The following is a 56548-nucleotide window of genomic DNA, read 5'->3' on the forward strand; positions in this document are numbered from 1 at the left end:
TCTGGGAGTCCACCTGGGCGCACGTGAGCCAGGTGGCCGCGCTCACCCAGGCGATGGGCGCGCGGCATCTCGTCGTCATCCCGTCCTTCTGGCGGGACGACAAGACGGCCGAGATCCTGGAGCCGCCGGAGCTGACGGGCGAACAGTGGGCCCACCTCACCAAGGGCATGGAGCGGCTGGGCCACGAGGTGAAGGAGACGTACGGGCTGGACCTCGTCGTCCATCCGCACGCCGACACGCACCTCGACACCGAGGACCACGTCGAGCGCTTCCTGGACTCCACCGACGGCGAACTGGTCAACCTCTGCCTGGACACCGGTCACTACGCCTACTGCGGCGGGGACAGCGTCGAGCTGATCGAGAGCTACGGCGAACGCATCGGCTACCTCCACCTCAAGCAGGTCGACCCGGCGGTCCTCGCCGACGTGGTCAGGGACGAGGTGCCGTTCGGCCCGGCCGTGCAGCGCGGAGTGATGTGCGAACCGCCCGCCGGTGTACCGGAGCTGGAGCCGATCCTGATCGCGGCGCAGCGGCTCGGCGTCGAGCTGTTCGCGATCGTGGAGCAGGACATGTACCCGTGCGAGCCGGAGCGGCCGCTGCCCATCGCGGTGCGCACCCGGAAGTTCCTGCGCTCCTGCGGGGCCTGACCCGGGACCGGGTCACCGGGCGCGTCGCGCCGTCGCCGACAGGCGGCGGCGTGTCCGCGCTCGTATGGTGGTGGTGATGGGCCGCATGCGGCCCGTGCCCCCTGGTGCGGCTGTGGCCTGCGGCGGAAACCTCCTCATACGGGAGCGAGCCCATGACACACTCGTGTATCCGACTGCGCAGGGGGATCGTCGTCGCCGCCGCGGTGGGGGCGCTGGTGGTGCCGGCCGCGGGCGGGGCGATGGCCGTGCCGACCACGGCCGCCACGGCCGCCACCGGCACCGAACCGCCTTCGCCGTCCTCGTCCGGGGACGGCGTCGTCGAACTCACCCCGGCCGTACAGCAGCAGGTCGACGACGCCGTACAGCGGGTCATGAAGCAGGCGGGCATCCCCGGCGTGTCCGTCGGCATCTGGACGCCCGGCAAGGGCGAGTACGTGAAGTCCTTCGGCGTCGCCGACAAGAGCACCGGCCGGGAGATGGACCCCGGTCTCTACATGCGCATCGGCAGCGAGACCAAGACGTTCACCGTCACCGCGGTCCTCCAGCTGGTCGACGAGGGGAAGATCGGCCTCGACGACACCATCGGCGAGTACATCGACGGCGTACCGAACGGCGACAAGATCACCCTGCGCCAGCTGGCCGGGATGCGCAGCGGACTGTTCAACTACTCGGCGGACGAGGACTTCTTCAAGGCGCTGACCTCCGACCCGCAGCGGCCGTTCACCCCGCAGCAGCTGCTCGACTACTCGTTCAAGCACCCCGTGCTGTTCCCGCCGGGTGAGAAGTTCTACTACTGCAACACCAACCTGATCCTGCTCGGCCTGGTCGTCGAGCAGATGAGCGGCTCGCATCTCAACGACTACATCCAGGACCACATCCTGGACCCGGCCGGACTGGACCACACCCTGTTCCCGACCGGCAACGAGTTCCCGACCCCGCACTCCCAGGGCTACACGGACCAGACCGCGACCGGGAAGGTCGAGGACTCCGCCGACTGGAACCCGTCCTGGGGCTGGGCGGCCGGCGCGATGATCTCCCGGCTGGAGGACCTGCGGATCTGGGCACGTACCGTGGCCACGGGCGTGCTGCCCGACGGTGAGCGGATGGTCAGCCCGGCCACCCAGAAGCAGCGCCTGATCACCCCGCCGACCCCCATTCCGGGCGCCGGCTACGGTCTCGGCATCTTCAACGTGCAGGGCTGGATCGGCCACAACGGCTCGCTGCCCGGCTACGAGTCCCTGACCATCTACCTGCCGTCGGCACGGACGACCCTCGTCGTCGTGCTCAACACCGACATCAACTACAAGAACGAGGAACCCAGCACCCTGTTCGGCGACGCGATCACCACGATCATCTCCCCGGACCACGTCTTCAACCTGCCGGCGGAACCAGCGGCGAGGTGAGGACGTTCAGACAGGTACCAGGTGTGTGCAGTCGTGGACGGGGAGGGTGAGATGCAGGAGGAAGAGCAGGCCGGCACCGCGGAGGTCCGGCGCCGGGCCCGGTTCGGCGCGCTGCCCGAGCGAGTACGCCCGCAGGACATGGTCGAGGAGCGGCCGGCCACCCCGCGTGACCCGGCCCGGGACGCCTACGACCCGGACGAGTTCGCGGTCCGCTACGGCCTGTGAGCCGGTGAGGGCGACCGGGGAACACCGCTCCCCGGTCGCCCTCACGCGCGGATGCGCCAGGCTCAGGAGGCGCGGACCTCCGCGATGGTCACCGGCCGGTGCTCGTGCAGGGACAGCGTGCACGCCTCCGCGATCCAGCCCGCCTCCAGGGCGTCCTCGATCGTGCAGGGGGAGGGCCGGGTTCCGGCCACGACCTCGGTGAACGCGGTGAGTTCGGCGCGGTAGGCGGCGGTGAAGCGGTCCATGAAGAAGTCGTGCGGGGTACCGGCCGGGAAGGTCACCCCGGGCTCCACCGAACGCAGCGGCAGCTTGTCCTCCAGGCCGACGGCGATCGAGTCCGTGAAGCCGTGGATCTCCATGCGGACGTCGTAGCCCCGGGCGTTGTGACGGGAGTTGGAGACCACCGCGATCGTGCCGTCGTCGAGGGTGAGGATCGCGCCGGTGGTGTCGGCGTCGCCCGTCTCCTTGATGTAGTCGGCGCCCCGGTTGCCGCCGACCGCGTACACCTCCGTCACCTCGCGGCCGGTGACCCAGCGGATGATGTCGAAGTCGTGCACGGAACAGTCCCGGAAGATGCCCCCGGAGGCGGCGACGTACGCGGCCGGCGGCGGGGCCGGGTCGAGCGTGGTCGAGCGGACCGTGTGCAGCTTGCCCAGCTCGCCCGAGGTCACGGCCGCCCGCGCGGCGACGAAGCCCGCGTCGAAGCGGCGGTTGTAGCCGATCTGGATGGGGACGGCACTGCCCCGCACGGCCTCGAGGACCTCGACGCCCTCGCTCATGGTCCTGGCGACGGGCTTCTCGCAGAAGACCGGGATGCCCGCCTCGACGGCGGCCAGGATCAGGCCGGGGTGGGCGTCCGTCGCCGCCGCGACCACGACACCGTCCACCCCGGCGGCCAGCACGGCCTCGGGGGAGTCCGCGACCTCGGCGCCGAAGCGCTCGGCGGCCTTCTTGGCGGCCTCCGCGAACGGGTCGGCCACGACGAGCGACCCGACGGCGTCGAGTCCGGAGAGGGTCTCGGCGTGGAAGGCGCCGATGCGGCCGAGGCCGAGGATTCCGATGCGCATGCGCTCCGCTGCTTTCCTGGTGGTTTTTTGGTTGCTGTCTGTTGCCGGGGTTCTGCCCCGGGCCCCGTCGCCCTTCGGGCTCGTCCTCGATCGCCGGACGGGCTCGGAACGCGGGCTCCGGATGCCTGGGTGGGTCGAGATGTTCAGTCCAGCCCGCCGAGCACGTTCTGGTCCCAGTCGATCACTGATCCGGTGACCACGCCCGACCGCTCGGAGAGCAGGAACACCACGAAGTCGGCGATCTCGTCCGGCTGGCCCAGCTTGCCCATCGGCAGTCGTGCGGCGGCCTGCTCGCGCCAGTCGTCCCCGGCGCCGTGGAAGGCCTTCTGTGTCGCGTCCTCGCCCTCGGTGGCCGTCCAGCCGATGTTGAGGCCGTTGATCCGGACCCGGTCGAAGCGGTGCGCGTGCGCCGCGTTGCGGGTCAGGCCGACCAGGCCGGCCTTCGCGGCGACGTACGGCGCGAGAAACGGCTGACCGCCATGGGCCGAAGAGGTGATGATGTTGACGACCGTGCCGGGCGCCTCGCGGGCCAGCATGTCCGCGACGGCCGCCTGCATGGCGAAGAACGGCGCCTTCAGGTTGATCGCGATGTGCTGGTCGAACAGCTCGGGCGTGGTGTCGAGCAGCGTGCCCCGGGAGGTCAGCCCCGCCGAGTTCACGAGGCAGTCGACACGGCCGTAGGAGGCCACCGTCTCGGCCACGGCCCCCTTCGCCTGCCCGGCGTCGGTGAGGTCGGCCCGGACGAAGAGCGCCTTGCCGCCGGCGGCGGTCAGCTCCGCCACCAGCGCCTCGCCCGGCTCCGGCCGTCGCCCGGTGACGGCGACCAGGGCGCCCTCGCGGACGGCGGCCCGGGCGATGGCCGCGCCGACGCCCTGGCTGCCGCCGTTGACGAGGACGACCTTGTCGTCGAGAAGTCCCATGGAGGGGAGGTCCTTTCAGCTCGTGCGCCGCAGGGCGCAGGCCCGCAGCTCGTCCCGGAGTGCCTGCGGGGTCCACTCCTCGTGCAGCGCCCGCCGCAGGAGGTCCGCCTGCGCGGGCGGGGCGAGGCCGTCGACGGGCGGGTCGCTGTCGAGGTTGGTGGGGAACGGGTAACCCTCGGCGCTCGCGGCGACGACATGCTCCAGCCACTCCTCGCCCACGCCCTGCGCCCGGCGCTCCAGCAGAACGGGGTAGACCGCGTTCGCCACCGCCTCCCGGTCCACGGTCTCCATCGCGCGCCCGAAGGCCGAGGAGACCTGGAGCAGGTTGGCCATCCGGCGTACGTCGGTGGTGCGGTTGGTGCCGGCGGCGTGGAAGACGGCCGGGTTGAAGAAGGCGGCGTCGCCCTTCGCCAGCGGCAGTTGGACCCGGTTCTTCTCGAAGTACTCCTGGAACTCTGGCCGTCGCCACGCCAGGTAGCCGGGCTCGTACGTCTGTGAGTACGGCAGGTACAGCGTGGGCCCGGACTCCACGGGCATGTCGCAGTGCGCGACGGCGCCCTGGAGGGTGAGCACGGGGGAGAGCCGGTGGACGTGCGCCGGGTAGGCGGCGGCCTTCGCGTCGGAGAGGAAGCCGAGGTGGTAGTCGCGGTGCACGCTCTGCGCCCGGCCGCCCGGGTTGACCACGTTGACCTGGGACGTCATCTGGTAGCCCGGGCCGAGCCAGGCCCGCGGGACCAGCGCCAGGATGTCGTTGGCGTAGTAGTCGGCGAACGCCTCCGGGTCGCGCAGGGCGGCCTTCTCCAGGGCGTTCCAGACGCGGTCGTTGGCGCCGGGCCTCGCGAAGTGGTCACCGGCGGTCGCGCCCGAGGCGCGCTGCTCGGCGATGAGCGCGTCGAAGACGGCGGTGGCCCGGTCGACGACCGCCGGATCGGGGAAGGCCCCGCGGAATACGACGACTCCGGGGCCGTCGCTCAGCGCCCGCACCAGCTCGGCGCGGACCGCGCGGTCCGTTCCGGGGGCGCGCAGCCGCTCACTGTCGTAGACGAGTACGTTCCCCTGCACCGCCGAGGCGTGCGGGAAGTCGGCGAGGTCGGTGGTGCGTTCGACGAGCGGGCGGAAGGTGTCGAGGTCGCAGTCCTGCTCGGTCAGCCAGGCGTGACCTCGCACGGAGGTGAAGGACATCGTCGTCCCTTCGATGGCAATGGCGGCTCAGTGCTGCCATTCTTGTCATGACAAACCCGTCGAACAACCAGCAGGCGGCCATCAAAAACCCCTCAAGCAGATCCCGGAGGATCTTTCCGTGGGCCACCCCTTCCCCATCCGGGAGATCGCACGTCAGGCGGGTCTGAGCGAGGCCACCGTCGACCGGGTGCTGAACGGCAGGGGAGGGGTGCGGGAGTCCACCGTGCAGGAGGTCCGGCGCGCCATCGCCGACCTGGACCGGCAGCGCACCCAGGTCAGGCTCGTCGGGCGCACCTTCATGGTCGACATCGTGATGCAGGCGCCGGAACGGTTCAGCACCGCCGTCCGGGCCGCCCTGGAGGCCGAGCTGCCGTCCCTGCACCCGGCCGTGCTGCGCTCCCGCTTCCACTTCCGGGAGACCGGACCGGTCCAGGAGCAGGTCGCCACCCTCGACCGGATAGCCCGGCGCGGCTCGCAGGGGGTCATCCTCAAGGCGCCGGACGTGCCCGAGACCAACGCCGCCGTCGGCCGGCTGGTCGCCGCCGGGATCCCGGTCGTCACCCTGGTCACGGATCTGCCGGCCAGCGCCCGCCTCGCCTACGTCGGTATCGACGACCGGGCCGCCGGCGCCACCGCCGCCTACCTCATGGGCCAGTGGCTCGGTGACCGCCCCGGCAATGTGCTCACCAGCCTGAGCAGTGGCTTCTTCCGCAACGAGGAGGAGCGCGAGATGGGCTTCCGCAGCGTGATGCGGGCCCGCGATCCCGCGCGCACGCTGGTCGAGATCGCCGAGGGGCAGGGGCTGGACGCCACACAGTACGAGCTGGTCCGGGCCGCGCTGGAACGCGACCGGGACATCCGCGCCGTCTACTCCATCGGCGGCGGCAACGACGCCACCCTGCGCGCCTTCGCCGACCTCGGCCGTGAGTGCGACGTGTTCGTCGCGCACGACCTCGACCACGACAACACCCGGCTGCTGCGCGGGCACCGGCTGTCCGCCGTCCTCCACCACGACCTGCGCCGCGACGTGCGCGAGGCCTGCCACACCGTGATGCGGGCGCACGGCGCGCTGCCGTCGGCCGGGCCCCCGTTGCCGTCGGCGATCCAGGTGGTCACCCCGTACAACATGCCGCCCCGGGCGGCTGCCGGCTGACGCGGCTGCCACCCTGGGCGCGGGCCTCGCGGGCGGGTCAGTGCTGTGGTGCCGGTGTCCCGGCCGCCGGTGCGACGCGTGCCGCGCTGCGGTAGACGCAGACGCCCAGGGCCAGCAGCCAGTAGCTGAGGAAGGCCCCCAGCAGGGCGGTCGTGCCCCAGCCGTTCGCCGCGTAGAAGAACGCCGGGTCGTTGCCGAAGAACAGGGAGGGCACGAAGGCCAGGTTGACCCCGGCCAGGGCGTAGGCCGAGCGGCCGGTCCAGCGCGGCAGCAGACGCGCGCGGTTGACGGCCTGTCCCAGCGCGGTCAGGAAGAGCGCCAGCATCAGCTTGGAGATCGACCCGTAGAGGATGTAGGTGCCACTGACGTCGATGGTCGGGTCGATCGGGTGGTCGACGGCGATGACCGCGCCGGCCTCGAGGCCCATCGAGACCAGGGTGACCGTGGCGTAGACGAGGCCCGTGGCGAAGGCGAGGGAGCCGGCCCAGGCGTGGGCGGGACTGACCCGGCCGACCAGTTCGCGGAACGCCGTCACGAACACGACCAGGGAGGCCAACGCGACGATCCCGATGAGCAGCCGGGACAGGACGTTGCCGTCCGGCGGCGGGCCGTCGTGGACGAAGTAGAGCGGCACCTGGACGATGAGCGCGACCGCGGCGACGAGGGCGGCGAGGCCGGTCAGACGGCGGGCGATGACTTCGGACATGAGGGTCCCCCGAGTTCTCGGTGTGGCGGATTCGGTGCCGGCGTCCGCGGGTTCGTGACCGCGTTCGCCGACTCCTGAAGCCTGCCGTTCCCGGGGAGCGCCGTCCCTGGGCCTGGGAACCGGATCGGGGGTGGTCCTGTCGCCACCTCTACGGGTGCACGTCCACCCAGGAGCCGGTCTCCGCGGAGCGTGTCATCGCCTCCAGCACGGTCGCGCTGTGCACCGCGTCCGCGAGCGTCGCCCCGTAGGGGGTGCCCTCGGTGATCGAGCGCAGGAAGCGATAGGCCTCCACCACCTTGAGGTCGTCGTACCCCATGGCGTTCGCCGCTCCCGGCTGGAAGGCGCCGAACTCGCCGTCGCCCGGGCCGACGTACACCGTGCTGACGGGTTGGTCCTGGTACGTGGTGCCGCGGCTGACGCCGAGCTCGTTCATCCGCCGGAAGTCCCAGAACACGGCGCCCTCGGTGCCGTGCACCTCGAAGCCGTAGTTGTTCTGCTCGCCGACCGAGACCCGGCAGGCCTCCAGGACGCCCCGGGCGCCGGAGGCGAAGCGGAGCAGGCAGTTGACGTAGTCCTCGTTCTCGACCGGGCCGAGTTCGCCGCCGACGGAAAGGCTGTGGCCCGCCGTCGCCCCCGTCGGGCGGGCCCGCTCGGGGACGAAGACCGCCGTGTCGGCCGTCAGGGACGTGATGTCGCCGAGCAGGAAACGGGCCAGGTCGACGCCGTGCGAGGCCAGGTCGCCCAGCACTCCGCTGCCGCCCCGCTCCCGTTCGTACCGCCAGGTCAGGGCGCCGTCGGGGTGGGCCGCGTAGTCGCTGAAGAGGCGGATGCGGACGTGGGTGACCGTGCCGAGCTCACCGGAGGCGATCAGGTCGCGGGCGGCTTCCACGGCGGGCGCGTTGCGGTAGTTGAAGCCGACCGCGCCCTGCACGCCCGCCTCGGCCACCGCGTCCGCCACCGCCCGGGCGTCCGGGGGAGTCAGGCCCACCGGCTTCTCGATCCAGATGTGTTTGCCGGCTTCCGCCATCGCGACACCGATCTCGCGGTGCAGGAAGTTCGGCGCGGTGATGCTGACGGCCCGTACCCGTGGGTCGGCCGCCACCTCGCGCCAGTCCCGCGTGGCGGAGGCGAAGCCGAACTGCTCCGCGGCCTCGTCGGCCCGGCCGGGCACCTCCTCGGCGACGCTCACCAGTTCCGGCCGCAGCGCCAGCCGCGGGTAGTGGTGCCGCACGCGCGCGTACGCCTGGGTGTGCACGCGGCCCATCCAGCCGAACCCGACGACGGCCACTCCCAGCGCATCCACCATGGCAGTCACCACAGCCCTTCCTTGGACCGCTCCATCCACTGACCAAGCCACCCTGCGGGCCCTCTCCCCAGGGTGTCAAGGGTATCCAGGCCCTTTGACAACCGGTGCGGCACATGGAACGGTCCAATCATGAGACCACCGACCATCCGTGACGTCGCCGACCGGGCCGGAGTGTCCAAGTCGCTGGTCTCGCTGGTGCTGCGCGGCTCCGACCAGGTGCGTGCAGAGAAGCGGGAGGCCGTCCTGCGGGCCGTGCGCGAGCTGGGCTACCGGCCCAACGAGGCAGCCCGCAGTCTCGGTGAGCGGCGCACCGTGCCCGACTCCCGGCCGCGCCCGGGCGGGGGGAACCCCATGGTCGGCGTCCTGCTGCACGACCTGCGCAACCCCTGGTACGTGGACCTCCTGGACGGCCTCAACTCCCTGCTGCACGCGAGCGGCCTGCACATGCTGCTGGCCGACGCGCGGCTGCACCGGCGTGTCGGCCAGGACCCGGCCGGGCCCTTCCTCGACCTCGGAGCGGACGGGCTGGTCGTGGTCGGCACGCTGCCCGACCCGGCGGCCCTGGAGGCCGTCGCCGCCCGGATGCCGGTCGTGGTCGCGGCGGCCCGGGAGCCGGTGCCGGCCGGGGTGGACCTGGTGGCGAACGACGACGAACGCGGCGCCCGCCTGGTCACCGAGCACCTCGTCGGACTCGGCCATCGCCGCATCGCCCACCTGGCGGGCTACGGTGCCGTCGCCGACCTGCGCCGGCGCGGCTTCGAGGCCACCATGCGCGCGGCGGGAGCGGACCGTGCGGCGCTGGTCGAGGCGGGGGACATGACCGAGGAGGGCGGCTACCGGGCCACGGTGCGGCTGCTCGCCCGCGCCGACCGGCCCACGGCCGTGTTCGCCGTCAACGACATGACGGCGGTGGGGGTGCTGTCGGCGGCCGAGGAACTGGGCCTGCGCGTGCCGCGCGACCTGTCCGTGGTCGGCTACGACAACACAGGCATCTCCCGGCTGCGCCATGTGTGGCTCACGACCGTCGACGGCGCCGGCCACGAGGTCGGCCGCCGTGCCGCCCGCTGTCTGCTCGACCGGCTCGAACAGCCGGGCGGGGAGGGACGGTTGCAGCTGACCCCGCCGGTCCTGGAGGTCCGGGGGACGACGGCGCGCCCGCCCGCGGTCACAGTGTGATCGCGTAGGCCTTCCGCAGCGTCTCGTGGACCGTCCAGGTCGTCCGGTCGCCCTCGCGCAGCACCGCCATGTCGCCCGGACCGACCGTCAGGGTGGGACCGCCCTCGACCTCGATCGTCGCCGACCCGCTGATCACCACGAACAGCTCGTCCGCCTCGGTGTCGGTGACGACGCCCGGGGTGATCTGCCAGATCCCCCTGACCTGCCGGCCGTCCGCCGACTCCCACACCACCTTGCCGGTCACCTCGGGGGTCCCGGCGACGATCTGCCGCGGATCGAGCGGATCGGGCTCGAGGCCGGCGTCGGGGATGTGGACGACGAAGCTGTGGGGCGGAGGGCTGTCGGTGCCGCTGTCGGTGCTCATGAGGCGACCCTAGCGAGGCCGTACGTCCGCCGGGCGTGGACACTGTGTGGGCTGTCGGCCCAGGTGGGAGGACACTTCGTCACGACTGGCGGCCCGTGCGCGGCGGGGTGATCGTGGTGCCCATGGCGGACGACACCGTGCCGGCCCGCGAGCCGCACCGGCACGACACGCGTGAGGCTCTCCTCTTCGGCGGTGTCTACGGCGCGGTGCTCGCGAGTTCGATGGTCGCCGCGCTCAGCCAGTACGGGCACACCTCCCGGGACAGCCGCCGCTACGACGCCGCCTGGCTGCTGGTGACCGCGTTCGCCTCGGCGCTCGCGCACGGCTACGCCCACTACATCGCCGAGCGGGGTGCGCACCGCCGAGGGGACGCGCTGCGCACGCTCGTCGAGGAGTGGCCGCTCGTGGCGGCCGTGCTGCCAACCGTGCTGATCCTCGCGGGCGCCGGCTGGGGCTGGTGGCCGGCGAGCGGGGTGGAGTACGCCGCGTTCACCCTGAACATCGCCCTGTTGTTCGCCCTCGGCCTGGTCACCGCCCGCTGGTCGCGCCGCCGTTGGGCCGTCGCGGTGCTGATCGGGGCGGTCGACGCGCTGCTCGGCGTGATCGTGGTCGTGGCGAACGCGTTGATCAAGTAGCCCGCACCGTCCTGCGCCGGCCCGTCCAGTGGGAACATGACGCGGCGGAAGCACGCGCGCAATACGGCGGACAAAATTGTTGACAATCTTGTTTCGCTAGATTTAGGTTCGACAGGCACTCACTCAGGGAGGGCAACCATGCCGAAAGAAGCCCGTCCGAGCACCGGGGAGCAGGCCAAACAGCATGCGCTCGCGCAGCTGCGGCAGGCGATCCTGCACGGCGAGATGGCACCGGCCCAGCGGCTGGTGGAGAACGAGCTCGCCGAGCAGTTCGGTGTGACGCGGGCCAGCATCCGCGCGGCGCTCATCGATCTGGAGTCCCAAGGGCTCGTCGAACGGATCCGCAACCGCGGGTCGCGGGTGCGGGTGGTGACCGTGGACGAAGCGGTCGCCATCACCGAGTGCCGCATGGTTCTCGAAGGGCTCTGCGCTTCGAAGGCGGCCGTCGCGGCCAGCGACGACCAGCTGATCGAGCTGACCGACCTCGGCACGGCCATGACCAAGGCCGTCGCCGACGGCGAGCCGGTCACCTACTCCGACCTGAACCACGAACTGCACGTGCGCATCCGGGAGTTCTCCGGCCAGCAGACCGCGCAGGAGCTGCTGGAGCGGCTCAACGCCCAACTGGTGCGCCACCGCTTCCAGTTGGCGCTGAGGCCGGGCAGGCCGCAGCAATCCCTGAACGAGCACCTGACCATGATCGAAGCGATCCGGGCCAGGGACCCCCAGGCGGCCGAGACGGCCGTCCGCGCCCACCTCACCAGCGTGATCGAGGCGCTGCGCGACTGATCACGGCTGCGCGGGGCGGGCGCCCACCTGTCACCAAGGAGATCTGAGAATGACCCAGGCCAACGCGCCCGCCAGCCCACCACGATCGACCCTCGTCGTCACCGCGCACGCCGGCGACTTCGTGTGGCGGGCGGGCGGCGCCATCGCCCTGGCCGCCTCCCGCGGGGAGAAGGTCACCATCGCGTGCCTGACCTTCGGCGAGCGCGGCGAGTCCGCCAAGGCGTGGCGCGAGGGCAGGAAGCTGGACGAGATCAAGGCGATACGCCGGGACGAGGCCGAGCGCGCCGCCGCCACCCTGGGCGCCGAGGTCCGCTTCTTCGACGCCGGCGACTACCCGCTGGTGGCCACCGCCGAGCTGACCGACCGGCTCGTCGCCGTCTACCGGGACACCCAGCCGGACGTGGTGCTCACCCACCCCACCGAGGACCCGTACAACGGCGACCACCCGGCCGCCAACCGCATGGCGCTGGAGGCCAGGGTCCTCGCCCAGGCCATCGGCTACCCGGGCGAGGGCGAGATCATCGGCGCGCCGCCGGTCTTCTACTTCGAGCCGCACCAGCCGGAGATGAGCGGCTTCAAGCCCGAGGTGCTGCTCGACATCACCGAGGTGTGGGACACCAAGCGCAAGGCCATGGAGTGCCTCGGCGCCCAGCAGCACCTGTGGGACTACTACACCGACCTCGCCGTGCGCCGGGGCGTCCAGCTCAAGCGCAACGCGGGACCGAACCTGGGCCTCGCGCACAAGACCATGGCCGAGGCGTACATGCGTCCCTACCCGCAGATCGCCAAGGAGCTGTCATGAGCGGCGTGATCGTCACCGACCCGCCGAAGGCGGAGCTGCAGGACGTCGACGCGCTGGCCGGCTTCGGCGTGGCCACGGTCGGCGAGGCGTTGGGCCGGACCGGCCTGCTGAGCCCGGAGATCCGCCCGATCCAGCAGGGCGTACGGGTCGCCGGCACCGCCGTGACCGTGCTCAGCTGGCCCGGCGACAACCTCATGATCCACGCAGCCGTCGAGCAGTGCGGCGAGGGCGACATCCTGGTCGTCACCACCACCTCCCCGTCCACCGACGGCATGTTCGGCGAGCTCTTCGCGACCGCGCTCCAGCGGCGCGGGGTGCGCGGCGTGATCACCAACGCGGGCATCCGCGACACCCAGGAGCTGCGGGACATGGGTTTCGCGGCCTGGTCGCGGGCCGTCTCCTCGCAGGGCACCGTGAAGGCCACCGGCGGTTCGGTCAACGTACCGATCGCGATCGACGGCCAGGTGATCCGTCCGGGCGACGTGATCCTCGCCGACGACGACGGTGTGGTGGTCGTCCCGCGCGAGCGCGCCCGTGCCACCGTGGCGGCGTCCGAGGCCCGCGAGGCCAAGGAGGCCCGCTCCCGCGCCGCCTTCCTCGACGGCGAACTCGGCCTGGACCGCTACGGGTTGAGGGATACCCTGAAGCGGCTCGGCGTCGAGTACAAGACGTACGACGCGTACACGGGGGAGTCGTCGTGACCTTCGTGCCCGAGGAGCTGCCCTGCCTGCTGATGCGGGGCGGCACCTCCAAGGGCGCGTACTTCCTCGCCGACGATCTCCCCGCCGAACCGGCCCTGCGCGACGAGCTGTTGCTGCGTGTCATGGGCAGTCCGGACGCCCGCCAGATCGACGGCCTGGGCGGCGCGCACCCGCTCACCAGCAAGGTGGCCGTGGTGTCGCCGTCGGCCGACCCGCACGCCGACGTCGACTACCTCTTCCTCCAGGTCGCCGTGGACCGGCCTGAGGTGAGCGACCGTCAGAACTGCGGCAACATCCTCGCCGGTGTCGGCCCGTTCGCCGTGGAGCGCGGGCTCGTCGCAGCGGGGGAGGAGGAGACCGCCGTCCGTATCCGCATGGTGAACTCCGACGACTACGCGACGGCGACCTTCCCGACGCCGGGCGGTCGCGTGGACTACACCGGCGCCGCCGAGATCTCCGGGGTGCCGGGTACGGCCGCGCCCGTGGTGATCGAGTTCCCGCCGGGCACCGGCACGCTGCTGCCCACCGGCAACGTCCGCGACGAGATCGACGGTGTGGCGGTGACCTGCGTGGACAACGGGATGCCGACGGTGCTCATCGAGGCCACCTCCGTCAAGGTCACCGGCTACGAGCTGCCCAGGGATCTGGAGGAGGACGTCGCGCTCGCCGATCGCCTGCGGACGATCCGTCTGGCGGCGGGCCGGCTGATGGGCCTCGGCGACGTCTCGGACACCACCGTGCCCAAGCTCACGCTGGTCGCCGCGCCTCGCGGCGACGGCGCGGTCACCACGCGCACCTTCATTCCTGTGCGCTGCCACCCCTCGATCGGGGTGCTCGGCGCGGCCAGCGTCGCGGCCGGCCTGCGGATCGAAGGCAGCGTGGGGGCCGAGCTGGCGAGGATCGACGCCGGCAGTGACCGAATTCGCATAGAACATCCCACGGGATTCCTGGACATCGAAAGTAGCCTCGGGTCAACCCCCGACGGTCTGCCCCGCGCCCGCCGCACCGCCGTGGTGCGTACGGCCCGGAAGATCTTCGACGGCACCGTCTTCCCCAGGTCCGCCGAGACGGCTCCCCTCTCTCCCCGCTCCCTTGGAGGTCAACGATGACTCCGCCGCTCGGCGACATCGCCCACATCGGCCATGCCCAACTCTTCACCCCGGACCTGGACGCCAGTGTCGGCTTCTTCACGGACTACCTCGGGCTCACCGTCAACGGGCAGGACGGCGACACGGTCTACCTGCGGACCTTCGACGACTACGAGCACCACAGCCTGGTGCTCACCGCCCGCGAGCAGCCCGGCCTCGGTCGGCTGGCCCTGCGCACCTCCGGCGAGGAGGCCCTCCAGCGCCGGGTCGCGGCCGTCGAGGCGGCGGGCGGCACCGGCCACTGGGTCGAGGACGAGCCCGGCCTCGGCAAGCTGTACGTCACCACCGACCCGGACGGCCACGAGCACGCCCTGTACTGGGAGAGCGAGCACTACCGGGCCCCCGACGAGCTGAAGCCGGCCCTGAAGAACCAGCCGCAGGCCAAGCCCAACCGGGGTGTGGGCGTACGGCGCCTGGACCACATCAACTTCCTCGCCGCCGACGTGCTCGCCAACTCCGAGTTCCAGCAGAACCTGCTGGGCGCCCGCCCCACCGAGCAGATCAGGCTCGACACGGGGAAGATCGCGGCGCGCTGGCTGACGTACACGAACAAGTCGTACGACGTCGTCTACACCTCGGACTGGACCGGCAGTTCCGGGCGGCTGCACCACATCGCGTTCGCGACGGACACCCGTGAGGACATCCTGCGCGCCGCCGATCTCGCGATCGACTCGGGCGTGTTCATCGAGACGGGCCCGCACAAGCACGCCATCCAGCAGACGTTCTTCCTGTACGTCTACGAGCCCGGGGGCAACCGCATCGAGCTGTGCAACCCGCTCACGCGCCTCGTCCTGGCCCCCGACTGGCCGCTGGTCACCTGGACCGAGGAAGAGCGCAAGAAGGGGCAGGCCTGGGGTCTGCGGACGATCGAGTCGTTCCACACGCACGGCACACCGCCCGTGAGCTGAGTCCGTTCTTCGGGTGCGCAGGGCGTCGGACCAGCGGGTCGACTGATTGTCGATGAGATTGTTGACAAAAGTGTTGACTCTCTTCGGGCTGATCCTTAGCGTCTTGCGCACACCGGGTCAGCCGCACGAGCCGCGCCGGCCCTCTTCACTCGTCCCCTCCAGGGAACGCCCCCTGGACGAGAGGAAAACAACGATGTCCTCCTCCCCCGTGCTGTCCGCCCGCGGCAGCAGACTGGCCCTCCTGGTCGTCGGTCTGTGCTGGCTGGCCGTGCTCTTCGACGGCCTCGACATGTTCATCTACGGCTCGGTGCTGCCGCACCTGCTGGAGACGAAGACCTTCGGCCTCACCCCGGACACGGCCGGTGACCTCGGCAGCTACGCCACCTTCGGCATGCTGATCGGCGCCCTGACGGCGGGCACCGTCGCCGACCGGATCGGGCGCAAGAAGCTGATGGTCGGCTGCGTGATCCTCTTCTCGCTCGCCTCCGGCGTGTGCGCGACGGCGGGCAGCGTCGAGGTCTTCGGCCTCGGCCGGACCCTGGCGGGCGTCGGCCTCGGCGGCCTGCTGCCCACCGCGATCAGCATGGTCTCCGACTACGCCCCGCGGGGCCGCGGCGCCATCATCATCGGCCTGCTGATGACCGCCCACCACGCCGGCGGCATCCTCTCCGCCTACGTCGCCAAGTGGCTCATCGACCCGGTCGGCTGGCGCGCCGCGTTCTGGGTGTGCGTGCTCCCGCTGCTCTTCGCCCCGGTGCTCGCCAAGCTGCTGCCCGAGTCGCTGAGCTTCCTCGTCGCCAAGGGCCGCGCCGACGAGGCCCGCGAGCTGGCCACCCGCTACGACGTCGAGCTGCCCGCCGACAAGTCCGGCAAGCAGGGCGCGGCCGACCGCTGGAACGCGCTGAAGGACCTCTTCCGCGGCGGCGAGTGGACCCAGACCCTGCTGTACTGGCTGGCCTCCTTCGGCGGTCTCCTCCTCGTCTACGGCGTCGCCACCTGGCTGCCCACCCTGATGCGCGCCGAGGGCTACGAGCTGGGCTCGGCCCTGTCCTTCGTGGTCGTCTTTAACCTCGGCGGCATCGTGGGCATGCTGGTCGCCGGGCGCGCCGCCGACCGGTTCGGCGCCCCGCGCATCTCCGCCGTCTGGTTCGCGCTGACCGCCGCCGGCGTGTTCCTGCTCAGCGTCCACATGCCGATGACCGTGACGATGATCGTCGTCTTCTTCACCGGCGTCTTCCTCAACAGCGCCCAGACGATGATCTACGCGACGGTCTCCATCCGCTCCCACGCGGACAACCGGGCCACCGCCGTCGGCTGGACCTCCGGCATGGGCCGCTTCGGCGCCGTCTTCGGCCCGTGGCTGGGCGGCCAGCTGCTCGCCTCGAACCAGGGCGACTGGGGCTTCACCGCGTTCGCGATCGCCGGCCTGTCGTCCATGGTCTTCATCGGCGTCGCCGCGCTGCGCAGCTCCCGGCAGACCCCGCGCGGCGCCGACCAGGAGCTGGTGGGCGCCCACTGAGCGAGCGCACAGGCGCACGGCTGCCACCGGGGGCAAGGACGGACGCCGGCCACCGCACGAGGTGCGGGGGCCGGTGTCCGGCTGCACGCTCGAGGTATGGGTGAGCGCTGGGAGGTCCGCCGGGCGGGCGCGACGAACGCCCCGCACCGGGTGCTGTTGATTCCGGGCGGCCTGTGCACGACCGAGTTCTACGCGGACGTCATGGCCGAGCCGGCGGTGGCGGGTCTGGCCATGGTCGCGGCGACCCAGCCGGGCTTCGGCCGCACCGAGGCGCCCGAGGACGTGTCCATGGAGCACTACGCCCGGCTGATGGCCGACTTCGCCGCCGACGCCGGGTGCGACGCGGTCGTCGGGCACAGCCTCGGCGCGAACGTGGCACTGGAGATGGCCGCGCAGGGCCTGTTCACGGGACCGCTGGTGCTGCTGTCGCCGACCTTCTCGCGGGGCGACGAGGCCAGGTTCCTGACCGTGCTGAACGCCCTGGGCCGGGTGCCCGGGGTCGGTGCCGCGGCCTGGAAGGCCATGATCACGCTGCTGCCGCGGTCCATGAAACGCGAAATGCCGCCGCACCGCGCCGAAGCGCTGGCGGCGGTCATGGGCGGCAACGACCCGGCGGCCTGTCGCCGGATCGTCCGGGGCTACTACGCGTACCTGGACCGGTATCCGTCGCTGGTACCGAGGCTGTGCGGGTCCGGGGTGCCCGCCTGGGTGGTGCGCGGCGACCGCGACGGGATCGGCCTGACGGCCGACGAGCGGCAGGGCCTCGAGGCCTGCCCGCGCGTGCGCATGGTCACGGTGCCCGACGCCGGGCACCTCCTGCTCGTCGAGCAGCCGGCCGCGGTCGCCGCGGTCATCGCGGAGGCGGCCACGGCGTCGGTGCGCTGACGGCCCGGGCCGCGCTCAGTCGTCGGAGCCCATCTGGTCCTGTGCCGACAGGTGTTCCACCGTCCGGCCGGTCTCGGTGAACGTGCGCGTCACATGGCCCGAGGAGTACACCCACAGGATCCGCAGCGGGCGGTCGCCGATGTTGCGGAACAGGTGGGGGATCGGCGACGGCACGTACGTGGTGTCGAACCGCTCCAGCTTCGTCACCTCGCCGTCCACCCACACCTCCGCCTCGCCCTCGAGGATCGTCACGTGCTCGTCGCAGTTGTGCGAGTGCAGCGGGGCCCCGGAACCGACGGGGTAGACGCTCATCCCGCTGGTGATCCGGTTCTCCCCGTTCGCCGACGCGGTGGTGACGAGCGGTGTCGTCACGACCGCGCCGCCGCGGTCGAGCAACGGGACGGACGCGGCCTTGATGATGGTGGTCATGTCGGACGACGTTAGGTCGCCGCCCGGCGAATGGGGGGCCTCCGGCGTGCAGTTTTACGTTGCGCTCCGAGGTGGGTGAGCTTCTCGGACACGGCTGTACCTTCACCTGGCACCGCACGGATTCACGACCCGTGCCCGTAATGCGCCGGAAAGAAAAGGCAGGTATCGGCCGGATGAGGCTCCCCGTTCTCAACGAAGAGGAAATGGATGCGCGGCAGCAGGAGCTGGCCGCGCGGATCGCCGGCCGCCGTGGCGCGGTGCGCGGTCCCTTCCGGGTCTGGCTGCACAGCCCGGAGATGTGCGAACGGGCCGAGTCGCTCGGCGCGTTCGCCCGCTTCGACTGCTCGCTGCCCACACACCTGCGCGAGCTGACGCTGCTGATGGCCGCCCGCAACTGGGACGCCCAGTACTCCTGGAACGCCCATGTGCACCAGGCGGTCGAGGCCGGCATCCCGGAGGCCGCCGTGAAGGCGATCGCCGAGAAGCGCGAGGCGGTCTTCGACAACGAGGCGGACCAGGTCTTCTACCGGTTCTGCCGGGAGATCCTCGACGAGCACTTCGTCACCGACGCCACCTTCGCGGCGGCACTGGAGCACTTCGGCTCCAAGGGCCTGGTGGACACCATCGGCGCGCTCGGCAACTTCACCATGCTCGGCATGTGCCTGAACACCTTCCAGGTGGACCTCCAGGCCGACAAGGAGCCCCCCTTCCCGGACATCCGCGGCTACGGACGTGTGGCCCCCGAGGGCGACCGGCCGTGACCGCCGTACTGCGCGCCCGGGGCGTCACCAAGAGCTTCGGCGGGGCGGCCGCGCTGAAGGGCGTCGACCTCGACCTGTACCCCGGCGAGGTGCACGCCCTGATGGGCATGAACGGCGCCGGCAAGTCGACCCTCGTGCAGGTGCTGTCCGGCGTCCACCAGGCCGACGCCGGCACGATCGAGGTCGACGGGCAGGAGCAGCACGGGCTGAGTGTGCGCAGGGCGCGCAGGCTGGGCATCTCCTCGGTGCCGCAGCGCCGCGAGCTGGCGATGGGCCTCAGCGTCGCCGAGAACATCCTGCTCGGCGACCTGCCCACACGAGGGCGCGCCGTGCGGTGGAAGGCGGTCCGGGAGGAGGCCCGCGCGGCCCTCGCCGCCCTGGGCATCGCCATCGACGTGGAGCGCGCCGCCGGTTCGCTCACCGTCGCCGAGCAGACCATGGTGGAGGTGGCCCGCGAGGTCCGGCGCGGCGGCCGGGTCCTGATCCTGGACGAGCCGACCGCGTGTCTGAGCGCCAAGGACGCCCACCGGATCCGCGCCCTGGTGCGCACCCTGCGCGACGAGGGCGTCGCCGTCGTCTACATCTCGCACTACATCGACGAGGTCATGGCAGTCGCCGACCGCCTCACGGTGCTGCGGGACGGAGCCGTCGTGACGAGCGCGCCCGCCGCCGAGCTGGACGACGCGGGACTGGTGCGCGCCATGGTCGGCCGGGACGTCGTCTCCACCCGACCCGAACGCCCCGCGCCGAAGGACGAAGTCGGCCTCGCGGTAAGGGGGTTGAGTCAGGGCCGGGCCATCCGGGACTTCACCGTCGAGGTACGCAGGGGCGAGATCGTCGCCGTCCTCGGGCCCGCCGGGGACGCCCAGTCCCGGCTGTTCGACCTGCTGTCCGGACGGCAGCGCCCGGAGAGCGGCGACCTGCACGTCGACGGCCGCGCCGTGCCCTTCGGCCGGGTCCCGGCCTCGCTCGCCAGCGGTCTGCGCTGTGTCACCGGCGACCGCCGCTCCCTGGGCCTGGTCCCCGGTATGTCGCTGGACGAGAACCTGATGCTCGCCGACGACCGGTTCGCGCGCCGCCGACTGCACCGACGCGGTCAACTGGCCCGCCGGGCGGCCCCGTTGCGCCACAGCTACGGAGTCAGAGCCTTGGCCGGGAACCCGCCGGTCAGCGCACTGTCGGGCGGCAACCAGCAGAAGGTGCTGCTCGGGAAGTGGCTGGAGACCTCACCGGCCGCGTGCTTCCTGGAGGACCCCACCAACGGCGTGGACATCGCGGCCATGGCCGACATCCACACCCTCCTCGACGACCTCGCCTCCCGGGGAGTGGCGGTACTGCTCGCCTCCTCCTCCGCCGAGGAGGTCATGCGGCTCGCCGACCGGGTCGTCGTCGTGAGCGCCGGCCGCACGGTCGCCGAACACGACATCACCGCCATCACCCGCGACGAACTCGTCGCCACGGCCCTCGGAGGACAACCGCAGTGAGCGTCAAGACACTTACCGATGCCGCAGGCGTGTCCGACCCGCCCGAGGCGCCCAAGTCCCGTCTCGCCCTGGGCAAGGTGCGCGATCTGCCGCACGCCGGTCTGATCGCCGTGCTCGTCCTCGTCGTGGTGTTCACCGCCGCGCAGAGCGAGACGTTCGCCACCGACCGCAACATCGTCAACATCCTCAGCCAGGTCAGCGTCAACGCCGTACTCGCCGCGGGGCTCACCCTGTTGATGACCGCGGGCGGCATGGACTTCTCCATGGGCAGCAACGTCGCCGTCACGGCCGCCGTGTCGGCGAAACTGCTCGCCGACGGCCAGCCCACCGGCTACGCCGTCGTCGTCGCACTGCTGCTCGGCACCGCCATCGGACTCGTCAACGGGCTGGTGGTGACCTTCACCAACGTGGCACCGTTCGTCGTGACGCTGGCCTCGGCCACCCTGCTCGACGGCGTCGCGCTGCTGGTCCACGACGGCTCCACCATCTCCATCGGCACCCGGATGTTCGCCCTCGGCAACGACAAGGTGCTGGGGGTGCCGTATCTGCTGATCGTCGCCGTCCTGGTGTTGATCGCGACGGCGCTCGTCATGCGGTTCACGGTGTTCGGCCGGGACGCCTTCGCCATCGGCGGCAACGAGCACGTGGCCCGCCTCAGCGGCATCGACGTCACCGCCCGCAAGCTCACCCTGTACGGCCTCACCGGCACCCTCTCCGGACTCGCCGGCCTGATGCTGCTGTCCCGCCTCGGCTCCTCCAGCCCCGGCGGCACCGCCGGCCTCTCGCTCCAGCTGGCCGTGGTCGCCGCGGTGGTCATCGGCGGCACCTCGCTGGCCGGCGGGCACGGCACCGTCATCGGCACCGCTCTCGGCCTGGTGCTGCTCGGCGTGGTGGCCAACGCACTGAACCTCCTGGACTTCTCCAGCAACTACCAGCCGGTCTCCGTCGGCGCCGTGCTGCTCGTCGCGGCCATCGCCAACGAGATGCACAAGGCCCGCTCGGGCTCGGCGCGTCACTGACCTTCCCGCTCGTTCATGCCTCGTCCTGAAAGGCGTTTCCCATGAGACTCTCCGCCCGTTCGCGCAGGGCACTGTTCGCCACCCTCACCGGCTCCACCCTGGTGCTGACCGGCTGCGGCAACGGCGACAGCGGCAGTGGCAGTACCGACAGCGTCTCCCTCGGCTTCGTCAACGGTGGCGACACCAACTTCCACAGCTGTCTGCAGAAAGCCGTCGAGGGCCAGGCGAAGACCGCGGGAGCGAAGGTCTACACGGCCAACTCCCACCAGAACGCCGGGACCGAGCTGTCCAACATCGAGGACATGATCTCCCGTGACGTGAGCGCGCTGATCGTGCAGACGGTCAACGTCGACGCGCTCAAGGGCGACATCGCCAAGGCGAAGGCCTCGGGCATACCGATCTATCTGACCTCCGTGTCCACCGGCGACGCCGACGACATCCTCGGCGCGGCCGTCGTCGACCTCAAGAAGGTCGGCAGCCTCGACGCGGGCTGGATCGCCCAGGACGCGGGCACGAAGCCGGTCCAGGTCGGCATCGTGGCCGGGGCTCCGGGTGCGGCCTCGGACCTGCTGGTGGGCGGCTTCAAGGCCGCTCTCCCGGCCACGGCCGAGGTCGTCGCCAACCAGCCGGGCATGTTCAATCCCGCGAAGGCCCAGGACGTGGCGGAGAACATGATCCAGGCCAATCCCGACCTGGACTACGCGTTCGTCGCCAACGAGGAGATGGCCTTCGCCGTGCGCAAGGCGTTCGACGCCGCCGGCGCGAAGGACGTCAAGATCGTCACCGTGAACGGGACCGACGAGGGCCTGGCCGCCGTCAAGAACGGCGAGTTCTCGGCCACTGTCGCGAACTCGGCGAAGACGATCGGCGAGACGGCCGTGAAGAACGCCGTCGGGCTCCTTGGCGAGGAAAAGGTTGACAAGATTGCCAACATTCCTCTTCTGTTGGTCACCGAGGACAACCTGAGCGAGGCACCCCAGTACTGCCCGAAGTGAGGGCCCCACCGGGAAGCGGTGCCTGTCGGCGCCCGGTTGTCCCGAGCCGCAGGAATGCTCCCGTTCTCGACGCCGCGGGCGGGAGCCGCAATCGGAGGAAACATGGACCGCTTGCTGCTGATGCACAGTTTCGTCACTGTCGCTCAGGCCGGAAGCTTCAACGGGGCCGCCAAGAAACTGGGCTCCTCCGGGTCACTGGTGTCACGGCACGTGGCCGAGCTGGAACGTCAGGTGGGGGTCCGCCTGGTCAACCGCACCGCCCGCTCGGTGAGCCTCACCGAGCCGGGGCTGAGGTACGCGGAATTCGCCGCCCGCATCCTCGAAGAGATCGACGCGCAGGACGCGGCACTCGCCGACTCGCACGACCGGGCCGAAGGCACCCTCAGCATCATCTGCCCGAAATGGATAGGCAGCCTGGACCTGGGCGACGCCATCGCCGCATTTTCCGCGGCCCATCCGAAGATTCAGGTTCGCTTCGAACTCGGCGGCATGTCCGACCGCACCTACGATTTCCTGGACAGCGGATTCGACGTCGCTTTCCATACCCGCGACCTCCGCGATTCCAGCGTCCGTCTGAAGAAGATCTCCTCCCTGCCGTTCGTGCTGTGCGGCTCGGCGGACTACATCGAACGCCAGGGCGGTCTCGCGCATCCCAACGACATCGCGGGCCACGACTGCCTGGTGCACGTCAACGACCCGGTCTGGCGCATCGGCCACGGCCACGCCAGCACCCTGCACAAGATCCGCAACATCGCCTTCTCGTCCAACTCCTACCTGGCCCTCCAGAAGGCCGCCGTGCACGGCCGGGGCATCGCCCTGCTCCCGCAGCGCCCGGCCTACGACGACCTCGTCTCCGGCGCCCTCCAGGTACTGCTGCCGGAACTCGCCGTACCCGACCGCCCGCTGTACGCCATCTACGGCCCCGGACAGGACACCCCGCGCAAGATCAGCGTGTTCCTGGACTTTCTCTCCGAATGGTTCTCGCAGAACCCGATTCCCGCGATCCGGTAGCCCTGACGGCAGGCGCAACCAAGAGTTGCGCATTTGGTAGAGCCGGGGCCATTGAGGCCTCGGCCACCCCAAACCTACGCTCACCAGGCGACCCGGAAACGAGGAATCCATGGGAATCCAGAGAATCGAATCGGTCACCTACGGCATCGACGACCTGGACGAATGCGTCCGGTTCTTCGAGGACTTCGGCCTGTTCCTGCTGGAGCGGACCGAAGAACACGCCGTGTTCGAGACCCGCACCGGGCAGACCCTTCACCTCGACACCGCCCCGAGCCCCCTGCTGCCCCCGCCGGTGGAGGACGGACCGACCCTGCGCGAGGTCGTCTGGGGCGTCGACACCCCGGAGGAGCTCGCCCGCCTGGCCGCGGCCGCCGGCCGCCGGCGCGCGGTGCGCGAGAGCGCCGACGGCGTCTTCCACACCGTCGACCTCAGCGGCTTCGGCGTGGGCCTCGCCCTCGCCCGGCCCAGACCGGTCACCGTCGCCGCCCGTCCCGCCAACGCGACGGGCGGCGTCCACCGGTGGAACACCGCACTGGAGCCGCTCACGCGCGCGTACCCGCTGCGCATGTGTCACGTGGCGCTGAACATCGCCAAGGCGGGCAAGGACGAGGCCGTCGCCTTCTACACCGACGTCCTCGGCTTCCGGCCGACCGACATCGTGGAGCCGATGGGCGTCTTCATGCAGGCCCCGGGCGACGACGACCAGCACACCATGCTGCTGTGCCACCGCCCGGACCGGGTCGGCGTCAACCACGTCGCCTACGAGGTGCCCGGCTTCGACGACGTCGTAGAAGGCGGCAACCACATGATCGAGAAGGGCTGGCGGGAGGCCCGCCGGCTCGGCCGCCACACCGTCGGCTCCAACGTCTTCCGCTTCCTGCACGCCCCGTGCGGGGGCCGCGTCGAGTACGCCGCCGACATGGACCGCGTCGACGACACCTACGAGACCCGCGTCCACGAGACCACCCCGCCGCATCACATCTGGGCGCTGCGCACGAACCGCGACCAGGACGCCACCACCGCCTCCTGAGCCGCTTCAGCCTCATCGACTCTCCAGCCTGAGAGGGCACCCACCCATGACCACCGACCACGGCTACCCCGCCGTCCGCCTCCACATCGCGGGCGAGTGGTGCCAGGGCGGCACCGGACGTACCGCCCCGATCGTGAACCCGGCCACCGAGGAGGTGATCGGGGAAGTACCCCTGGCCGACCCCGCCGACCTCGACCGCGCGCTCGAAGCCGCCGCGGCCGGCTTCAAGGTGTGGCGCGCGACGCCCGTGGCCGAGCGCACCGAGATCCTGCACGCCGCCGCCGGCCTGCTCACCGAGCGCGCCGCCGAGGTCGGGCGGATCATGACCCTGGAGCAGGGCAAACCGCTCGCGGAGGCGACCGGCGAGGCCCGCCGGGTGGCCGGCACCCTGCGCTGGCACGCCGACGACGCCCGCCGCGCCTACGGCCGGATCATCCCGGCCGAGCCCGGCACGGTACTGACCGTCCGCCGTGAGCCGATCGGCCCGGTCGCCGCCTTCGTGCCGTGGAACTTCCCGGCGGGCGGCCCGATGCGCAAGATCTCCGCCGCGCTCGCCGCCGGCTGCTCGATCGTCCTCAAGGCCTCCGAGGAGACCCCGGCGACCGCCATGGAACTGGCGCGCTGCTTCACCGACGCGGGGCTCCCGGCCGGTGTGCTGAACCTCGTCTTCGGTGAGCCCGCCGAGGTCTCCGCCCACCTGATCGCCTCACCGCTGGTCCGGCTGGTCGCCTTCACCGGCTCGGTGCCGGTCGGAAAGCTGCTGGCCGCGCAGGCCGGCCAGGTCATGAAGCCGTCGCTGATGGAACTCGGCGGTCATGCCCCGGTGATCGTCTGCGCGGACGCCGACCCGGTGCGGGCCGCCCGCAAGGCCGCCCGGGCGAAGTTCGTCAACGCCGGCCAGGTCTGCACCTCGCCGAGTCGCTTCCTCGTCCACGAGAGCCTCGTGGCGGAGTTCACCGCCGAGTTCGTGAAGGCCGCCGAGGCGGTGGTCGTCGGTGACGGCCTCGAGCCCGGCACCACCATGGGCCCGCTGGCCAACGAACGCCGGCTGAAGTCCCTGGAGCGGCTCACCGCCGACGCGGTCGCGCGCGGCGCCAAGGTCCTCACCGGCGGCGAACGGCCCGACCGGCCCGGATACTTCTTCGCGCCGACCGTCCTGACCGACGTACCCGAGGACGCGGAACTGCTGCACGAGGAGCCGTTCGGGCCGATCGCGCCGATCGTGCCGTTCAGCGACCTCGACGAGGCCCTCGACATCGCGAACGCGCTGCCGTACGGCCTCGCCGCCTACGGCTTCACCGACTCCGCCGCGACCGCCGAGAAGCTGTCCGCCGAGCTGGAGGCCGGGATCCTCTCCCTCAACCACTGCGGCGGCTCCGTCCACGAGGCGCCCTCCGGCGGCGTCAAGGACAGCGGATACGGCCGGGAGGGCGGGCCCGAGGCACTGGACGCCTACCTGGTCACCAAGCGCGTCTCGCACCAGCTGGCGCCATGAGGTACGCGCGACTCTCGGTCGACGGACGGGCGCGGTGGGGCCGCGTGGGGGAGACGGACGTCGAGCTGCTGTCCGGCTCCCCCCTGGAAGGCGATCCCGAAGTCGTCGGGACCGTCCGGCGCGACACGGCCGACTGGCTGCCGCCCGTCGTCCCGCCCGTGTTCTACGCGGTCGGACTGAACTACCCCCGGCACATCGAGCACGCGGCCCGGCTCGGCAATCCGGCCGCCGTCCTGCCGGACCGTCCGGAGGTCGGCTACCGCGCCAACAACGCGCTCACCGGGCACCGTTCACCGATCGTGAAGCCCGCGGAGGTCGAGGGGCGGTTCGAGGCCGAGCCCGAACTCGTCGCCGTCATCGGCCGCACGATCCGGCGCGCCTCCTACGAGGAGGCCCGCACGGCGGTCTTCGGCTGGACCATCGGCAACGACGTCAGTGCCCGCACCTGGCAGCACCGGGACCGCACCTTCTGGCGCAGCAAGAACAGCGACACCTTCAAGCCGATGGGGCCGTGGATCGAGACCGACGTCGACGCCCTGGCACAGACGACCACCCTGCGGGTCGACGGCGTGGAGCGGGCCTCGTTCCCCACCGGCGACATGGTCTTCGACCCCTTCGACTTCATCGTCGAGATCACCCGGCACATCACCATGCGGCCCGGGGACGTGCTGTGGATGGGCGCCGAGTCGACCTGCGGGATCGAGCCCGGGGACACCGTGGAGGTCGAGATCAGCGGCATCGGTGTGCTGTCCAACCCCGTTCACCTCGAAGGGAACCATCAGTCATGAGCGCGGAACCCCGCTACATCCACCACGTCAACTTCCCCACCACCGACTCCGACCGCACCGCCGAGTGGTACACGAAGGTCTTCGGCATGAAGCGGATCATGCCCAAGTCCAACACCCGGGTCGTCCTCATGACCCGCGGCAACTTCGACCTCCACTTCACCCCCGTCGAGGAGATGGAGCGCATGGCGCCCTATCACTTCGCCGTCGAGGTCGACGACTGGGACGACTTCCTCGCCCACCTCGACGAGCTGGGCATCCGGCACACCCGGACCATCGAGCGCCCCGAGAACCAGTCGAAGTTCTGCTACATCCACGACCCCGACCACACCATGATCGAGATCGTTCACCACGCCAAGCGCCGCGACTGAGCGCCCCCGCTGAGGAGTTACATCCCATGCCTCTCGCCGACTCCGACGGCACCTCCCTCTACTACGAGCGCCACGGCAGCGGTCCGGCGATCCTGTTCGTGCACGGCAGCGGCGGCCACCACGCCGCCTGGTGGCAGCAGGTCGCCGCCCTGCGCGACGAGTTCACCGTCGTCACCGTCGACCTGCGCGGCTTCGGCAGGTCGGACTCGTCCATGCCCGAGTTCGACGGCCAGGACTTCCCCGGTGACGTCGTCGCCGTCCTCGACCAGGAGGACCTGACCGACGTCATGCTGGTCGGCCAGTCCATCGGCTCCGTCGCCGCCCTGCGCGCCGGCCTGCTGCGCCCCGAACGCGTCTCCTGCGTCGTCCTCGGCCACTCCCTCGGCGGCATCAGCCACCCGGAGCTCAAGGAGCTGGCCGCCGCCGACCGCGCCGAGGCGGTCAAACTCCCCGTCATCGACAGGCTGTTGACCAAGCCCTTCCAGCGGGACCGCGCCGACCTCACCTTCCTGTTCCAGCAGATGGGCACCTTCAACGTCGCCAGGATGCAGGACCTGCGCAACCTCGACACCAACGGCCCCTCCCTGGAGGAGATCGAGGCCTCGGGCGTCAAGGTCGCCTTCCTCGCGGGCGAGAAGGACGCCGTGCTGAGCGTCAAGACGGTGACCCGGGCCCACGAACTGCTCGCCGGATCGCACCTGGAGATCGTCCCGGGCGCCCCGCACTCCATGTACTGGGAGACGCCCCAGGCCTACAACGAGGCCGTCGCCCGTCTGCGCCGCACCCTCACCGCACCGAAGGAAGCCGTATGAGCAGCCTGACCCTGGCCGCCGCCGAGGAGATCATCGAGGCCGCCACCCAGCGGGCCCGGGCCGTGGGCAAGGCGGTGAGCGTCGCCGTCGTGGACGCCGGCGGCTTCCCCATCGCCATCCGCCGCCCGGACGGGGCCCGCCCCCTCACCCCGGACATCGCCCGCGCCAAGGCGTACACCGCGGCCGTCATGCAGCGGCCCGGCAAGATGCTGAGGAAGTGGCAGGAGAGCCAGCCCGTCTTCTTCGCCCAGCTCTCCCAACTGCCGGGCGCGGCAATGCCGATCATGGCCACCGAGGGCAGCGTCACCATCAAGAAGGACGGTGAGATCATCGGCGGCCTCGGCATCGCCGGCGGCACCGCGGACGAGGACCAGACCATCGCCGACGAGGTGCTCGCCTCCCTCGGCTACGAGCTGGAGTTCGCCGCCTGGGGCGTCGCGGGCGGCCCGGCCGGGCCCGGAAAGGACGCGTGACCCATGGCGGACACGTTCAACTACCGCATCGACCACCACGGCAGCCTGGTGCGTCCCGCCGAGCTGGTCGCCGCCCGTGCGGCCGGCGACCCGGAGGCCCGGGCGGCCGCCGAACGCAAGGCGGTCGAGGAGGCGGTCGTCTTCCAGCGCAGGCTCCGCTCTACCGTCGTCACCGACGGCGACTTCCCCCGCGAGGACTTCCGCGGAGCCGTCCTCGACGCCGTGACCGGGTTCCGCCGCACCGACGAGGCCGGTGCGGACGGACTGGTCGGCTGGGTCGCCGAGTCCCTGCCCAAGGCGAACGGCCCGCTGCTCGCCGACGTGGCCGACCGGCTCACCGCGCTGACGGTGATCGCGCCGAAGGTGTCCCTGCCCTCCCCGGCCTACCTCGCCGCGACCACCTACCGCCCCGGCCTCGGGGTGTCCTCCGCACGCGAACTGGGCGAGGCCCTCGCGGAGATCATCCAGGCCGAGATCGAGCTGCTGGTGGCGAAGGGCGTACGCCTGGTCCAGCTCAACAACCCTCTCTTGCTGGGCCAGTTGGCGACGGACCCGGCCGACCCGGGCGCGCTGTCCTTCGAGGACGCCCTCGCCGTCGAGGCCCTCGCGGTACGGCTGGAGACGCGTCCCGAGGGCGTACGGATCGGGGTCGCCCCCGGCTTCGCCGCCCCCGGGGCCGTGGACCGGGCGCGTGCCGAGCGGCTGTACGGCGCGGTACCGGCCGACCGCTGGATCCTGCCCTTCGACCAGGGCACCGACGCCGAGCTGGACCTCGTCCGGGCGCTGCCGGAGGACCGGGACGTCTGCCTGGGCGTGGTCGACGCGACCGTGCCCGAACTCGAGGCCATCGACACGGTGATGGCCCGCATCGACGCCGCCGGCGAGTTCAAGGACCTCGAGGACGCGGCGGTGTCGCCGTCCCGGGGCTTCGCCGACGTGGCGAGCCGGCCGCTGCTGACCACGGAGGAGCAGCGCAGGAAGCTCGTGCTGGTGGAGACGGTCGCCCGCTACGTGTGGGGCAACGAGTTCTGACAGCAGCGGACAAGGGCCGGGCAACTCACGGGAGTTGCCCGGCCCGGGGCGTACACGACCTAGCCCTGCAGCGCCTCGGCGAAGGTGACCGTCCGGTCCGTCAGCAGCGGCCACACGGTGGCCACGATCAGCTTCTGGAAGTGCTCGGCCGCCTTGTGCGCCTCGAACCCGGCCCGGTCGGCGTACCGCTCGTACAACAGGAATCCACCGGGCTGCCCCTCGACCGCGTGCACCTCGTACCCCTCGTTCGCCGGCTCGGCACGGGTGTGCTCGCGCACCTGGAGGAGCGCGGCGCGCACGGCGCTCTCGTCGGCGGGGGCGCAGCGGTAGTGGGCGACGACGGCGTAGGGCATGTCCGGTTCTCCTCGGTGGGTCGGCGGAGACCGCTGTCAGGCCTCCGGCCTGCCGATTCCAGCATGGATCAGGTCTGCGACCACCCGCGCGCGGCGCAATCAATGCCTGCTGCCACAGGGCTGGCGGCACCGCCCTGACGTGGTGTGTCGTCACAGTCCGCACCCTGGCCGACAAAGGAAGTGACCCGAGATGCGTACCCTGGAAACCCTCGTGGGCGGGGAGTGGGTGGCGAGCGCCGAATGGATCGACGTCCTCGACCCCGCCGACGTCCGTACCCCCGTCGCCCGCGTTCCGGCCCTCACGGCCAAGGACGTCACCCGCGCCTTCGACCACGCCGAGCGCGGGTTCGCGCTCTGGAAGCGCACCAGCCCCTTCGAGCGGGCCAGGATCTTCACCGACGCGGCCCGGCTGATCCGCGAACGGGTCGAGGAGATCGCCGCCGACGTGACGGCGGAGAACGGCAAGACCCTGACCGAGGCGACCGGCGAGACCCTCAAGTCCGCCGACTTCCTGGAGTACTACGCCGGTCTCGCCCGCCAGGGCTACGGCACCCTCCTGCACGACGTACGGCCGAACCACCGCACCCACACCCAGCGCGAGCCGATCGGCGTGATCCTGGTGATCAGCCCCTGGAACGACCCGCTGATCACGCCCGCCCGCAAGCTCGCCCCGCTGCTCGCGACCGGCAACGCGGCCGTGTTCAAGCCGGCCACCGAGACCCCGGTCTCCGGCCTGCACTTCGCCCGCGCCCTGCACGACGCCGGCCTGCCGGCGGGCGTGCTGAACGTGGTGACCGGCCGGACCGCCGAGATCGAGGAGGCCCTCCTCGACGACCCGCGGATCGTCGGCATCACCTTCACCGGCTCCAACACCGTCGGAAACCGTATCCGTCGCCGTCTCGCCGACCGCAACGTGCGTTTCCAGGGCGAGTTGGGCGGCAAGAATGCCTCGGTGGTGTTGAAGGACGCCGATCTGCCCGCCGCCGCGAAGGCCGTCGTGGCGGCTTCGTTCGGGCAGGCGGGCCAGCGGTGCACCGCCACCAGCCGGGTCGTCGTCGAGCGGGCGGTGTACGAGGAGTTCACCCGACTGCTGGTCGCCGAGGTCGAGGAGCTGAAGGTCGGCCCGGGCAGCGACCCGGCGACCACCCTGTGCCCGTTGTCCAGTCCCAGGCAGCGCGACAGCGTCCTCGCCGACCTGGCCGGTGCGGTCGAGCAGGGCGCCACCGTCCTCACCGGCGGCCACGCGGACACCGACGGCGAGCGAGCCCACGGCTGCTACGTGCAGCCGACCGTGCTCGGGGACGTCACCCCGGAGGCGGCGATCTGGCGTGAGGAGGTCTTCGGGCCGGTCCTCGTCCTGCGCGCGGTCGACGGCTTCGACGAGGCCGTCGAGGCGGTCAACGACTCCGGCTTCGGCCTCGCCGCCGCCGTCTTCACCCGCGACCTGACCTGCGCCCACCGTTTCGCCGACGAGGCCGAGTGCGGACAGGTCGCGGTCAACTCCACCACCACCGGCTGGGACGTCCACCTGCCCTTCGGCGGGTTCCACGACTCGGGCACGGCCTACAAGGAGCAGGGAGAGGAAGTCCTGCGCTTCTCCACGCGGGTCAAGACGGTCGCCGTGCACTTCGGCGGCTGACGATCGTGAGCAGCGACTACAGAGAGAGGAGGTGCCGATGGCTGACGAGACGATCGGCATCGTCGGCGCCGGGATCGTGGGTCTGGCCACGGCCCGCGAGATCGCCCTGAGCAGGCCCGGCACCCGGGTCGTGGTCTTCGAGAAGGAGCGGGAGGTCGCGCTCCACCAGACCGGCCACAACTCGGGCGTCGTGCACGCCGGCATCTACTACACGCCAGGCAGCCTCAAGGCCGAGCTGACGGTACGGGGCGTGGCACTGCTCCGCGCGTACTGCGAGGACCGCGAGCTGCCGTACCGCGAGATCGGCAAACTGGTCGTGGCGGTCCGCGAGGACGAGCTCGGTCGGATGAACGCCCTGTACGACCGGGCCAGGAACAACCATGTGCCCGATCTGCGGAAGGTCTCCCGCGAGGAGATCCGGGAGATCGAGCCGAACGCCGGCGGTGTCGCGGCCCTGTACTCCCCGCGCACCGCGATCACCGACTACCCGGCGATCGCCCGCGCCTTCGCCGAGGACGTGGCCGGCTCCGGGGGAGAGGTGCGGACGGGCTTCCCGGTCACCTCCCTCACCGAGGTGCCCGGCGGCATCGAGGTGGCCTCCGGACCGCGGCGCGAGCGGGTGGACCGGCTGATCCTGTGCGCGGGCCTGCACTCCGACACCGTGGCCGGCCTCGCGCAGGACCGGCGGGAGCCGCGGATCGTCCCGTTCCGGGGCGAGTACATGCTGCTCAGGCCGGAGAAGACGGACCTGGTGCGGGGCCTGATCTACCCGGTGCCGGACCCCCGTTACCCGTTCCTCGGCGTCCACTTCACGCCCCGCGTCGACGGCTCGGTGGAGGTCGGCCCCAACGCGGTCCTGGCCCTGGCCAGGGAGGGGTACACCCGCACCCGGATCTCGCCGAAGGACCTGCTCGGCCTCGCCGCCTACCCCGGCGTCTGGAAGATGGCGGCACAGCACTGGCGCACCGGCGTCAAGGAGTACCGCGGGTCGTTCTCGGCGGCGGCCTTCATGAAGGACGCCAAGCTGTACGTTCCCGCGGTCGGCGTCCAGGACGTCGTACGCGGCGGCGCGGGTGTGCGCGCCCAGGCCCTGGACCGGGACGGCACCCTCGTGGACGACTTCCGTATCCATCGGGTGGGCCGGGTCACCGCCGTCCGCAACGCGCCCTCGCCGGCCGCGACGGCCTCCATGGCGATCGCCGAGCACATCGTCGAAGCCGCTTTCGACCGCGCTCCCGGCAACAGCTGAGAAACAGGCCGGGAAACAGGCCGCCGACGCTGGCTGAGGAGCAGGCCGAGAAACCGGTTGTGCAACAGGCCGCCGCAACAGGCGGAGAAACCGGTTGCGCAACCGGCCGGGAAGCCTGCTGCGCAACCGGTTGCGCAACCGGCGCGGAAACCGCTTTCGACGACCGCTCGCGCAACCTGAAAGTGCCCTGCGAACAGCGCACTTTCACGCAACAACAGCTTGCGCTCCCAGAGGCTCCGCAAGGCCGTTGCGGCCCCCTAGCGTTCCCTCCGCAACGCCTCACCACGTGCCCCACCGAGAGAAAGAAGTACGGGACATGTTCGTCGTCGACACGCAGATCCACATCTGGCTGGAAGAGACCCCGGACCGCCCCTGGGTCCCGGGCGCCCGGGAGCGGATCCGCCTCAACGGCCACCGCGAGGACCCCTTCTCCTACGAGGAGGCCCTCGAGCTGATGGACGAGGCCGGCGTGAACCGCGCCCTGATCCTGCCGCCGTCCTGGGAGGGCGACCGCATCGACTACGCCCTGGAGGCCTGCGAGGCGCACCCGGACCGCTTCGGCATCATGGCCCGCATCCCGCAGAACAAGCCCGAAGAGGGCAAGGCCATGCTGAAGGACTTCGCGCAGAACCCGCACATCAAGGGCACGCGACTGACCTTCCACCGGCCGCAGGACCGCAACTGGATGATCGACGGCACCAACGACTGGTACTGGCCCGTCGCCGCGGAGCTCGGCATCCCCACCATGGTGCACGCCCCGATCTGGAAGCGTGAGCTCGGCGAGATCGCCGCCAAGCACCCTGAGCTGAAGATCATCATCGACCACATGGGCATCATGGCCCGCTGTGTCGACGACGCGATCGGATACTGGGTCGCGGAGACCGCGGACCTCGCGGCCCACCCGAACATCTACGTCAAGGTGTCCGCGCTGCCCGGCTACTCGACGCAGCCGTTCCCGAACAACAACATCCAGAAGTACGTGCGCGAGATGGTCGACAAGATGGGCCCGCAGCGCTGCTTCTACGGCACCGACATCACCCGCCTGCTGGGCCACGGCATCACCTACACCGACACCATCGAGCAGTTCACCAAGCACTGGGACTTCACGCCCGAGGAGCTGGAGTGGATCATGGGCCGCGGTATCTCCGAGGTCCTGAACTGGCCGATCGAGGGCTGAGGAACCACGCGAGATGACCGACACCACCACCGCACCGGGCACCGACGGCGGAGACGCGCTCGTCACCGCCTTCAACGCCGTCGGCGCCGACTACCTGTTCTGCTCCTCCGGGTCCGAGTGGGCCCCGGTATGGGAGTCCCTCGCCCGGCGCCACCGGGACGGACTGCCCTGCCCGCGGTACCTGGACCTGACCCACGAGACCGTCGCCGTGGGCATGGCCACCGGCTACGGCCTGGTCAGCCGCCGGCCGCAGGGCGTGCTGCTGCACGCGGCCCCCGGCCTGCTCCAGGGCTCGATGGCCGTCCACGGGGCGCTGCTCGCCGGCGTCCCGATGGTCGTCAGCTCCTCGGAGTCGACCACCTACGGTGACGGCCCGGGGCAGGACCCGGGCGGCCAGTGGTACCGGAACCTGTCCATCGTGGGCGGCCCGCACGGCGTCGCGACTCCGTTCACCAAGTGGTCCACCGAGGCCGCCAGTGTCCACACGCTGCCCACCATGGTCACGCGGGCGGCCGAGCTGGCCTGGCGGGCCCCGGCCGGCCCGGCGTACCTGAACATCCCGCTGGAGATCCTGCTGGACGACTGGGACGGCCGCGAGGCCAAGCCCATCGTGCCGCCGGGCTGCACGCACAGCTCGCCCGAGGAGGTCGACCCGGTCGCCCAGCTGATCCGCGAGGCGAGGAACCCGGTGATCGTCACCGAGACCGCCGGCCGTGAGGCGGGCGGCTTCGAGGCCCTCGTCGCCTTCGCCGAGGCCTGGAGCATCCCGGTCGTCGAACCGGACTCCGCGGTGTGCGGCAACTTCCCGCGCACCCACCCGCTGCACGCCGGCAGCGACATCGGCCCGTGGATGGACGAGGCGGACCTCATCCTCCTCGTGAACTGCCGTGCCCCGTTCTACCCGCCGTCGCGCCGCCCCACGAAGGCACAGGTCGTCGTCATCGACGAGGTGCCACAACGTCCGCACGTCGTCTACCAGGTCCTGTTCGCGGACAAGTACCTGGAGGGCAACGTCGCCAACACGCTGCGCCAGCTCGCCAAGCGGGCGAAAGGTCTCGACGAGGCCGCCGTCGCCGTACGGCGCACCGCGCAGGACGAGCGGCACGCCGCCGAGCAGGCCGCCGTCGCCGACGCCGAGACCAGGGCCAAGACGCAGCGGCAGACCGAGGGCGTCGACCCGGTGCTGGTCGCCGCCACGCTGCGCGAGCTGCTCGACGGCGCGGACGGCATCGTCGTCGACGAGACCATCACCCACAGCCGCGTCGTCAAGCGGCACCTGCGCACGGCCGACCCCGACTCGTACTTCTACGTGCAGGGCGGCCTCGGCCAGGGCATCGCGGTCGCGCTCGGCGTCAAACTCGCCGCCGGGGAACGGCCGGTGGTCCTCACCATCGGCGACGGCGCGTTCACCTACAACCCGGTCGTCCCGTCGTACGACGCGAGCAAGGCGTACGAACTCCCCCTGCTCATCGTGGTGTTCAACAACCGCGTCTACAAGTCGATGAACCTCAACCACCGCAGGTTCTACCCCGACGGAGCGGCCGCCGAGACCGGTGAATGGCTCGGCACCGACCTGCACCGCCTGCCCCGACTGGCCCAGTTCGCCGAGCCGTTCGGCATGCACACCGAGACCGTCGACACCTCACAGGCGCTCGGGCCCGCCCTCGAGCGCGCCCTCAAGGCCGTGGCGGAGGGCACCACCGCCGTCGTCGACGTCCTCGTCACCCGCTGAACCAGGAGGCACCGCCACCATGTCCACCCCACCCACGAAGACCCTGGTGCCTGCAGAGGACCTGCGCACCTTCTCCGCGGCCCTCCTCGAGAAGGGCGGTCTGAGCGCCGAACACGCCCGCACCACCGCCGACGTGTTCGTCTGGGCCGCGCTGCGCGGCGTCGACTCGCACGGCATCGCCCGGGTCCCCGCCTACCTGGACCTGCTGGAGAAGGGCGTCGCCAACGCCGACGCCCGGATCACGGTCGAGTCCACCACCCCGGCCGCGGCCGTCCTGGACGCCGACCGCGCCCCCGGCCCGGTGGCCCTCGGCGCGGCGGCCGACGAGGCCGTGACCAGGGCACGGACGACCGGCATCGCCGCGGTGGGCGTACGCCGCACGGTGCACACCGGCGCGATCGGCTACTACGTGTCGAAGATCGCCGAGCAGGGCCTGGTCGGCATCGGCTTCGTCGCCGGGATGCCGAACATGGGCTACACCGGCGTCAGGGGAGCGGCGGTCGCCACCAGCCCGCTCGCCATCGCCGTCCCCACCGCCTCCTCGTCGGCGCACGCGCCGCTGCTCCTGGACATGGCCACCGCCACCATCGCGCTCGGCAGGATCCGGCAGGCGAAGGCGAGCGGCACCCCGCTGCCGGAAGGTGCGGCCGCCACCGAGGACGGCACCCCGACCACCGATCCGGAGAAGGCGGTCATGCCGCTCCCGCTCGGCGGGGCGAAGGGCTCCGGCATGTCCCTCGCCTTCGAGCTGCTGACCAGCGTGCTCGTGGGGGCGCCGATCCTCGCGTCGTTCCACTCGGACGACCCGGCGGGCCGTGAGCACCGCCAGAACGCCCTGCTCATCGCCGTGGACCCGGCCGCCTTCGGGGGCGCGGACGCCTTCGCCGAGTCCGTGGACGCCACGCTGGACACGCTCAAGGGCCTGCCGGTCGCGGACGGCGCGCAGGGCGTGTTCTACCCGGGCGAGCGCAGTGCCGCCGTGGCCGCCGGCCGCGGGGAGAAGGGCGTCCCGGTGGCGCCGAAGGTGTGGCGCGACCTGACCGAGCGCGCCGGGAAGCTGGGTGTCGCCCTGCCGGAAGCCGCTGGATAGCTGCCGGCGGCGGCCCGGGGCGACGATCCGGGGCGGGCGGGTGGCCGGGTCGCGCCGGTGCGGCGGACGACGCCTTCGGGCCACCCGGGTGGCGTCCGGTGCGGCGGACGCGCCCTCCCGCCCCCTCGTGTCCTCAAGGGGCCTGCGATGTCCCGGCGTCGGTCGCCCGTCGAAGATGACGGGCGATCAGCGCGTAGGTGGTCCGGGCCCTTTCGTCGTCCTTGGTGTCGTAGCCGTGGTCGGCTCCGGCGAGGTCATGGTGCTCGACGAGGGCACCGGCCGCGCCCAGCCGCTCCGCGTACCGCACCGCCTCGTTCCTGAGCAGGTCGTACTCGGCCGTGATGACCAGCGCCGGGGCGATGCCCGTCAGGTCGGCGGTGTCGGAGGCATGGGCGGGCGAGACGAGCCGGTGGGCGCGCTCGCGCGGATCCGGCACGTACGAGGTGTCGAAGATCTCGGCCATCCAGGGCCGCAGCATGGGCTTGGCGACCGCCGCCTTCTTGTCCTTCGCGCTGGTCGCGAGGTCCAGCGGCGGATAGTGCAGCACCTGGAGGGCGATCGCGGGTCCTCCCTGTTCCAGGGCCTGGCGGGCCACGGCCGCCGTGAGTCCGCCGCCCGCGCTCTGTCCGCCCACGGTGAGCCGCCCGCCGTCCCAGCCGTGCTCCGCGCCGTGCTCGGCGACCCAGCGCACCACATCGAAGGCCTGCGTCGGCGGGGCCGGGAACGGGTGCTGCGGGGCGACGACGTACTTCACGTTGACCACGACCACCCCCGCTTCGGCGGCCAGCCACCGGCAGAGCCCGTCGTCGAGTTCCGGCATCGACACGACGTAGCCGCCACCGTGGAAGTTGACGTGGACGGGCGCGGGCGTCGCCGTCCCGGCCGGGGGTGAGTACACCGTGACCTGTGCCGGGGCGACGGAGGTCGGCACCGTCAGCTCACGCACCGTGCGCGGGTACTCCGGGAAACGGGCCTGCCCGTCGGCGGTGGAGCCGGGGCCGCCGGAACGGCGGCCCGCCAGCCCGGTGAGGCCCTGCATCGTCTTGGCGGCGAGGGCGGCCACCGCCGGTCTGGCCAGGAGGGACATGCGCGTTCCGTTCGTCGAGCCGTGCCGTCGATCATCAGGATTCCTGTTGAAGAGAACGGGGCGAAGCTAGCACGGCGGGACCCGCGCGCGCACCGGTCCGTCAGTCGCGCCGGGCCACGATCCGGTACGCGTTGGACACGCCGAGCCGGTGCGAGAGCGGACGCACCGCGAACCGGTCGAGCAGGGTGCCCGCGATCAGCGCCGGGATCCCGGCGACCAGCAGCGCCCCGCGCAGCGTGCGGCGCAGCGCGCCCGGCGGCTCGGGCAGCCACGGCGCGTCGTCGCGCGGCGCCGCGTGGTCCAGCGCCAGCCATACGGCGGCCAGCAGGTCGACCGGGTCGTGCGGCTCGGCGTGCTGCTCCGCCACCACCGTGAAGCCCAGCCGCGTGAGCCGTTCCCGCAGATTGGCCACCGGCACGAAGTGCAGGTGCTGCGGCTGGAGCCAGGGCAGCCACCAGCGGCCCAGCAGCCGCGCGTAGCGGCTCTCGGGGTCCGGCACCTCGATGAGGAGGTGGCCGCCGGGCCGCACCGTCCCGTGCGCGGCGCGCAGTTCGCGGTCGGGGTCGGTGCTGTGCTCCAGGTAGTGGAACATGCTCACCACGTCGTAGCGGGCGACGAGTTCGGGTGCCAGCTCGGGGAACGCGCCCCGGTAGCCGTGTGCCACCCGGCCCTCCCGCTCGGCGAGTTCGACGCCGTCGGTGAAGTCCAGCCCGTCGAACGTCGTCCCGGGCAGCACCTCCCGGGCGGCCGCGCAGAAGTGACCGTGCCCGGTGCCGACGTCCAGCCAGGTCTTCGGCGCGGGGTCGTGCGCCAGCATGGACCCGGCCCGCCCCCGGTACATCTTCGTCCGGCCCCCGAAGGTGTCCCCGAGCTTCTTCTCGCCCAGCCCGTCGTAGAAGTCCCGGTAGTAGAACTCCAGGCCCTCGGCGCTCAGCCGCGGGTTCTGGAAGGTGTGCCCGCAGCCCTCGCAGCGGTCCAGGACGAAGCGGCCCGGCTTGTGCTGGAGCAGGTCGGTGGTGCGCAGCCGGGTGGTCAGCGCCGCCGAGCCGCACCACGGGCAGGTGGTGCGGCGGGGCTCGAAGAAGCGGTCCAGGCCGGCGGCGATGTCCGCCCGGTAGGCGGGACGCGCTGCGGCGATCCGCTCGGCGGGCTTGCTCTCTTCGCTCATCTGAACTCCCTGGCCAGGTCTTCGAGATGGGTCGCGGCGGCGGACGAACCGCCCGCGGCGCGGAACGCCGTACGGATCCGGTCGGCGGCGGCGCGGTGTCCGGGCTCGTCCAGCACGGAGTCGACGGCCGCGCCCAGCTGCCGCGCGGTGACCCGGCCGAACCGCACCCGCACCCCGGCTCCCGCGTCGGTGACCTGCCCGGCCACGACCGGCTGGTCGTCGCGGATCGGGGCCACGACCAGCGGGACCCCGTGCCACAGGGCCTCGCACACGCTGTTGTGCCCGGCATGGCAGACCACCGCTCCGGTCCCCCTCTCCAGCCTTTCCAGCAGGGCGAGTTGAGGTATCGACGGCAGGATCAGCACGTCCTTGTCGCCGCCCCGCGGCTCCAGCGTGCCGCCCGGGTCGACGATCACGCCCTGCACCCGGTCGGCCCGCTCCAGCAGCACATCCCGGCAGACCTCGAGGAACCGCCCGCCGACGTCGGTGTTCGCGGTGCCGAGCGTGACCAGCACGGTGGCGCGGCCGCCGTCGAGCCACTCCCAGGGGAAGCCGGCGGCGGACGGCCGGGCCGTGATCGACGGGCCCACCCAGCGCACGCCCTCGTGCGCGTCGCCCGCCAACTCCGGTGTGCTGAAGGCCAGGACGAGATGCGGCGAGAAGCGCGGATCGGCGACGCCCGCCGGATCGCCGATCGCGGACCGCAGTGCGGCCAGCCGCCGGTCGAGCCACTCCCCGACCTTGGGCAGCCCGGCGAGGGGGTCCGTGAACTCGGCCGAGGTGGTCGCAGAGGTCGCCCACGGCAGGCCCAGCCGCTCCGCGACCAGCGCGCCGGCGAAGGCCTGCTGGTCGGCGACGACGACGTCCGGCCGGAACTCCTCGACGGCCGCCCGCACACCCGGCGCCATCGCCTCGGCGAGCGGCAGCAGGTACCACTCCCACAGGAACTTCAGGGCCTGCGGACCGCGCAGGTCGGCGGGCCGCTCACCGGGCGGCGCCCCGCCGCAGGCGAACACCGCCCCGGCCCCCGGGCCCGCCAGCCGGCCGACCAGCTCCGGATCGGCGCAGGCCCACGCCACCCGGTGGCCCCGTGCGGTGAGTTCGGCGGCGACGCCGACGGCCGGGTTGACGTGACCCACCAACGGCGGCACGACGAACAGGAACCGGCTCACCCCGCCGCCTCCGCCGCCACCCGCCCGGCCTCGTCGACGAGGGACAGGATGTGCCCGCCGACCGTCCCCGAGGCCTCCACGAGGACCGAGTGCTCATGCCCCGGGATCACCACGGTCCGGCAGTCCGGCAGCACCGCCCGCAGCCAGGGCGCCAGTTCGGCCAGGTCGGAGTCGGCGCCGTACAGGCCGAGCACCGGGCAGCGCACCGCGGCTATCCGGTCGTCCGTCAGCACCCGGCTGGCCGGGATGTCCCGGCCGAGGGAGGTCTCCCGCGCGAGCCGGGCCGCGCCCTTGGCCAGGCGGGCCGTGTTGTGGCCGCGGTTCGCGGTGATCCAGGCGATCGCGTCGGACTCGTTGTGGGCGAGCTGGGTCACGACCCGGTCCAGGATCCCGCCGAGCTTCACCGCCCAGGCGGCGGTGGCCGGTTCGGACTCGACGAGGCTGACGCTCGCCGCGCGCTCGGGGTGACGGGCCGCGTAGCCGAACGCGATCGTGCCGCCGTAGGAGTTGCCGACCAGGTGGACCGGACCGGTCACCCCGAGCCGGTCGAGCAGCGCCTCCAGGTCGTCGACGTTGTCGTCCAGCGTGTAGCCCGCGGTGGGGCGCTCGCTGCGGCCGTGGCCCCGAAGGTCGTACATGACGACGTCGAGGCCCGCGGCCGCGAACGCCGGGGCGACGGTGAAGTAGTAGCTGGCCAGGCTGTCGGTCAGCAGACCGTGCACCAGGACCACGGTGGCGGTGGCCGGCCGGCCCTGCCGGGGGCCGATCCGCTGTACGTGCAACCGGACGGAGCCGGTGTCGACCATCGCCATGGCTCAGCTCGCCTCCGCGGCCTTCAGACTCGTCACGACGTACTCGACGAGCCGTCCGACGGTCAGTTCGATGATCTCGTCGAACTCCATGCCGGCCAGGAACTCGGCGAAGTTGACCCGGTCGCCGTACCGCTCCTGGAGCAGGCCGGCCAGGGTGACCAGGTCGATGCTCTCCAGCTCCAGGTCGCGGTTGAAGGTGGTCTGCAGGTCGATCTCCATGTCGTCGAGGCCGTACTCGTCCTGCAGGAGTTGCGTGAGCATGCCGGTGAGATCGGCCAGGACGGACGTCTCGTCGGCGGTGACGGGGGTGTGGGGGGTGGGGGGTGTCATCGGGCGTCGTACTCCTCTGCGGTCGGGTGTCCCGTCGTCCAGGCCACCACGTACGAACGGTCGGGCAGCCGGGGCGGGTTGGCGGCCGGTGCGCAGTGCACGGGGTAGGCGCGTTCGAGGCGGCCCGCGACGGTCAGCCGGTCGCCGGCCGGTGTCGCGTCGAGCACCGTGAAGTCCCTCGGCCTGCCGTCGAATCCGGTGCCCTCCGCCTTGGCGACGGCCTCCTTCGCCGCCCAGAAGCGGGTGAACCACAGGGCCTCGGAGCCGCCGGAGCCGTCCGACAGGGCGCGCAGCAGCCGTAGTTCGTCCTCGCCGAGGGCGGCGGCGAGGGTCTGCGGGGTGCGGTCGGTGACCTCCTCGATGTCGATCCCCGGGCCGGGGCCCGGCGTGTGCGGCCGGACGATCGCGACGCCCGCCTCCGCGCAGTGGGCCAGCGAGACGTCCAGCGCAGGCAGGACGCGCCCGTGCACGCCGGTGACGTACGGCCGCCCGACTTCGTCGTTGCGCACCCGCAGCTCGGCCGGGAAGACCGGGCCCTCGCCCCGGTCCCACAGCCACTGCCGTACCGCGTCCTTCACCGCGATCCGGCCCAGCAGCCACTGCCGGCGCCCGCGCGGCGCGTGCTCCGCGTACTGCGAACGCTCCGCTCCGCCCAGGGAGTTGCGCATGATCAGCTCACGGGACGCCAGGTCAGGCCACCGCTCGTGCAGCAGCTGCCAGCCGCCCGGACGGGTCTCGGACAGGGTGTGGCGCTCCGGGAAGCGCTCGACGGGCCGGGTCTTCGGGTCGTTGTCGAACCGGCGGTCCTGCCAGCCGGACAACTCGGCCCACACCGTGCCCCCGACCGTCAGCTGGACGTCGGCCTCCAGGAAGGCGTCGGTGAGCGAGGTGATCCGCACCAGGCACCCCACCTCGGTCCCCGGCGCCGGATGCGGTCCGTGGAAGCGCATCTCCCGCATCCCGACCGGGAAGACGACGGTCCGCTCGGTACGGGTCGCCATGATCCAGTAGCCGAGGAGCTGGCCGACGTTGTCCAGCAGCGCGCCGGGGGCGGCCGGGGTGGTGATCACCCCGCGGACGTGGCGGTCGCCGATCGCCGTGAGTTCGGTGACGCCCTGGAACGCCGGGCCGTGGAACATCCAGCGCTCGTCGTAGAGCTGGGCGGCGGTGTGGTCCGGGGCGCGCTCGGCGCCGGGGTCGACGGGCCACGGGGCGGGCGGCGGTGGGTGGGCGGCGGCCAGTTCGACGGTGGCGCGGGCCCGGGGGCCGAAGGACACGGCCAGCCGGTCGGGGCCTTCGGATGTCACGGTCACCGGCACGTCGACGGCGGGGGTGGCGGTGAGCCACTCCTCGAACCGCGCGCCGTGCACGGCGACCGGCACCGTGCCGGGGGCCGAGTCCCGCGCCGCGTCCGCCGCCGCGGCCACGATGTGCTGCACGATCGTCGTCGCCGGGACGACCGGCCACCGGTCGGCGACCTCGGGCCAGCCGGGCCGCTGGGGGAAGAAGCAGTGGTCCAGCAGGTAGGGCATGGCGTCGGGGGAGACATGGACGCCGGTGTGCCACGGGCCGGTCCGCCGTGCGGCCGCGGGAGCGCCGGCCCTCGCGGTCATGAGGGTGGCCGCGGTGTCCGCCGTCTCGTGGAGCAGTGCGGACAGTTCGGCGGCCATCGGCGAACCCCCGGCCAGGGCGTCCAGCGGCGACGGACCGGCGGGGCCCGCCGCACGGACCGGCGCGCGCAGCTCGGCCCGCAGTGCGGTGAGCCGCTGCGGCGCGAGGGACACCAGGGCGCCGCCGAGGTCCAGACGCACCGGCGGCCGCGCCGCCCGCGCGGTCGCGACGGGCGCCGGGGAGAGCCCGAAGGAAGGCGTCGGAGAGGGCCCGAGGGAGGGCGCCACCGCCGCCCCCGCCGTCCACAGCGCGGTGGCCACCCGGCGGAGCTGGGCGAGGCCCGTGCGGTGGGGGGAGTTGGCGGCGACGACCAGGTGGTCCCGGCCGCCCAGGGTGTCCCCGACGAGGGAGCCGAGCTGACCCGGGCCGACCTGGACGTACACCCGGTGTCCGGCCGCGTACAGCGCCTCGGTCAGTTGCCGGAAGCGGACGGGTTCCAGCAGATGGCGCACGAACAGGGAACGTATCCCCGCCTCGTCCTCGGGGAAGGGCGCGGCGGTCGTCCCCGACCAGACGGGGGTGTGCGGCGGATACAGCCGGAACCGGTCGGCGGCCTCCTCGATCGGGCCGAGATGCGGTTCCAGCATCGGCGTGTGGAAGCCCGACCGGAACGGCAGCACCTGGCTGAGGACACCCTGGGCGCGGAAGGTCCGTACGAACTCCTCGACCGCCGCTTCCGGTCCGCACACCATCGACTGGCCGGGCGCGTTGTCGTGGGAGAGCACCAGGCCCGCCGTGGCGCCGCCCCCGTCCCGCAGGGCGGCCAGGACCCGCTCGGCGGAAGCGCCGATCGCCCCGAAGGCCAGCCCCGGAACCGATACCGAGTCGGGGTCGAAGTCCGCCATGAACGCGTCGACCTCGTCCCCGGAGTACAGCCCGGCCGTCGCCATCGCCGTCCACTCGCCCACGCTGTGCCCGGCGACCGCGGCCGGCACGATCCCGCTGCGCCGCAGCGCGGCGTCGAGCAGCCGGCCGACGGCGACCACACCGAAACCGTGGCGGCCCACGTCACCGGTCCGGTCCCCGGCGACGGACAGGGTGGGCAGACCGAAGTGGGCGGCCACGTCGTCGACCTGCGGAGTGAAGTCGCCCTCCAGGCCGGGGAACAGGAACGCGGGTCCGCCCCGGTCGGCGCCCAGCAGGGGGCTCGGCCGGAACCAGACGTCACTGCGGCCGTGCCAGGCGCGCCGCTTGCCGACCGTGCGGCGGGCCAGGGCGAGCCGCTTCGCGGTCGGGTCGACGATGCCCAGGCGGACCGGTCCCGCGGCCGGGTGCGGATGCGAGGGGGCGAGTCCGGCGGCCCGTACGGTGTGGTCGTCGACGTCCAGGAGGGCGGCGAGACGCGCGGGGGAGTCGGCGGCGAGCAGCAGGACCCGCTCGGGTTCGGTGACCGCCAGGACCGGACGGGGCGGGGTGGTCGCGCGGGGTCCACGGGCCCCGGGCGCCTCCTCCAGCACCACGTGCGCGTTGATCCCGCCGAACCCGAACGCGTTGACGGCGGCCCGGCGTACGGGCTGCCGCTCGCTGGTCTCCCAGTCGGCCGCCTTCTCCAGGGTGCGGAACCGGGTGCGGGCCAGGGCGGGGTGCGGGTCGTCGCAGTGCAGCGTCGGGAGCAGCGTGCCGTGGTGGACGGCGAGCGCGGCCTTGACGAGGCCGGCCACCCCGGCGGCGGGCATGGTGTGCCCGATCATCGACTTGACCGACCCCAGCACCGCTTCACCGTCGCCGGGTCCGAACACCTCGGCGAGGGTGGTCAGTTCGGCCGCGTCACCCGCCGGGGTCGCGGTGCCGTGCGCCTCCAGCAGACCGATCGAACCGTGCTCGGCCGGGTCGAGACCGGCGGCCCGCCACGCCTGCCGGACGGCCTGCGCCTGACCGCTCGGGTCGGGGTTGACCAGCCCCGCGGCCCGGCCGTCACTGGCCACCCCGGTGCCGCGGATCACGGCGTAGATCCGGTCGCCGTCGCGCTCGGCGTCGGCCAGCCGCTTGAGGACGACGACGCCCGTCCCCTCGCCGATCAGGATGCCGTCGGCTTCCCGGTGGAAGGGGCGGCTGCGCTGGCTGGGGGAGAGGGCGCGGAGCTGGGAGAAGACGCTCCACAGCGTGATGTCGTGGCAGTGGTGGACGCCTCCCGCGAGCATCAGGTCGCAGCGCCCGGAGCCGAGTTCGGCCACCGCCTGGTCCACGGCGACCAGCGAGGACGCGCAGGCCGCGTCCACGGTGTACGCCGGGCCGCGCAGGTCCAGCCGGTTGGCGATCCGGGAGGCGGCGAGGTTGGGCACCAGGCCGATCGCCGACTCGGGACTGTCCGGACCGAGCCGCTCGGTGAACGCCGCCCGTACGCGGCCGAGTTGGTCGGACGTGAGGTCGGGCAGCAACTCGCCGAGCGTGCGCACGAGTTGGCCGGCCGTCCGGACCCGCTGGTCGAGCCGGACCAGGCCGGGACCGAGATAGCCGCCCCGGCCGAGGACGACGCCGACGCGCCCTCGGTCGGGGAGCCGCTCCGGGCCGCCCGCGTCGTCCAGGGCGGCCGAGGCCACGTGCAGGGCGATCAGCTGGTCCGGCTCGGTCCCGGCCACCGAGTGGGGCATGATCCCGAACCGGGTGACCTCCACCTCCGCCAGCCCGTCCACGAACCCGCCCCGCCGTGCGTACACCCGGTCCGCGACGGCCGGTTCGGAGGCGCTGCCGGGACGGTAGTACTCGGCGTCCCAGCGGCCCTCGGGCACCTCGCCGATCGCGTCCACGCCGTCCCGCAGGTTGCGCCAGTACGCGTCCAGGTCGGCGGCGCCCGGCAGCAGGACCGCCATGCCGACGATGGCGACGGGCCGGTGACGTGCGGCCACGGCCGCCGTCACCAGCCCGAGGCGGTGTGGACGACGGCCGTGGCGGACTCCTCGCCCCAGGCCAGCTCCCGCAGCAGCGCCGCGGTGCCCTCCTCGGGATCGATCAGCCGGATGCCGCGCCGGGCGTACTCCCGGGCCAGCTCCACCCCCACCATGCCGGCGTGCCCGGCCGCGGGCGCCCACGGCCCCCAGTGCACGGTCACCGCGCGGTGCCCGGTACGGGCGGCGAAGGCCGCGCCGAGGGTCTCCAGCGCGTCGTTGGCGGCGGCGTAGTCCACCTGGCCCCGGTTGCCGAGGACGGCCGAGATCGAGCCGAACAGCACGGTGAACGCGGGTGCGGCGGGGAGTTCCTCCAGGGCAGTGAGCAGGGCGTCCGCGCCGGTCGCCTTGGTGCCGTAGACGCGCTGGAAGGACTCGGCGCTCTTCTCCGCGACGAGCCGGTCCTCGATCACCCCGGCCGCGTGCACCACGCCGTCCAGCCGGCCGTGCTCGGCGTGGATCTCCTTCACCGCCTGGAGCACCGCCCCGGGTTCCCGGAAGTCGACGGAGCGGTAGCGGGCCCGGCCGCCGAGCGCCGTGAGTTCGGCGAGGGTGGCGGTGATCTCCCGCTGGGCCAGCAGGAGTTCGGCGGCACGGTTGATCTCCGTCGGCTTCCTGCCGCCGCGCGCGGCGAGTGCGGCACGCAGCTCGGCCGGAGTGCGGGCGGCAGCGGTGTCCGCGGCCTCGGGGCCGTCCGGCGCGGGGGTCCGGCCGAGCAGCTCCAGACGGCAGCGGGCGGCACGGGCGAGCGCGGCGGCGAACTGCGCGGTGATGCCCCGCGCCCCGCCCGCGAGCAGGACCACCGAGTCCCGGTCCAGTCCGAGCGCCGCCGCCTCGGCGGCACCGTCCCCGGCCGGTCCGGCGCCCGTGCTGCCGAGTGCGCCGAGCGGCGCCTCCACCAGCTCGAAGCCGTGCCGTCCCGTCGCCGTCCGCAGGACGACCGGGGTGCGGTCCGGCGCGACGGCCTCCGCGACCACGGCGTCCGCGACGGCGGACGGCGAGGCGTCGGAGAGGTCGACGACCCGGGCGACCAGCTCCGGATACTCACGTGCCACCGTCCGGAACAGACCGCGCAGCCCGGCGGTGCGGGGATCGGGTGTACCGCCGTCGGCGGTCCGCACGGCCAGCAGCCAGCGCGGGCCGCGTGCCAGGGCCGCCTTCAGGACCGGGAACGCGTCCGGCAGGACGGGGCCGTCGTCGGCGCCGTCGAGGGCGCCGAGGTACAGCACGCCGTCGACCGGCCCGTCCGCCTCGGTCAGGACGTGGTCCCGGGCCCGTACGGCGACGTCGGCGCCGTGGGACACCAGCCGGGCCGCCGCCTCCGGGGCTTCCCCGAGGAGGATCCAACGGGTCCCGGCGAGCGCGGTGGAGGGGACGGCGGCAGGGGCGGGCAAGGCGTCGGTTCCGGCGTCGAGCAGGACCGGCCGCAGCACATGCCTGCGGGGCGGCTCCCCGGTCACCTCCTGAGCGGCCTGCCCAGGCGTTGCGGGCCCGGTGGCCGGTGTCGCCACCGCTGCTGCCACCGTCGGGTCGGGCTCTGCGGTGGGCGCGGGGGCGGCCGGTCCGCCCAGCCTGGCGGTCAGCCAGTCGGTCACCGCGGCGGCCGTACGCGCCTTCGCCAGCTCCTCCAGCTCGTCGTCGTCCATCGACGCGAGGTCCGCGCCCGCCCCGGCACCCAGACGTCGGGCCAACTCGCCCGCGATCTCGGCCCGTTTGATGGAGTCGATGCTGAGGTCGGCCTCGAGGTCGAGGTCCGGCTCGATCATGTCGACGGGGTAGCCGGTGCGCTCACTGATGATCTCCAGGACGACCTGCTGGACATCGACGGGCCCGGTGGCCGGGGACGGCGCGGAGTCCCCGGTCGGTTCCGCCGTCGCGGCGGCCACCGCCGGTTGTGTCGTGGGGAGTTCGGGCACCGCCTGGATCACCTGCGGCACGGCCGCCACGGGCGCCGCGGGCGGAGCGCCCGCGGTGGCGCCGAAGTAGGTGAGCAGTACGTCCCGTTGGGCGGCGATCATCTCCCGGCTGGTGCGCAGGAATTCGGAGACGAGCGCGTCCCGGTCGGACGGGACGCCGTGCGGGGGATTCGTCGTCACAGTCGCCACGGTCCTCTCGAGGGGTTCCACGACTCGTCGGGCCGGTGCGAGCGCACCGGGAAGGAGGGCGCCGGCGGCGGTACGGACCAGCTGTCCGTCGACCGTCCAGCCGGGCCGCTTCGGCACGGGGGTGCGTACCGCGTCGACCGCGTCCCGGCCGCGCAGCAGCCACCCGGCGCGTACCGGCAGGCCCGCGACGGCGAGCCGGGCCAGCGCGTCGAGCCAGCCGTGCAGACCGCCGCCGGGGCGGGGCTCGCAGGCCACCGTGCGGTGTGGACGGTCGCCGAGGATCTGCCCCACCAGCCGCGTCAGCACCGACCCGGGACCGGCCTCGACGAAGATCCGCGCGCCCGCCGCGTACATCGCCTCGATCTGCTCGGCGAAGGCGACCGGGGCGCCGATCTGGGCGGCGAGTTCGGTCCGTACGCCGTCCGCGTCGGCGGGATACGGCGCGGCCGTGCGGTTGGACCACACCGGGAACTCGGGCGTGTGCACCGGCCGGGCCGCGAGTGCCTCGGCGAAACGGTCGGCGGCACCGGCGACCAGCGGGCTGTGGAAGGCGCAGGCCACGGCGATCCGCTTGGCACCGACACCGGCCTCGCGCAGCAGCCGTACGGTGTCGGCGACGGCGTCCGAGGGGCCCGAGATCACCGTCTGCTCGGGCGAGTTGCGGTTGGCGACGACCACGGAGTCCGGTGCCCGCACCGCCTCCAGGGCCCGCGTCACCTTGTCGGCACCGGCCGCGACGGCGGCCATGGTGCCGGGATCCCCACCGGCGGACCCCGCGGACCCGGCGGACCCCGCGGACCCGGCGGACCCCGCGGACCCGGCGGACCCCGCGGATCCGGCTGCCCCGGCGGCTTCGAGGATCGCCGTCGCCCGTTCCGCGCTCAGGTCCAGCAGTGTCTCGGGGCTCAGCGCGCCGGCCGCGCAGAGGGCGACCAGCTCGCCGTAGCTGTGTCCGGCGGCCATGTCCGGCCGTACCCCGGCCGCGGTGAGCACGGCGTGCGCGGCGAGTCCGGCGACGCCGAGGGCCGGCTGTGCCACCCGGGTGTCGGTCAGCGCGGCCTGCTGACGGTCGCGTTCCGCGTCGTCGAAGGCGGCCGGCGGATACAGGGTGTCGGCGTGGGCGCGTCCGAGTTCCAGGTAGGGCCGCAGCTCGGGGAAGGTGACGAACAGGTCCGCGAGCATGCCGGTGCGCTGGCTGCCCTGGCCGGGGAAGAGGAAGGCGACCTTGGAATGCCCGGAGTCGTCCTGGGGGTCGTCCGGTCCGGCCCGGTGGATCCCGCGTGCCGGGTCGTGCTCGGCCGGACCGGCCGACACCCGTCGCAACTTGCCGACCAGATCGTCCACGTCCGTCGCCACGACCGCGACCTGCGCCGGTTCACCGCTCGCGTCCGACCGCCGGGCGGCGCCGAGCGCCAGGTCCCGCAGCCGCCACGGCCGGCCCTCCGCCTCCGCGGCCCTGAGGAGTTCGTCCACCGCACGGCCGGCCGCGGCGGCGTCCCGTCCACGGAAGACGAACAGTTCGGCCGGCCAGGCGTCCGCGCCCCGTACCGGCGGCACGCCGCCGGCGTAGGCACTCAGCACCACATGGAAGTTGGTGCCACCGAAGCCGAACGCGCTGACCCCGGCGACGCGTTCCTCGGGAGGCGCCGCCCAGGGCCGGGCCTGTGCGTGGAACGCGAAGGGGCTGCTCTCCCGGTCCCAGGCCGCGTTGGGGGCCTCGACGTGCAGCGTGGGCGGCCGGACGCCGGTGTGCAGGGCGAGCAGTGTCTTGATCAGCCCGGCGAGTCCGGCGGCGCACTTGGTGTGCCCGATCTGCGACTTCACCGAGCCGATCGCACAGCCGCCCGGTTCCGCCCCGGCCTCGCCGAACACCTCGCTGAGGATGCGCAGTTCGGTGCGGTCGCCCACCACCGTCCCGGTGCCGTGCGCCTCGAGGAGACCCACGTCGGCCGGGGAGACGCCCGCGTTGCGGTAGGCGCGTTCCAGGGCCGAGCGCTGGCCCTCTGGCCTGGGCGCCGTGAGTCCGAGCGAGCGGCCGTCGCTGGAGGAGCCGAGGCCCTTGATCACGCCGTAGATCCGGTCGCCGTCACGTTCGGCGTCCGCGAGCCGCTTCAGGACGACGCAGGCCACGCCCTCGCCGAGTGCGATGCCGTCCGCCGAACCGTCGAAGGCGCGGGAGCGGCCGGTCGGGGACAGGGCGTGCACGGAGGAGAAGAGGACGTAGTCGTTGATGCCGTTGTGCAGGTCGGCGCCGCCGCAGAGCACCACGTCGGAGGTACCGCCGACGAGTTCCTTGCAGGCGACGTCCACCGCGGCCAGCGAGGAGGCGCAGGCGGCGTCGACGGTGTAGTTCGCGCCGCCGAGGTCGAGCCGGTTGGCGATCCGCCCGGAGATGACGTTGGCGAGCATGCCGGGGAAGGAGTCCTCGGTGAGCTGCGGGAGCTGGTCGTCCAGGCCCGCCGGGACGCTGCCGTAGTACGAGGGCAGGACCGCCCTCAGCGTGGCCGCGTTCGACAGGTCGCTGCCCGCTTCCGCGCCGAACACCACCGAGGTGCGGGAGCGGTCGAACTCCCGCCCCCCTTCGCCGTATCCGGCGTCCTCCAGGGCGCGCCGGGCCGCCTCCAGGGACAGCAGCTGCACCGGCTCGACGCTGCCGAGCGACGTGGGCGGGATGCCGTACCGCAGGGGGTCGAAGGGGATGCGGGGCATGAAGCCGCCCCACTTGGACGGGGTGGACCCGCCGTGGTGGACGGCCGGGTCCCAGCGGTCGGCCGGGACCTCGCCCACCGCGTCCACGCCCCCGACCACGTTCGCCCAGAAGGTGGGCAGGTCGGGTGCCTGCGGGAACATGCACGCCATGCCGACGACGGCGATGTCGAGCGGGGCCGGGGCGGCCGGCTCCCGGACCGTCTCCTCCCGGCCCAACTCGGCTGCCCGCAGGGTGAGATGCTCGACCGCCCCGGTGGTCACCGAGTCGTGCAGGGCGGCGACCGTGGTGGTCGCCGAGCGCAGCACGGCCACCGCCCCGGCCATGAACATCCCTTCGGCGAGCTGGCGTTGCTCGTCGACGTGGGTGAGGGAGCCGTCGGTGTCCCGGGTGACGCCCTTGCTCGCGAGGCGCAGCCGGCCGACGTTGAGCCGCTCCAGGGCCTCCCAGATCTGTCGGTCCCCGGCGCCCTCGGCCCGCAGCCGGGCCTCCTCGTCGCGGTAGCCGGCGGCGAACGGGCTCGGCACGCACCGGGTGGCGTGTCCCGGCGCCGACTCCAGGAGCGTGGTGCGCTCGGCGGCCATGACCTGTTGCTGGAAGAGCGGCCGGATCGCGCCGCAGGACACGGCTTCTTCGGTGAACAGGTACGCGGTGCCCATCAGCACGCCGACGGCCGCTCCGCGCGCGGTCAGCGGCGCGGCGAGCGCGGCGATCATCGCCGCCGACCGTTCGTCGTGGACCCCGCCCGCGAAGAACACCTCGAGGTCCTCGGCCCGGTGGCCCTCCGACCAGTCCTCCAGGACCGCCAGTTGGGCCTCCCAGAGCGCGAAGCTCGCGCGCGGTCCGACGTGTCCGCCGCACTCCGAGCCCTCGAACACGAACCGGCGGGCCCCGGCCTCCAGGAACTGCCGCAGCAGCCCCGGCGACGGCACGTGCAGGAAGGTCCGGATGCCGTCCCGCTCCAGCGCCTGCGCCTGGGACGGCCGGCCGCCCGCGATGATCGCGTGCGTCGGCCGCAGCTCCCGTACGGCCTCCAGCTGTGCGGCGCGCACGTCCTCCGGCGCGAAGCCGAGCACGCCCACGCCCCAGGGCCGGCCGGCCACCGCGTCCCGGGTCTCGGCGAGCATGGCCCGCGTCCGCGCGCCGTCCGCCAACGCCAGGGCGAGGAAGGGCAGTGCCCCGTCGGCCGCCACGGCCGCGGCGAACGGGGCCCCGTCGCTCACTCTTGTCATCGGCCCCTGGGCGAGGGGGAGCCGGGTGCCGAGCGCCCGGCTCATCGGTGACCCGGCCCGCAGGGCGCGTCCGGCCGTGTCGTCGCGTACGGCGTCCAGGACCGCGTCCCGCACCGCCCGCAGGGTCCGCCGCACGTCACCCCAGCGCTCGGCGAACCGCCCGGCGAGGAAGCCGTCCTGGCCCACCGGGAGCAGCTGTCCGCGCGGATCCTGCGCGCCCAGCAGCGCCGCCACCGCCTGCGGTCCCGCGTCCTCGGGGAGTTGCGGGGCGTCGGGACCGCGCCGCAGCAGGACCCGGTGTCCGGCGAGGACGACGGTCTCCGAGCCGTCCAGGGTGCGCAGCGCCGCGGCGGCGGGTTCGGGCAGCGCGGACTCGGCGAGCAGCGCGAGCTGGCCGTCCAGGACCACGCCTGCCGCACCGCCGGCCACCGCGGCGGCGGCCGTGCGCGGGCCGATGCCGCCGCACGCCCACACCGGGGCGGCCACCTCGGGTACGGCGAGGAGCTGCTGAAGCAGGACGAAGGTGCTCAGTTCGCCGATCCGGCCACCGCTCTCGGCGCCGCGGGCGATCAGGCCGTGCGCCCCGGCGCGTAACGCGTCCCGCGCCCCCGACAGGTCGGTGACCTCGACCAGCACGCGGTAGCGGGCAGCGAGGCCGGCGATCGGCCAGGGCGCGCTGCCGGTCTCCGCGCTCTCCGCCGTCTCCGCGGTCTCCAAGGCCTTCGGGGCCTGTGCCGCCTCCGCGGTCAGGATCACCGTGTGCGGGCCGTCGGGTTCCAGGTCGGCGGGGGTGAGCCGGCAGTGTGCGCCGACCCGGACCCCGAAGGCGCCCGGGGAGGCGCGGCGCAGGCGGGACAGGGCCTCGCGGGCTCTTCGGTCACCGGATCCCAGGTCGAGTACGCCGAGCCCGCCGGCCCGGTTGATCGCCAGGGCGAGCCCGGCATCGGGTTCGCCGAAAGGAGTGATGCCGATGATCATGTCCTCGGAACGCACAGCAGACGTCATGATTCTCCGAATCAAGGGTGAGACTGCACGGTGGGGGGTTCGGGACAGCAATGGCGGCTCACCGGATTCCCGCGGGCAGGGGTCCACCGCGGAACGCCGTTCTAAAGCGCGTGCTCGAAACGCGTTGAAAGGTAGTGCGCTTATTACTCACTGGTCAACGTTCGAACGATCGGGCGGTATCCAGCCGCAATGATTCGGTCAGTCATGGGCGGAGGGCCAGGGCGTAGGAAATCGGATGAATTCCTTTCGGGCCCGGCCTCGTTCACCCTCCACTCACACTGTAGAAACATGAACGAACGCAGGAAATGGGTTCCTCTGGACCGCTTGTCCGAATCGACACGCACATTCCCGGCGTTGGTCGGGTGGCGGGGAAAATTCTGTGTGTCGGTCCTGGAGTGACCGGGAAAGGCTTGTGCGGACGGCGGTGCCCGAGTCGACCTGTGAGACGGGCCTTGACGCGGACCGGACCGCCCCGAAGACTGGAACGACCGCGGAGTCGAGCCGGTCTTCGGGAGGTCGTCGACCGGCTTGACTGCGTGGTCACCCGCACCCCGCCCTCCCCACGAGGCCGGGCGCTTCACACGCTGTAGCCCCCGTCCACGCCCAGGGCCTGGCCCGTGATGAACCCGGCCCGGTCCGAGGCGAGGAAGGACACCGCCTCCGCGATGTCCGCCGCCCTCCCGAACCGGCGCAGCGGGATGTTCCGCCGGGTGACCGCGAGCGCCTCCTCGTCCAGTTCGCCCGACTCGATCAGCCGGCCCGCGATGCCGTCGGTGAGCATGCCGGGTGCGACGCAGTTGATGCGGACCCCGTAGCGCCCCTCCTCGGCGGCCAGGGCGCGGGCGACCGCCTCGACCGCTCCCTTCGCCCCCGAGGACAGTCCGTCGCGCACCGGGAAGCGCCGGGTGGCGACGGTGGTGACCGCGACGATGCTGCCCCGGCTCCGGCGCAGGACGGGCAGCGCAGGATGGGCGAGATTGAAGAACGCCCCCGCGTCCGCCTCGAGTTGGGCCCGGTACTCGCCCGGGGTAACCCGGCTCAGATGCCGCATCGGCACATGCGGGCCCGCGGCGTACACGAGCGTGTGGATGCCGCCGTACGCCCCGGCGGTCGCGGTCACCGCCCGGGCCGTCGCCGTCTCGTCGGTCAGGTCCAGGGGGAGCGGCGCGAACCCCTTCGTCTCGTCGGCGAGGGCCTCGGCCGCCTCCCGCCGGGCCCGGTAGGTGAACACCACCGCGCTGCCGCGTGCCGCCAGCGTCCGTACGACCGCCGCGCCGACGCCGCCCGTGCCACCCGCGACGAACGCCACCCCCGGCCGACCGGAGAAGTCCTCCATGCCCCGCCGTCCTCCCTGTCTCCGTGCCCCGGCGCCTCGCCCCACGGCTCACGGGCCCAGGGACTTGGCGATGACCGCCCTCACGACCTCGCTCGTCCCGGCGTGGATGCGGGTGATGCACGCACGCGTCCGCGTACGGCCGGGCGATCGGGTACTCCAGCATGTAGCCCCTTCCGCCGAAGAGTTGAAGACATCGGTCGACACCGATGTCCCGCATCCCGGTGCGGAAGAGTTGCGCCTTCGCCGCTTCGGCGCGTGAGAGCCGGTCCGCGACGAGTTCGGCGACGGCACGATCGAGCAGGGCCTGTCCGGCTTCCGACTCGGCAGACCTGGGGGCGAGTTCGCACGCCATGCTCTGGGAAGGTCACGACCGTCCGGCCATACGTCCTGCGCTCCTTGACGCGACCGATCGCGGTGTCCGGCGCGATCGGCGTCCTGGGCGTCGGTGAGGAGCGTGCGACGTACGGGCTGCTCCGTGGCGAGGTCGTCGACGAAGGCGTCCGCCCGGGCCCCGTCCACCACCCGGCCGACCGCGCTGACCGGGCCGAGCCGGCGGGCCTCCTCGGCGTCGATCGTCTCCGCGAGCAGCGCCGGCCGCCTGGCCCGCCGGAGCCCGACGGGTCTCGGCAGCAGCCGGCAGCCAGTGGTCAGGAGCCAGTCAGGAGCCCCTGCCCGGGGCGAGAGACGTGCGCCTCAACCGGTCGGGTCAACCGGGCAGGCTCGCGGGAGGTGTGCCGAGGGCCGTACGGGTCCGGGGTGACGGCGTACGGAGTGTTGACCCCATGACCCATGTGACAATCAGCCCATAGTGCCCGTATGACGCGTACCCGTACGGCGCTGCTGTGCGCCGCCGCTCTCCTCGCCTCCACCCTCCAGACGGCGGCCGCGGCCGCCACCGCCGTCCCCGACCACCAGGACCGGGCCTGCGCCGCCACACCGAAACCGCGGGGCCAGGCGCGTGAGGTCCTCGCCCTCGTCCGCGCCGCCCGCAAGGAACTCGGTCTCAAGGCCGCCCTGGTCAAGGTCACGGTCGACGGGCGTGAGCTCGTCACCGGCGCGGACGGCGAGTCCCTCACGGATGTGCCCGCCACGCCCGCCATGCACTTCCGGACCGGCTCGGTCGGCATCGCCTTCATGGGCACGGTGCTGCTCCAGCTCGTCGAGGAGCGCAAGGCGCGCCTCGACGACCCGGTCTCCCGCTGGCTGCCGGACCTGCCGCACGGCGACAAGATCACCCTGCGGATGCTCGGCGACTCCACGTCGGGCCTGCACGACTACGTCACCGACCCGGTGTTCCTGAAGAAGCTCTACGCCGACCCCTGGCAGCACTGGACGCCCGAGGAGCTCGTCGGGATCTCCCTCAGTCACCCTCTGTGGTACCGGCCGGGCACCAACTGGAGCTACTCGCACGCCAACTTCGTCCTCCTCGGCCGCGCCCTGGAGAAGATCTCCGGCACCCCGCTCGACCGTCTCCTGCGGCAGCGCGTCATGAAGCCCCTCAAGCTGCGCAACACCCGCAGCAACGACAACGCGCTCATCCCGCCGCCGGTGCTGCACGCCTACGACGACGAACGCGGCACCTACGAGGAGTCCACCTACTTCAACCCCTCCTGGACCACCGCCCCGGGCGCCATCCTGACCCAGGACATCTGTGACCTGGCCCGCTCCGGGCAGGGCATCGGCGCGGGCGAACTTCTCTCGAAGCGCTCCTTCGCCACCCAGCTGGATCCGGGCACGGTCGGCCTCGGACACCCCACCGCGAACTGCCCCGCCACGGTCTGCCTGCCCATGACCGAGGACTTCCACTTCGGCATCGGCGTCGTCGTCAAGAACGGCTGGGTGGTGCAGAACCCGTCCTTCTTCGGCTACGCGGCCGTGATGGCGTACGAGCCGCACCAGCGGCTGTCCATCGCGGTGTCCACGACGGTGGGCCCGGACGCCCCCGAAGGGAACACCGCCCAGACGATCACCGAGCGGATCGCGGACCTGCTCGCCCCGCAGTACCCGCTGTCCGGCTGACCCTCCAGCCCGGCGCGCACCCCGGCCGGCCCGGTCAGCGCCCGGCGCGCACCCCGTCCAGGGCGATGGCCAGGACGCGGTCGCGCTGGGCGTCGTCCACGAAGGCCGTCGCGGTGATCCCGGCGACCATCCGCAGCAGATCGCCGAAGTCCATGTCCGCGCGGGCCGCCCCGGCCCGCTGGGCCCGCTCGAACATCGGGCCGCCCGCCGCGTACATCGAGTCACGGCAGGCCTGGAAGATCTCCGACTCGTCCTCCAGCGCCTCGCGCACCGCCCGCTTGGTGACCATGTAGCCGGCGAACCGCTCGAGCCAGGCGGTGAGCGCCTCCCACGGCTCCAGGCCGGCGAACTCGACGGCCGACCGGCACAACGCGTTGACCTCGTCCGCGTACACGCTCTCGAACAGTGCCCGGCGGGTCGGGAAGTTCCGGTACAGCGTGCCGATGCCGACACCCGCGCGCCGGGCGATGTCCTCCAGGGACGCCTCGGAGCCGTGCTCGGCGAACGCCTCGCGCGCGGCGGCCAGCAGCGCGTCGTAGTTGCGGG

At 72.5% G+C, this 56548-nt stretch carries 49 protein-coding genes and 1 pseudogene (2 of these 50 only partly in view); 32 read left to right on the forward strand and 18 right to left on the reverse strand.

Annotation, left to right across the window (positions count from 1 at the left end; translation table 11 throughout):
- The 3 genes from OG736_RS36735 to OG736_RS36745 form a co-directional block, all read left to right on the forward strand.
- Positions 1-647, forward strand: partial view of a sugar phosphate isomerase/epimerase family protein gene (locus OG736_RS36735; RefSeq protein ID WP_327186250.1) — the 3' portion only. 256 nt of this gene lie to the left of the window's left edge; only the last 647 of its 903 coding nucleotides appear in the window; its start codon lies off the left edge, out of view; the stop codon is at positions 645-647.
- Positions 648-799: 152 nt separating this feature from the next.
- Positions 800-2050, forward strand: a complete 1251-nt coding sequence (locus OG736_RS36740) for a serine hydrolase domain-containing protein (RefSeq protein ID WP_327186251.1) — start codon at positions 800-802, stop codon at positions 2048-2050.
- A 51-nt stretch (positions 2051-2101) separates the two neighbouring features.
- Positions 2102-2275, forward strand: a complete 174-nt coding sequence (locus tag OG736_RS36745; protein ID WP_314219758.1) for a hypothetical protein — start codon at positions 2102-2104, stop codon at positions 2273-2275.
- A gap of 62 nt (positions 2276-2337) precedes the next feature.
- Here OG736_RS36745 and OG736_RS36750 read toward each other — a convergent pair whose 3' ends face one another.
- From OG736_RS36750 to OG736_RS36760, 3 genes are all read right to left on the reverse strand, one after another.
- Entirely contained in the window at positions 2338-3342 is a 1005-nt protein-coding gene (locus OG736_RS36750) for a Gfo/Idh/MocA family protein (protein ID WP_327186252.1), read from the reverse strand.
- 143 nt (positions 3343-3485) lie between these two features.
- Positions 3486-4262 (reverse strand): SDR family oxidoreductase, encoded by a 777-nt coding sequence (locus tag OG736_RS36755; protein WP_327186253.1) that lies wholly within the window; start codon positions 4260-4262, stop codon positions 3486-3488.
- Between the two features lie 15 nt (positions 4263-4277).
- Positions 4278-5444: a phytanoyl-CoA dioxygenase family protein gene (locus OG736_RS36760; protein ID WP_327186254.1), complete on the reverse strand. Its 1167-nt coding sequence runs from the start codon at positions 5442-5444 to the stop codon at positions 4278-4280.
- Positions 5445-5562: 118 nt separating this feature from the next.
- On the opposite strand from OG736_RS36760, the gene OG736_RS36765 reads away from it, so the two are divergent.
- Positions 5563-6597: a LacI family DNA-binding transcriptional regulator gene (locus OG736_RS36765; RefSeq protein ID WP_327186255.1), complete on the forward strand. Its 1035-nt coding sequence runs from the start codon at positions 5563-5565 to the stop codon at positions 6595-6597.
- 37 nt (positions 6598-6634) lie between these two features.
- Here OG736_RS36765 and OG736_RS36770 read toward each other — a convergent pair whose 3' ends face one another.
- Positions 6635-7303 carry a hypothetical protein gene (locus tag OG736_RS36770; protein ID WP_327186256.1) on the reverse strand — a complete coding sequence of 223 codons (669 nt, stop codon included), beginning with the start codon at positions 7301-7303 and terminating at the stop codon, positions 6635-6637.
- Between the two features lie 148 nt (positions 7304-7451).
- Positions 7452-8609, reverse strand: coding sequence for a Gfo/Idh/MocA family protein (locus tag OG736_RS36775; protein ID WP_327187812.1), 1158 nt, complete (start codon positions 8607-8609; stop codon positions 7452-7454).
- Between the two features lie 129 nt (positions 8610-8738).
- Between OG736_RS36775 and OG736_RS36780 the strand changes: the two genes are divergently transcribed.
- On the forward strand, positions 8739-9785 hold the full coding sequence (locus OG736_RS36780) for a LacI family DNA-binding transcriptional regulator (protein ID WP_327186257.1): 1047 nt from the start codon (positions 8739-8741) through the stop codon (positions 9783-9785).
- On the opposite strand, the gene OG736_RS36785 is transcribed toward OG736_RS36780, so the two are convergent.
- Positions 9775-10149 carry a cupin domain-containing protein gene (locus tag OG736_RS36785; RefSeq protein WP_327186258.1) on the reverse strand — a complete coding sequence of 125 codons (375 nt, stop codon included), beginning with the start codon at positions 10147-10149 and terminating at the stop codon, positions 9775-9777. The genes OG736_RS36780 and OG736_RS36785 overlap by 11 nt on opposite strands.
- 122 nt (positions 10150-10271) lie before the next feature.
- On the opposite strand from OG736_RS36785, the gene OG736_RS36790 reads away from it, so the two are divergent.
- The 8 genes from OG736_RS36790 to OG736_RS36825 all read left to right on the forward strand — a co-directional run bounded on the left by OG736_RS36790 (position 10272) and on the right by OG736_RS36825 (position 17536).
- Positions 10272-10784: a hypothetical protein gene (locus OG736_RS36790; protein ID WP_327186259.1), complete on the forward strand. Its 513-nt coding sequence runs from the start codon at positions 10272-10274 to the stop codon at positions 10782-10784.
- A 138-nt stretch (positions 10785-10922) separates the two neighbouring features.
- A complete protein-coding gene (locus tag OG736_RS36795; RefSeq protein ID WP_020127395.1) occupies positions 10923-11573 on the forward strand; it encodes a GntR family transcriptional regulator in 651 nt (216 codons plus the stop codon).
- 49 nt (positions 11574-11622) lie between these two features.
- Positions 11623-12375, forward strand: a complete 753-nt coding sequence (locus OG736_RS36800; protein WP_020127396.1) for a PIG-L deacetylase family protein — start codon at positions 11623-11625, stop codon at positions 12373-12375.
- A complete protein-coding gene (locus OG736_RS36805; RefSeq protein ID WP_327186260.1) occupies positions 12372-13076 on the forward strand; it encodes a 4-carboxy-4-hydroxy-2-oxoadipate aldolase/oxaloacetate decarboxylase in 705 nt (234 codons plus the stop codon). Before OG736_RS36800 ends, OG736_RS36805 begins: the two co-directional genes overlap by 4 nt.
- Positions 13073-14185: a 4-oxalomesaconate tautomerase gene (locus tag OG736_RS36810; protein ID WP_327186261.1), complete on the forward strand. Its 1113-nt coding sequence runs from the start codon at positions 13073-13075 to the stop codon at positions 14183-14185. Before OG736_RS36805 ends, OG736_RS36810 begins: the two co-directional genes overlap by 4 nt.
- Complete coding sequence (locus tag OG736_RS36815) at positions 14182-15132, forward strand: catechol 2,3-dioxygenase (protein WP_327186262.1); 951 nt, start codon at positions 14182-14184, stop codon at positions 15130-15132. The genes OG736_RS36810 and OG736_RS36815 overlap by 4 nt, the downstream gene beginning before the upstream one ends.
- 193 nt (positions 15133-15325) lie before the next feature.
- Positions 15326-16651, forward strand: a complete 1326-nt coding sequence (locus tag OG736_RS36820) for an MFS transporter (RefSeq protein ID WP_327186263.1) — start codon at positions 15326-15328, stop codon at positions 16649-16651.
- Positions 16652-16747: 96 nt separating this feature from the next.
- Positions 16748-17536, forward strand: a complete 789-nt coding sequence (locus OG736_RS36825; RefSeq protein ID WP_327186264.1) for an alpha/beta fold hydrolase — start codon at positions 16748-16750, stop codon at positions 17534-17536.
- 15 nt (positions 17537-17551) lie between these two features.
- Here the strand turns inward: OG736_RS36825 and OG736_RS36830 are convergent, their stop codons facing one another.
- A complete protein-coding gene (locus OG736_RS36830; protein ID WP_267023361.1) occupies positions 17552-17965 on the reverse strand; it encodes a cupin domain-containing protein in 414 nt (137 codons plus the stop codon).
- Between the two features lie 203 nt (positions 17966-18168).
- On the opposite strand from OG736_RS36830, the gene OG736_RS36835 reads away from it, so the two are divergent.
- The 12 genes from OG736_RS36835 (at position 18169) to OG736_RS36890 (ending at position 29233) form a co-directional block, all read left to right on the forward strand.
- Positions 18169-18726 carry a carboxymuconolactone decarboxylase family protein gene (locus tag OG736_RS36835; protein ID WP_327187813.1) on the forward strand — a complete coding sequence of 186 codons (558 nt, stop codon included), beginning with the start codon at positions 18169-18171 and terminating at the stop codon, positions 18724-18726.
- Positions 18723-20210 (forward strand): sugar ABC transporter ATP-binding protein, encoded by a 1488-nt coding sequence (locus OG736_RS36840; protein ID WP_327186265.1) that lies wholly within the window; start codon positions 18723-18725, stop codon positions 20208-20210. The genes OG736_RS36835 and OG736_RS36840 overlap by 4 nt, the downstream gene beginning before the upstream one ends.
- Complete coding sequence (locus OG736_RS36845) at positions 20207-21229, forward strand: ABC transporter permease (RefSeq protein ID WP_327186266.1); 1023 nt, start codon at positions 20207-20209, stop codon at positions 21227-21229. Before OG736_RS36840 ends, OG736_RS36845 begins: the two co-directional genes overlap by 4 nt.
- 41 nt (positions 21230-21270) lie before the next feature.
- Entirely contained in the window at positions 21271-22224 is a 954-nt protein-coding gene (locus OG736_RS36850; RefSeq protein WP_327186267.1) for a sugar ABC transporter substrate-binding protein, read from the forward strand.
- Between the two features lie 102 nt (positions 22225-22326).
- Positions 22327-23235: a LysR family transcriptional regulator gene (locus OG736_RS36855; RefSeq protein ID WP_327186268.1), complete on the forward strand. Its 909-nt coding sequence runs from the start codon at positions 22327-22329 to the stop codon at positions 23233-23235.
- Positions 23236-23344: 109 nt separating this feature from the next.
- Complete coding sequence (locus OG736_RS36860; protein WP_327186269.1) at positions 23345-24265, forward strand: VOC family protein; 921 nt, start codon at positions 23345-23347, stop codon at positions 24263-24265.
- Between the two features lie 46 nt (positions 24266-24311).
- Positions 24312-25760, forward strand: coding sequence for an NAD-dependent succinate-semialdehyde dehydrogenase (locus tag OG736_RS36865; RefSeq protein WP_327186270.1), 1449 nt, complete (start codon positions 24312-24314; stop codon positions 25758-25760).
- Positions 25757-26548: a fumarylacetoacetate hydrolase family protein gene (locus tag OG736_RS36870; protein ID WP_327186271.1), complete on the forward strand. Its 792-nt coding sequence runs from the start codon at positions 25757-25759 to the stop codon at positions 26546-26548. Before OG736_RS36865 ends, OG736_RS36870 begins: the two co-directional genes overlap by 4 nt.
- The gene (locus tag OG736_RS36875; protein WP_054241285.1) at positions 26545-26916 is read left to right on the forward strand and encodes a VOC family protein; all 372 of its coding nucleotides are present in this window, start codon (positions 26545-26547) and stop codon (positions 26914-26916) included. The genes OG736_RS36870 and OG736_RS36875 overlap by 4 nt, the downstream gene beginning before the upstream one ends.
- Positions 26917-26942: 26 nt before the next feature.
- Complete coding sequence (locus tag OG736_RS36880) at positions 26943-27728, forward strand: alpha/beta fold hydrolase (RefSeq protein WP_327186272.1); 786 nt, start codon at positions 26943-26945, stop codon at positions 27726-27728.
- Positions 27725-28201, forward strand: coding sequence for a GlcG/HbpS family heme-binding protein (locus OG736_RS36885; RefSeq protein WP_327186273.1), 477 nt, complete (start codon positions 27725-27727; stop codon positions 28199-28201). Before OG736_RS36880 ends, OG736_RS36885 begins: the two co-directional genes overlap by 4 nt.
- 3 nt (positions 28202-28204) lie before the next feature.
- Complete coding sequence (locus OG736_RS36890) at positions 28205-29233, forward strand: methionine synthase II (cobalamin-independent)-like protein (protein ID WP_327186274.1); 1029 nt, start codon at positions 28205-28207, stop codon at positions 29231-29233.
- 59 nt (positions 29234-29292) lie between these two features.
- On the opposite strand, the gene OG736_RS36895 is transcribed toward OG736_RS36890, so the two are convergent.
- Positions 29293-29586 carry a putative quinol monooxygenase gene (locus OG736_RS36895; protein ID WP_327186275.1) on the reverse strand — a complete coding sequence of 98 codons (294 nt, stop codon included), beginning with the start codon at positions 29584-29586 and terminating at the stop codon, positions 29293-29295.
- Between the two features lie 190 nt (positions 29587-29776).
- Here OG736_RS36895 and OG736_RS36900 point away from each other — a divergent pair, with 190 nt between their 5' ends.
- From OG736_RS36900 to OG736_RS36920, 5 genes are all read left to right on the forward strand, one after another.
- Entirely contained in the window at positions 29777-31225 is a 1449-nt protein-coding gene (locus tag OG736_RS36900; protein WP_327186276.1) for an aldehyde dehydrogenase family protein, read from the forward strand.
- Between the two features lie 37 nt (positions 31226-31262).
- Entirely contained in the window at positions 31263-32474 is a 1212-nt protein-coding gene (gene lhgO, locus OG736_RS36905) for an L-2-hydroxyglutarate dehydrogenase (RefSeq protein ID WP_327186277.1), read from the forward strand.
- Positions 32475-32790: 316 nt separating this feature from the next.
- Positions 32791-33651, forward strand: a complete 861-nt coding sequence (locus OG736_RS36910; RefSeq protein WP_054241279.1) for an amidohydrolase family protein — start codon at positions 32791-32793, stop codon at positions 33649-33651.
- A gap of 13 nt (positions 33652-33664) precedes the next feature.
- The gene (locus tag OG736_RS36915; RefSeq protein WP_327186278.1) at positions 33665-35383 is read left to right on the forward strand and encodes a thiamine pyrophosphate-dependent enzyme; all 1719 of its coding nucleotides are present in this window, start codon (positions 33665-33667) and stop codon (positions 35381-35383) included.
- Between the two features lie 19 nt (positions 35384-35402).
- On the forward strand, positions 35403-36473 hold the full coding sequence (locus OG736_RS36920; protein ID WP_327186279.1) for an Ldh family oxidoreductase: 1071 nt from the start codon (positions 35403-35405) through the stop codon (positions 36471-36473).
- Between the two features lie 133 nt (positions 36474-36606).
- On the opposite strand, the gene OG736_RS36925 is transcribed toward OG736_RS36920, so the two are convergent.
- The 8 genes from OG736_RS36925 to OG736_RS36960 form a co-directional block, all read right to left on the reverse strand.
- Positions 36607-37560: an alpha/beta hydrolase gene (locus OG736_RS36925; protein WP_327186280.1), complete on the reverse strand. Its 954-nt coding sequence runs from the start codon at positions 37558-37560 to the stop codon at positions 36607-36609.
- Between the two features lie 100 nt (positions 37561-37660).
- On the reverse strand, positions 37661-38728 hold the full coding sequence (locus OG736_RS36930; protein WP_327186281.1) for a class I SAM-dependent methyltransferase: 1068 nt from the start codon (positions 38726-38728) through the stop codon (positions 37661-37663).
- Entirely contained in the window at positions 38725-39900 is a 1176-nt protein-coding gene (locus tag OG736_RS36935) for a glycosyltransferase (RefSeq protein ID WP_327186282.1), read from the reverse strand. Before OG736_RS36935 ends, OG736_RS36930 begins: the two co-directional genes overlap by 4 nt.
- A complete protein-coding gene (locus OG736_RS36940; RefSeq protein ID WP_327186283.1) occupies positions 39897-40712 on the reverse strand; it encodes an alpha/beta fold hydrolase in 816 nt (271 codons plus the stop codon). The genes OG736_RS36935 and OG736_RS36940 overlap by 4 nt, the downstream gene beginning before the upstream one ends.
- 3 nt (positions 40713-40715) lie before the next feature.
- Complete coding sequence (locus OG736_RS36945; RefSeq protein WP_327186284.1) at positions 40716-41042, reverse strand: acyl carrier protein; 327 nt, start codon at positions 41040-41042, stop codon at positions 40716-40718.
- Positions 41039-45523 carry a beta-ketoacyl synthase N-terminal-like domain-containing protein gene (locus OG736_RS36950; protein WP_442817207.1) on the reverse strand — a complete coding sequence of 1495 codons (4485 nt, stop codon included), beginning with the start codon at positions 45521-45523 and terminating at the stop codon, positions 41039-41041. The genes OG736_RS36945 and OG736_RS36950 overlap by 4 nt, the downstream gene beginning before the upstream one ends.
- A 44-nt stretch (positions 45524-45567) precedes the next feature.
- Positions 45568-52647 (reverse strand): SDR family oxidoreductase, encoded by a 7080-nt coding sequence (locus OG736_RS36955; RefSeq protein ID WP_327186286.1) that lies wholly within the window; start codon positions 52645-52647, stop codon positions 45568-45570.
- A gap of 577 nt (positions 52648-53224) precedes the next feature.
- Positions 53225-53983 carry an SDR family NAD(P)-dependent oxidoreductase gene (locus OG736_RS36960; RefSeq protein WP_327186287.1) on the reverse strand — a complete coding sequence of 253 codons (759 nt, stop codon included), beginning with the start codon at positions 53981-53983 and terminating at the stop codon, positions 53225-53227.
- A 70-nt stretch (positions 53984-54053) separates the two neighbouring features.
- Between OG736_RS36960 and OG736_RS36965 the strand changes: the two genes are divergently transcribed.
- Positions 54054-54242 (forward strand): hypothetical protein, encoded by a 189-nt coding sequence (locus OG736_RS36965; RefSeq protein WP_327186288.1) that lies wholly within the window; start codon positions 54054-54056, stop codon positions 54240-54242.
- On the opposite strand, the pseudogene OG736_RS36970 reads toward OG736_RS36965, so the two are convergent.
- A pseudogene (locus OG736_RS36970) lies at positions 54153-54335 on the reverse strand (acyl-CoA dehydrogenase family protein); the annotation flags it as partial. The gene OG736_RS36965 and the pseudogene OG736_RS36970 overlap by 90 nt on opposite strands.
- Before the next feature lie 464 nt (positions 54336-54799).
- Between OG736_RS36970 and OG736_RS36975 the strand changes: the two are divergent.
- The gene (locus tag OG736_RS36975) at positions 54800-56002 is read left to right on the forward strand and encodes a serine hydrolase domain-containing protein (protein WP_327186289.1); all 1203 of its coding nucleotides are present in this window, start codon (positions 54800-54802) and stop codon (positions 56000-56002) included.
- A 34-nt stretch (positions 56003-56036) separates the two neighbouring features.
- Here OG736_RS36975 and OG736_RS36980 read toward each other — a convergent pair whose 3' ends face one another.
- On the reverse strand, positions 56037-56548 hold the 3' portion of the coding sequence (locus OG736_RS36980) for a TetR/AcrR family transcriptional regulator (RefSeq protein WP_327186290.1). It continues 67 nt past the right edge of the window; only the last 512 of its 579 coding nucleotides appear in the window; its start codon lies beyond the right edge, outside the window; the stop codon is at positions 56037-56039.

The sequence above is a fragment of the Streptomyces sp. NBC_01334 genome (assembly GCF_035983595.1).
GTDB lineage: Bacteria > Actinomycetota > Actinomycetes > Streptomycetales > Streptomycetaceae > Streptomyces > Streptomyces coriariae.

What these genes read in the sequence shown, in the direction of transcription:
- OG736_RS36740 (WP_327186251.1), top strand. Translation starts at nt 800, where the DNA reads ATGACACACTCGTGTATCCGACTGCGCAGGGGGATCGTCGTCGCCGCC.
- OG736_RS36745 (WP_314219758.1), top strand. Translation starts at nt 2,102, where the DNA reads ATGCAGGAGGAAGAGCAGGCCGGCACCGCGGAGGTCCGGCGCCGGGCC.
- OG736_RS36750 (WP_327186252.1), bottom strand. Translation starts at nt 3,342, where the DNA reads ATGCGCATCGGAATCCTCGGCCTCGGCCGCATCGGCGCCTTCCACGCC.
- OG736_RS36755 (WP_327186253.1), bottom strand. Translation starts at nt 4,262, where the DNA reads ATGGGACTTCTCGACGACAAGGTCGTCCTCGTCAACGGCGGCAGCCAG.
- OG736_RS36760 (WP_327186254.1), bottom strand. Translation starts at nt 5,444, where the DNA reads ATGTCCTTCACCTCCGTGCGAGGTCACGCCTGGCTGACCGAGCAGGAC.
- OG736_RS36770 (WP_327186256.1), bottom strand. Translation starts at nt 7,303, where the DNA reads ATGTCCGAAGTCATCGCCCGCCGTCTGACCGGCCTCGCCGCCCTCGTC.
- OG736_RS36775 (WP_327187812.1), bottom strand. Translation starts at nt 8,609, where the DNA reads ATGGTGGATGCGCTGGGAGTGGCCGTCGTCGGGTTCGGCTGGATGGGC.
- OG736_RS36780 (WP_327186257.1), top strand. Translation starts at nt 8,739, where the DNA reads ATGAGACCACCGACCATCCGTGACGTCGCCGACCGGGCCGGAGTGTCC.
- OG736_RS36785 (WP_327186258.1), bottom strand. Translation starts at nt 10,149, where the DNA reads ATGAGCACCGACAGCGGCACCGACAGCCCTCCGCCCCACAGCTTCGTC.
- OG736_RS36790 (WP_327186259.1), top strand. Translation starts at nt 10,272, where the DNA reads ATGGCGGACGACACCGTGCCGGCCCGCGAGCCGCACCGGCACGACACG.
- OG736_RS36795 (WP_020127395.1), top strand. Translation starts at nt 10,923, where the DNA reads ATGCCGAAAGAAGCCCGTCCGAGCACCGGGGAGCAGGCCAAACAGCAT.
- OG736_RS36800 (WP_020127396.1), top strand. Translation starts at nt 11,623, where the DNA reads ATGACCCAGGCCAACGCGCCCGCCAGCCCACCACGATCGACCCTCGTC.
- OG736_RS36805 (WP_327186260.1), top strand. Translation starts at nt 12,372, where the DNA reads ATGAGCGGCGTGATCGTCACCGACCCGCCGAAGGCGGAGCTGCAGGAC.
- OG736_RS36815 (WP_327186262.1), top strand. Translation starts at nt 14,182, where the DNA reads ATGACTCCGCCGCTCGGCGACATCGCCCACATCGGCCATGCCCAACTC.
- OG736_RS36820 (WP_327186263.1), top strand. Translation starts at nt 15,326, where the DNA reads ATGTCCTCCTCCCCCGTGCTGTCCGCCCGCGGCAGCAGACTGGCCCTC.
- OG736_RS36825 (WP_327186264.1), top strand. Translation starts at nt 16,748, where the DNA reads ATGGGTGAGCGCTGGGAGGTCCGCCGGGCGGGCGCGACGAACGCCCCG.
- OG736_RS36830 (WP_267023361.1), bottom strand. Translation starts at nt 17,965, where the DNA reads ATGACCACCATCATCAAGGCCGCGTCCGTCCCGTTGCTCGACCGCGGC.
- OG736_RS36835 (WP_327187813.1), top strand. Translation starts at nt 18,169, where the DNA reads ATGGATGCGCGGCAGCAGGAGCTGGCCGCGCGGATCGCCGGCCGCCGT.
- OG736_RS36850 (WP_327186267.1), top strand. Translation starts at nt 21,271, where the DNA reads ATGAGACTCTCCGCCCGTTCGCGCAGGGCACTGTTCGCCACCCTCACC.
- OG736_RS36855 (WP_327186268.1), top strand. Translation starts at nt 22,327, where the DNA reads ATGGACCGCTTGCTGCTGATGCACAGTTTCGTCACTGTCGCTCAGGCC.
- OG736_RS36860 (WP_327186269.1), top strand. Translation starts at nt 23,345, where the DNA reads ATGGGAATCCAGAGAATCGAATCGGTCACCTACGGCATCGACGACCTG.
- OG736_RS36865 (WP_327186270.1), top strand. Translation starts at nt 24,312, where the DNA reads ATGACCACCGACCACGGCTACCCCGCCGTCCGCCTCCACATCGCGGGC.
- OG736_RS36870 (WP_327186271.1), top strand. Translation starts at nt 25,757, where the DNA reads ATGAGGTACGCGCGACTCTCGGTCGACGGACGGGCGCGGTGGGGCCGC.
- OG736_RS36875 (WP_054241285.1), top strand. Translation starts at nt 26,545, where the DNA reads ATGAGCGCGGAACCCCGCTACATCCACCACGTCAACTTCCCCACCACC.
- OG736_RS36880 (WP_327186272.1), top strand. Translation starts at nt 26,943, where the DNA reads ATGCCTCTCGCCGACTCCGACGGCACCTCCCTCTACTACGAGCGCCAC.
- OG736_RS36885 (WP_327186273.1), top strand. Translation starts at nt 27,725, where the DNA reads ATGAGCAGCCTGACCCTGGCCGCCGCCGAGGAGATCATCGAGGCCGCC.
- OG736_RS36890 (WP_327186274.1), top strand. Translation starts at nt 28,205, where the DNA reads ATGGCGGACACGTTCAACTACCGCATCGACCACCACGGCAGCCTGGTG.
- OG736_RS36895 (WP_327186275.1), bottom strand. Translation starts at nt 29,586, where the DNA reads ATGCCCTACGCCGTCGTCGCCCACTACCGCTGCGCCCCCGCCGACGAG.
- OG736_RS36900 (WP_327186276.1), top strand. Translation starts at nt 29,777, where the DNA reads ATGCGTACCCTGGAAACCCTCGTGGGCGGGGAGTGGGTGGCGAGCGCC.
- lhgO (WP_327186277.1), top strand. Translation starts at nt 31,263, where the DNA reads ATGGCTGACGAGACGATCGGCATCGTCGGCGCCGGGATCGTGGGTCTG.
- OG736_RS36910 (WP_054241279.1), top strand. Translation starts at nt 32,791, where the DNA reads ATGTTCGTCGTCGACACGCAGATCCACATCTGGCTGGAAGAGACCCCG.
- OG736_RS36915 (WP_327186278.1), top strand. Translation starts at nt 33,665, where the DNA reads ATGACCGACACCACCACCGCACCGGGCACCGACGGCGGAGACGCGCTC.
- OG736_RS36920 (WP_327186279.1), top strand. Translation starts at nt 35,403, where the DNA reads ATGTCCACCCCACCCACGAAGACCCTGGTGCCTGCAGAGGACCTGCGC.
- OG736_RS36925 (WP_327186280.1), bottom strand. Translation starts at nt 37,560, where the DNA reads ATGTCCCTCCTGGCCAGACCGGCGGTGGCCGCCCTCGCCGCCAAGACG.
- OG736_RS36930 (WP_327186281.1), bottom strand. Translation starts at nt 38,728, where the DNA reads ATGAGCGAAGAGAGCAAGCCCGCCGAGCGGATCGCCGCAGCGCGTCCC.
- OG736_RS36940 (WP_327186283.1), bottom strand. Translation starts at nt 40,712, where the DNA reads ATGGCGATGGTCGACACCGGCTCCGTCCGGTTGCACGTACAGCGGATC.
- OG736_RS36945 (WP_327186284.1), bottom strand. Translation starts at nt 41,042, where the DNA reads ATGACACCCCCCACCCCCCACACCCCCGTCACCGCCGACGAGACGTCC.
- OG736_RS36950 (WP_442817207.1), bottom strand. Translation starts at nt 45,523, where the DNA reads ATGGCGGTCCTGCTGCCGGGCGCCGCCGACCTGGACGCGTACTGGCGC.
- OG736_RS36955 (WP_327186286.1), bottom strand. Translation starts at nt 52,647, where the DNA reads ATGACGTCTGCTGTGCGTTCCGAGGACATGATCATCGGCATCACTCCT.
- OG736_RS36960 (WP_327186287.1), bottom strand. Translation starts at nt 53,983, where the DNA reads ATGGAGGACTTCTCCGGTCGGCCGGGGGTGGCGTTCGTCGCGGGTGGC.
- OG736_RS36965 (WP_327186288.1), top strand. Translation starts at nt 54,054, where the DNA reads ATGACCGCCCTCACGACCTCGCTCGTCCCGGCGTGGATGCGGGTGATG.
- OG736_RS36975 (WP_327186289.1), top strand. Translation starts at nt 54,800, where the DNA reads ATGACGCGTACCCGTACGGCGCTGCTGTGCGCCGCCGCTCTCCTCGCC.